Here is a 57,671-nt window from a genome sequence, read left to right as displayed (position 1 = left end):
CGTTCATGCCGAAGACCATCCGGCCGACGAAAAGCATGCCTACGCCTTTACGTTCGAAACGTGGGAGCGGAAATAACGTTGTTCCCTTAAACTACTTGAAAATAACGGTGCCCACGCCTTCGGTGAGCTCCTTCATGATCTGCTTGAGATGCTTGTCCATCTCCAGGCAGCGGATTTGCGCTTCGTAATCTTCCGTACTGCTCATTTCCTGCTGGTTTTCCGCGATCAGTTTCTGGATTTTCCGGATGATGAGATAATTGGTGGCGCTGATGGTATCGCGTCGGAAGGCGTCGTCGCCATAAACGGTCTTAATCTCGAACCGCTCTTTCCAGGCCGCGCTCAGCTCCGCTTCCTTGTCTTCCAGGATGATGGCCACATTCCGCGCTACATCGTTGTCGGGATGGTAGAGGAACATTTTCTTATCCGGGATAGAGCCCTGGTCGTACGCTTCCTTGTATTCGCGCAGGATGCGTTTCACGATTTCGTTTTCGGAAAGGGATTCGAAATCGTAGGGGAGATGGAAGATGTAATCGGCGACGGTTGTTTTTTGTTCCTCGTCGAAGACCTTATCGCCGAAGCGCAGCAGGATCTTGATCAGCTCGCGCTCCTGGCGTTCGGAAGTGTTGAAGATGTTTTCGGATGGCGCTGCGGGCGTTTCGGCGCCGTCGGGGAAGTACTCGGGGTACATTTCCGCCAGTGAAGGGCCGTCTTCGGTCGGGGGAGGCCCATCGAACCCGCCTTTCTTTTTCCCGCTCTGCTCGTTGAGCGCCTGTTTGGAAAGGCGGTCGCGGATGAATTTGTTTACCAGATCCACCAGCCTTTCTTCGTCGATTTTCAGCAACTGGCTGCACTGGCGGATATAATCCTGCTGGCGGGTGAAATCCTCCACTTTATCGATCCGCGCGATGGTTTCCGCGATCTCGTTCACGAGCTGCGACTTGCGCGTGGAATCGTTGCCCGCTTCCTTCATGGAAACGTGCAACTTGAAGAGGATGAAATCCTGTTTGTTGTCGGCGATGAATTGCCGGAACGCCTCCGCGCCGATCTTCCGCACGTAACTGTCCGGGTCCTCTTTATCGGGCACCAGCGCCAGTTTGACGTTCAGCCCTTCTTCGATGGCCATGTCCAACCCGCGGAGCGCGGCCTTGATGCCGGCGTTGTCGCCATCGTAGAGGATGGTGAGGTTGTTGGTGTATTTCTTGATGAGCCGCAGCTGGTCGGTGGTGAGCGAGGTGCCGGAAGAGGCCACCACGTTTTCGATACCGGCCTGGTGCAGGGAAATCACGTCGGTATAGCCTTCCACCAGCAGGCATTCGTCGAGCTTGTCAATGGCGTGCCGCGCGAAGTAGGTGCCGTACAGCACCTTGCTTTTGACGTAAATATCGTTTTCGGGGGAGTTGATGTATTTGGGCGCGCGGTCGGATTTGACGAGGATGCGCGCGCCGAATCCGAGTACTTTCCCGCTCTGGTTGTGGATGGGGAAGATGACGCGGCCGCGGTAGTTGTCGATCGGCTGATCGTTGCGGACGGTAACGAGGCCCGTTTTCTGGAGGTATTCCAGGTTGTAGCCTTTATGTTGCGCTTCCCGGACGAACGCTTCGCGCAGGTTGAGGGCGTACCCCAGCTGGAATTTGCGGATGATCTCTTCGGAGAACCCGCGTTCTTCGAAATAGGAAAGGCCCACGTTCTGGCCTTCGTCGGTTTCGAAGAGGGTTTTGACGAAATAATCCCGGGCGAAGTTGTTGATGATGAAAAGGCTGTCGGCCATTTGCTGGCGCTGCTTCACTTCGGGGCTGACTTCCGTTTCTTCGATCTCTACCTGGTAGCGTTGCGCGAGCCAGCGGATGGCTTCCACATAGGAGTACTTTTCGTGCTCCATCACGAAATTGATCGCATTCCCGCTTTTGCCGCAGCCGAAGCATTTGTAGATTTCCTTGGTGCCGGAAACGGTGAAAGAGGGAGATTTTTCGTTATGGAAAGGGCAGAGGCCCATATAATTGGCGCCGCGTTTCTTCAGTTTCACGAATGCGCCGACCACATCGATGATATCGATGCGGTGGAGGATTTGCTGTATGGTATTTTGGGTGATCAAAGCCGGTCGTCTGTTATCTGGCGTCTGTCAAAAAATTACGCAATTTGTTTCAAAACCATCCATTTTTTGCGGCAAAAACTGGTTTTCCTGATACCGGTTTCTATCAAATGTTTGATGATGGAAGCAAATGCAAACTTACAGGAAATTTCATGAAAGGCGGCGTTTTGGCGGCGGCCCGGCAAATCGGTATATTTGGGGATTCCACCAAAACATGAGGAACATTAACTTATGAGAGAAGTATTTATCGTATCCGTAGCCAGAACCCCGATAGGGGCATTCAACGGCGCTTTGGCGTCGGTTCCCGCCACCACGTTGGGCGCTACGGTCATCGCCGCCGCCCTGGAGCGCGCCGGCGTGGCGAAGGAGCAGGTGCAGGAAGTGTATATGGGAAATGTGATCAGCGCCAACATCGGCCAGGCGCCCGCCAACCAGGCAAGCCTTTATGCAGGGCTCCCCAACACCGTGCCCTGCACTACCGTGAACAAAGTGTGCGCTTCCGGCATGAAAGCCATCATGCTCGGCGCCCAGAGCATCCTGCTCGGCGATAACGATATCGTGGTGGCCGGCGGCATGGAATCCATGAGCAACATACCGTATTATCTCGATAAAGCCCGCAACGGCTACCGCCTCGGACACGGCGCCGTGATCGACGGTATCCTGCGCGACGGCCTGTGGGATCCGTATAAAGATTTCCACATGGGCAACGCCGCTGAAATCTGTGCGGCGGAGTATAAAATCTCCCGTGAAGACCAGGACAATTACGCCAAACAAAGCTACCAGCGCGCGGCAACGGCCTGGGAAAAAGGATATTTTGCCGGGGAGATCGTTCCGGTGACCACCGGCGGCAAATCGCCCGTAACTGTGAGCGAAGACGAAGAATTCAAAAAAGTGAACTTCGAGAAAATGGCTACCCTGAAGCCGGCGTTCCAGAAAGACGGGACGATCACCGCCGCCAACGCTTCCAAGATCAACGACGGCGCCGCCGCGGTGGTGCTGGCGAGCCGGGAGAAGGTGAAAGAGCTGGGCCTCAAGCCTTTAGCAAAGATCGTGAGCTTCGCCGACGCCAGCCAGGCGCCGGAATGGTTCACCACCACGCCCGTGAAAGCGGTGAATAACGCTCTCGCGAAGGCGAAAATGGAGATCGGGCAGATGGATTTCGTGGAAATCAACGAAGCGTTCTCCTGCGTGGCGCTGGCCAATGAAAAGGACCTGGGCATCCCGGGCGAAAAACTTAATGTTTGGGGCGGAGCCGTGGCCCTGGGGCACCCGATCGGCTGTTCCGGCGCGCGTATCATCGTGAGCCTCACCTCCATCCTGCGGCAGGAAAACGGCCGTTTCGGCGTTGCCGGGATATGCAACGGGGGCGGGGGCGCCAGCGCAATGATCATAGAGAAAATCTAATTCCTTTGCTTTTTGGGAAACAAACGATAAATTTGCCCTGCCTTTTCAAAAAGGAACATCATTAAACATATAGTAAAGAATCAAATGCGTCAGATAGCCTTCAGACAAGCCTTAAGAGAAGCCATGCAGGAAGAAATGCGCCGTGACGAACGGGTGTTCCTGATGGGAGAGGAAGTGGCAGAGTACAACGGTGCCTATAAAGTTAGCCAGGGAATGCTCGATGAATTCGGTGCACGCCGTATCATTGATACCCCGATCGCCGAGCTGGGTTTTACCGCTATCGGTGTGGGCGCCGCACAGAACGGCCTCCGTCCGATCGTGGAATTCATGACCTGGAACTTCGCCGTACTGGCACTCGACCAGATCCTCAACACCGCCTCCAAAATGCTGGCTATGTCCGGCGGACAGGTAGGTTGTCCCATCGTTTTCCGCGGCGCCAACGGTTCTGCAGGCCAGCTGGGAGCACAGCACTCCACCGCATTTGAAAGCTATTACGCCAATATTCCCGGTCTGAAAGTGATCTCCGTATCCAATCCTTACGATGCGAAAGGTCTGCTCAAAGCCGCCATCCGCGACGAAGATCCCGTGGTTTTCATGGAATCCGAGCAGATGTACGGCGACATGGGCGAAGTTCCTGAAGAAGAATACATCATCCCCATCGGTAAAGCGGATATCAAACGCGCCGGTAAGGACGTCACCATCGTGTCTTTCAACAAAATGATGAAAGTAGCCCTCGGCGCAGCCGAAGAGCTGGCGAAAGAAGGTATCGAAGCCGAAGTAATCGACCTCCGCACGATCCGCCCCCTCGATTGGTTCACCATCCTGGAGTCCGTGAAGAAAACCAACCGCCTGGTGATCGTGGAAGAACAATGGCCCTTCGCCAGCATCTCTTCCGAGATCTCTTACCGGATCCAGAAAGAAGGTTTCGACTACCTGGACGCTCCCATCCGCCGCATCACCGCGGTAGACGCGCCCATGCACTACGCACCCAACCTGGTGAAACTGTACCTGCCCGACATCGAGCGTACGGTGAAACTGGTGAAGGAAGTGATGTACATGAAAAAGTAATTGTCAACTTTACAGTGCATAATCATCGCTGCGCTCCCAAAAGGGCGCAGCTTTTTTTGACCCGGCCCGTCCGCAAATACGAACCGCGCCCCCTGGGGAGCGCGGCCGCCGATTGATGGTTGATGATATAGAAAGTTGAAATTATTGTCCGAAAAGATCGGTGCTGAGATAGCGGTCGCCGCGGTCGCAGATGATGCACACGATCACCCCGCTCGTTAGTTCCTTCGCTACCCTTACTGCCGCCGCTACTGCGCCACCGCTGGACATACCGCAGAAGATCGCTTCTTCCCGCGCCAGCCGGTTGGTCATTTCCCGCGCTTCCGCCTCTGAGATATCCATGATCCGGTCTACCCGCTGCCGCTCGAAAATCTTCGGGAGGTAGGCTTCCGGCCATTTGCGGATGCCGGGGATCTTGCTGCCGTCGGTCGGCTGGCAGCCTACAATCTGCACGCCGGGCTTCACTTCTTTCAAAAGCGTGATACACCCATAATCGTTCCCGTGGTGCCCATGGCCGACACGAAATGGGTGATGCCGTGCCGCGTGTCGCGCCAGATCTCGGGGCCGGTAGTGCGGTAGTGCATGCCGTAGTTATCGGGATTGGCGAATTGGTTCAGCATGAAATAACCGCCTTTTTCCACCTGCGCATGCGCGTAGTCGATCGCGCCTTCCATGCTTTGCTCTTTGGGCGTGAGCACTACTTTCGCGCCGAAGGCTTCCATGGTGAGCACGCGCTCGCGGGTAGCGTCTTCGGGCATAACGATTTCGATTCCCACGTTGAAGAGGTTGGCGATCATGGCCAGCGCGATGCCGGTGTTGCCGCTGGTGGCTTCGATCAGTTTGATGCCGGGGCGGATCTCGCCGCGGTCGAGCGCGCCTTTGATCATCCCGTAGGCCGCCCTGTCTTTCACGCTGCCGCCGGGATTGGTGCCTTCCAGCTTGGCGTAGATGGTGACGTCGGGGTTTTCCGGGATGCGTTGCAGGGCCACCATGGGGGTGTTGCCCACTAAATCCAGTACTGTGCTCATACGATTTAAATAACTTTTATACTGCCGTCTGCTTTGTAATAAATCCTGGAATGGGGCTCCACCGATTTGATGAGCCATACATTCCCGCCGATGACGCTGTGGTGCCCGATGATGGTGTCTCCGCCGAGGATAGTGGCGCCGGCGTAAATTACCACGCCTTCCTCGATAGTAGGGTGGCGCTTGGCGCGGGCCATCGTTTTGTCGATGCTGAGGGCGCCCAGCGTAACGCCCTGGTATATTTTCACTTGTGGGCCGATGACGGTGGTTTCGCCGATCACGATCCCCGTGCCATGGTCGATACAGAAATACGGCGCGATCTCCGCCGCGGGGTGGATGTCGACCCCCGTTCTGGCGTGCGCGTATTCGGTGATGACGCGGGGGAGGAGGGGCACTTCCAGCAAATGGAGCCCATGCGCCACGCGGTAAGCCGCAATCGCGAAAAATCCGGGATACGCCCTGATTACTTCGTAGATGCAGGTGGCGGCAGGGTCGCCCTGTAGGATGGCCTCCGCGTCTTTGGTCAGATCCGCGTAAATGCCCGGCACCATCTCCATAAACTGGCGGCTCACCGCCTCGGGAGACTCCGGCAATTGCGCGGCAATATGCTGCAACAGCTCGTTCAGCTGCGTTTCCAGCCGCACCGCGTATTGCTCGATGGCAGCATCATCCATCACCCGGCCGCTATGCTCCGGGAACAGCCAGTTGATCAGGTCGTTGCAGAACTGCCACACGGCTTCAGAACTGGGATAAGCCACGACGCCGGCTGCAGCATGCCGCTGTTTCAATAATTCGAGTAGTGGGTGCATCATAACGTATAGTTACCTGTGTCGGGCTAAAATTACAGATAAAACCGACAAGATTGGTAGACTTTATTTGCCCAAAACGCCCGTCCTGGTATATTTTTTTAATTCGCTGCCGTTTAAAGTAAGTGAATTGCGCTACATCGGCCGTTTCTTGTTATTTTTGCCGTGTTTAAAATAATAGACATACTATGGCCAACATTCTGATCATCGACGACGAAAAGAGCATCCGGAAAACGCTCACCGAAATCCTGAGCTACGAGGGGTATAAAATCGACGAAGCGGCCGATGGAGCCGAAGGCTTCAAAATGTTCCAGGCCAAAACCTACGACGCCGTATTGTGCGATATCAAAATGCCGAAGATGGACGGGCTCGAATTCCTCGAGAAGGCCCGCGAGATCAATGGCGACGTGCCCATCATCATGGTGTCCGGCCACGGTAATATCGACACGGCGGTAGATGCAGTGAAAAAGGGCGCATTCGATTATATCTCCAAACCGCCCGACCTCAACCGTCTCCTCATCACCCTCCGCAACGCGCTGGACAAAACCACGTTGGTGGCCGAAACCAAAACGCTGCGCAAAAAGGTGAACAAAACACCCGATATGATTGGCGAATCGGGCCCTATTGTAAAAATCAAGGATACTATTCATAAAGTAGCGCCGACAGACGCGCGGGTGCTCGTTACCGGCGAAAACGGCGCGGGCAAGGAGCTCGTGGCCCGCTGGATACACGCTTACAGCAACCGCTCCGGCGGCCCGATGGTGGAAGTGAACTGCGCGGCCATACCCTCCGAGCTCATCGAATCCGAACTGTTCGGCCACGAGAAAGGTTCTTTCACCTCCGCGGTGAAGCAACGCATCGGTAAATTTGAGCAGGCGAGCGGTGGCACCCTCTTCCTCGACGAAATCGGCGATATGAGCCTCAGCGCCCAGGCCAAAGTGCTGCGCGCCTTGCAGGAAGGGAAAATCACGCGCGTGGGCGGCGACAAGGAAATCAGCGTGGACGTGCGCGTGGTGGCGGCAACCAATAAAGATTTGCTGAAAGAAGTGGAAGACAAAAACTTCCGCCTCGACCTTTACCACCGCCTCAGCGTGATCCTCATCCACGTGCCTTCGCTCAATGACCGCCGCGACGATATTCCCCTGCTGGTCGATCACTTCCTGGACCTGGTGTGCGCGGAATACGGCATGGCCCGCAAAACGGCGGATAAAGACGCGATGAAAGCGTTGCAGCACCATCAATGGACAGGCAATATCCGCGAACTGCGGAACGTGGTGGAAAGACTGGTGATCCTTTCCGGGAAAACCATCACGGCCGATGACGTGGAAAATTACGTAGTGCCCAATCACGACAAAAAAAGCCACTACCTGAATGACGAGCTGCTCGTATTAACGAAACTGCACGACTTCCGGGACGAAGTGGAAAAGATATTCATCGAATTCATGTTGCAAAAAAACGGATGGAACGTAAGCAAAACCGCGCAGGCGCTGGACATCCAGCGAAGCCATCTTTACAACAAGATGGAGCGTTACGACATTCGCAAAATTTCCGGCGGGGATGAGTAAAAGGCATATATACCTGATCAGCGGCCTCGGGGCCGACGAACGGGTGTTCGAGCGGCTGGTGTTTCCGGCTGACTGCGAAGTGCATTACCTTCCCTGGATTACGCCCCTCAACGCCGGGGAGCCCATCGGCGAATATGCGGGGCGCATGGCGCGGAGGATCCTCCATCCGGAACCCATCCTCGTCGGACTTTCCTTCGGCGGCATGATGAGCATTGAAATTGCGCGGCAGCTGCCCGTGCGCCAGGTGGTGCTCATTTCCAGCGTCAAATCCCGGCAGGAACTGCCGCCGTACTACAATAGTTTCGCGAACAAAGTATTAAACCGCCTGCCCGACAGGCTGCTGTTCACCAACCGGCGCTTCGTGGTGCAACTCTTTATGCAATGCGGCAGCGAAGCGGAGCGCCGCCTGCTCGACGATTACCTCGGCAAGAAAGACCTCCGTTACATGCGTTGGGCGCTGGGAGCCATCCTGCAATGGAACAACGACTGGACGCCGCCGGGCCTGCTGCATATCCATGGCAGCAGCGACAGGCCGTTCCCGCGGCGGTATGTAACCCCCACGCATACGATCCTCAAAGGCGGGCACTTCATGATCATGAACCGTGCGCCGGAAATCAGTACGATCCTCGAAAAAAATCTGTTGTAATCTGCGCTCAGGAAGCGGGCACCTGCTTGCGGCGGGCGTATTGGAGCACCTCATCCATCGAAAGGAGCACTTTCACGTTTTCGGGGATGGGTACGGAGATGCGCGCGATCTGCGGTCCGGAAATCGTGACGGGGATGGTGGGAAACAGGCGGCCGAGGTCTTTCACGAAATTGTCGAGCGTGCGCTGCGGGAAGTTGGTGATGATGTGGGTGTAGATATGATCGACCTGCTTGCGGTCGGTGTAGAAGAGGAGGTCTTCCAGCGGGACGTTGGCGCCGAAGTTCACCACTGTACAGCCGTTTCTCTTCAGCATATAATGCATAAACAGCAGGGGGATTTCGTGCCATTCTCCTTCCGGAAGGAATACCATGAAGCACTCGGTCGGGTGCTGCGGAATGTCGAGCCCGTCGATGGCAACCATGAGTTTTTTGCGGATGATATTGGCGGCGAAATGTTCCTGTGCGGGGATAACACAGTCCACCAGCCAGAGCAGGCCGATGCGTTCCAGGTACGGGTAGATGACTTTGAGGATGCATTGCTCGAATCCCATGCGGAGCAACACGTTATGAAAGATCTTTTCGAAACGGATCTGGTCGAAGTCGATCATCGCTTCCACCAGCTGGTTGATATAAACCTGGTAGAGGTGGTTGCCTTTATGACCGGTTTCTTCCAGCGAAAGCTGTTTTATTTCCTCTTCCGTCATCCCCACGATTTTCGAAATCTTGTAACCATGCCGGTATAGGTACGCAATGCGCATGATGTGCTTCAGGTCGCCGTTGTCGTAAACGCGGTGATTCGTGTCTTTCCGCTTTGGGCGCAGCACATTGTAGCGCTGCTCCCATATGCGGATGGTATGCGCCTTAATGCCGGTCAGGCTTTCAATATCTTTTATCGTAAAGCTGTTCAAAGTCCTGGATATAGAATTAAACAAAAATAGAAATAAAGTGGTTCAACCGTTGTTTTCAAATGGAAACTTACGTGGTATTTTTTAAGAAAACTTTATCTTCAGAAAAAACAGCTGACAATTAACAGAATATTATATTTGTTGATAAAATAAACTAAAACACATCGCATGAACCTGGTATTTTGGAAGAAGAAGGACGGCCAGCCGAAGAAAAAGAAGTCCGCGGTGCGGGAATGGCTGGATGCTGCCATCTTCGCCATTATTGCGGCCACCCTGATCCGGACATTTATTTTCGAAGCCTACACTATCCCTACGCCTTCCATGGAGAAAACGCTGCTGGTCAACGATTTCCTCTTCGTGAGCAAAGTTAGTTACGGTCCGCGCATCCCCATGACACCGCTGTCCGTGCCCTTTACCCATCATACCCTTCCGCTGACCAAATACACCAAAGCGTATTCTGAAGCCGTGCAGTGGAAATACCGCCGTTTGCCCGGTTTCTCCGATATTAAGCGGAATGATGTGGTGGTGTTCAACTTTCCCGAAGGCGATACCGTGGCACTCGAAGTACAAGAAAACACCGTTTACTCCGATCTTGTTCGCACGCAAGGCCGGGAATCTGTCTGGAATAGCTACCGCGTAATCTCCCGCCCTGTGGATAAACGTGAAAACTATATCAAACGTTGCGTGGGTATCCCGGGCGACAGCCTCATGATCCGCGACGGCATTATTGTGGTAAACGGCGTAGCTGAAACCCCGCCGCCCGACGGAGAACGCTATTACACCGTACAAACCCGCGATGGCGGCTCCCTCAACCCCATGCGCCTCGAAGAGCTGGGGATTGATGAGTACAACGGCGGCAACCAGCTGAATATGACCCCCGGACAGGCTAAAGCTGTGGAAGGTCTCGGCGAAGCCGTAACCGGCGTAACGCCCGTGATCTCCGACTGGGGAATGGATGTTTGGCCCCACGATACAGCCAATTACAAGTTCTCCATCGATAACTTCGGACCGATTTACATCCCGAAAAAAGGCGCTACGGTGAAGCTCGACAGCGCTTCCATCAACATGTACCGCCGCATTATACAGGTGTATGAAGGCAATACGCTGGAGGAAAAAGGCCCCAACCAGTTTTTCATCAACGGCCAGCCCGCCACCACGTATACTTTCAAAATGGATTATTACTGGATGATGGGCGATAACCGCCACCGTTCCCTCGATTCCCGCTTCTGGGGATACGTGCCGGAAGACCACATCGTCGGCAAAGCCTGGCTGATCTGGATGAGCTACGGGCAAAACGGCATCCGCTGGAGCCGCCTGTTCCGCACCATCCGCTAACCATCGCATTCGTAATATTGTTATAACGGCAGTCGCGCCCGCCATCCCGGAAAAAATGTACTTTCGGTCCGCAGCGCGACTGCTTTTACATTTGTACCAGATAACAAAATTGGTTCTTCCGATGTAGTAATGCTAATCGGATTGACCTTGGGGAAATGAGAGTGGGACCGCTAGGCAGGTTATTGAACCATGCCGTAAAAAAGGTATCTCCATTTCCTTTATTTTTTCTTCAGAGTCTGGACAGTACTTAATGCTATCATCATGATAAGCAAGTGTAATATTTAAAAGGGAAGACGAGGGAGGAAAACGGGTCAATCGGGAAGTCACCTTAAAAATCTTTCTATGGAAACACTGGTGCGCCAAAGCATAGGGATTGACATTTCCAAGGACTCATTTACGGCATGTCTTTGTCAGTTGTTCGCTAAGGGAAAGTATTCTTTCAGCGAGGTCCGGACCTTTGAAAACGGCATGAAAGGTTTCAACCAGCTTATCAAATGGGTGCGTAAATCCTGTTCGTCATCGATACCGGTTAGTTGGGCGATGGAAGCGACGGGTACCTATTACGAGCCACTGGCTTATCATTTACATAGATTGCAGTTCCGGGTCTCGGTGTTGTTACCCAATAAAGTAAAGCACTATGGCAAGAGCCTGAACGTTAAGTCCAAGACGGACGCGCAGGATGCAGTTATTATCGCCCAAATGGCGGCGGAAAGACAGCTGGAGCAATGGCAGCCTGCCGCCCCGATATTCAAACAACTAAGAAGCCTTACCCGGTTGTATACGGATCTGAAAGCAGAACGTACCGCTTTCATCAACCGGTTAAAAAGCGCCCAGGCGGGGCATGAGCCCTCAGCTTTCCTCATGACATCGCTCAAAGGTATAATCCGGAAACTGGAAACAGAGATCGATAAGTGCAGTGCGGCTATAACCAAGCTTGTTAAGCAGGAGCAGCGGCTACAGGAAAAAGTAGATAAGTTATTGACAATTAAAGGGATAGGAGTAATTACAATTGCGATCATACTGGCTGAAACACAAGGGTTTGAACTCATTGCCAATGCCAGGCAGTTAGCAAGCTATGCGGGCTATGATGTGGTCAGAAGGGAGTCAGGAACCAGTGTCAAGGGCAAAACCCGGATATCAAAGAAAGGAAATGGCAGGATCAGGGCCGCTCTTCACTTTCCCGCATTAGTTGCATCCCGGTACAATGCCGCGCTATCTGCTGTCTACCAACGGATCAACCAGGGAAATAAAGCCAGTAAAATGATAGGTGCTACCGCATTGCAACGTAAAATATTGCTGCTGACTTATGCAATGTGGAAGAATGGAACTACCTATAAAGAAAAACAGGCAGACCTTAACAGTCTGCCTGCACAGGATGAACAAAAAATATGTTCTCCTTTGTTACCATAAAGTTCCTGTTTTTCTTGGAATTCTAAACAGTACCTTTTTTTATGTAAACACCCGTCCATGGAAACAAAAACCCGGCACATCATCGAGTTCGAGACATATGCAGACAGCAGTGCCCTTCCGCCCGAAGACGCCGCCCTGCTCCGTCAGGCCCGCAGCGCCACGAAAGACGCCTATGCGCCTTATTCCCGCTTCCGGGTGGGGGCCGCCGCGCTTCTGGAAAGCGGGGAAATCCTCACCGGCACCAATCAGGAAAACGCCAGTTACCCTGTGGGGATCTGCGCCGAGCGGACCGTTCTTTCCGCCGCCTCCAGCCTGTTCCCGAACCTTCCCGTGCTGGCCATCGCCGTTAGCTACGACAACGAGCTGGCGCCTTCTACCGAGCCTATCGCGCCCTGCGGCATCTGCCGGCAGACGCTCATGGAGTACACGGCCCGGTTTTCCCGACCCATCCGGCTGATCCTGGCGGGACAGACGGGAAAGGTGATCGTGGTGGCCGACAGCGCCGACCTGATGCCTTTATCATTTTCTGCAAAAAGTATGAAATAAATTATATATATTTGGTTCGGTGCCTTAGCACATTGAACCATGTTCCTATACCGCTGTATCCTTATCCTATGCCTCGCCGGCGCGGCTACTGAGCCGATGGCCGCTACGGTTGCTCCGTCCGGACGCGACCGTGCTACCGATTTATACAAGAAGGGAGAACAATGCATGCTGGAAGGCCGGCTGGACGACGCGGAGCGTTGCTTTGCAGACGCCATCGGGGCCAACCGGAAGTATGCGGCGCCGTATCTGCAGCTGGCGGTTTTGCACCGGTTGCGGCAAAACCGGGAGCTGGCCCGGCAGCAATACCTGCAATTGCTGGCGGAAGTGCCGGAGGAAAGGTATGCGATGGCAGGGCTTGCGGAGGTGTATTACGAGGAAAAGGCCTGGGAAGATGCGCTCGCCTGGGCTTTGCGCGCCCGGGAGCTGGACGTTCCGCATATGGATGCGATCATCGGCATGAGTTACGCCTCGCTCGACCATGCCGCGGAATCCATCCGGGCGCTGGAGCGCTCGCTGGCGGAAGATCCCCTGCAGCCCATGATCTGCAAAACGCTGGCGCGCCTGTATGCGCAGGAAGAGAATTATGGCGCGGCACTCAGAATTTACGAAAAAGCACTGAAGGCAGACAGTACGTCTGCGGATTTATATTTGGAATCAGGAATGATGCATTTTAACATGGAAAACTACAAAAACGCCGCCGGCGCATTCGAAATGGCTGCCAGGTACGGAACTTCCGGCGATGCAGATCTTTATGTAAACCTGGGAACGGCTTACCTGCAACAGGCCGCATACGACAACGCCATTCAAAATTTTAAGAAAGCACTGCAGCTGCGGAGTTCCGACATCCGCATCATGCAACAGCTCGCCCATGCCTACTTTAAACAGCAAAATTACGTACAGGCCGCCATGCAATGGAACAGGATACTCGTGCTGCAACCGCAGAACGCGTTCGCCATGTTCATGCTCGGAAAATCTTATATATGCTCGGGGGAAGTGGTGAAGGGACAAAGCATTTGCGATCAGGCGATGCAGTTGCATTAACACTACAGGCTGAACGAAATGTCAATGACAGGCGTCATTGACATTTCGGCAGTTTCTTGATGTCCTACATTCTTTCAGGCACCCGGATACCCAGCAACTTCATGGATTGGCGGATGGTATTGGCGGTCAGTGAAGCGATCTGCAGGCGCAGCTTGCGCTTGTCTTCGCTTTCGGCGTCGCGGACGGAGTAAATGTATTTCCCGCTTTCCTTTTTGGCGTAGAACGAGTTGAAGGTTTGCGCCAGGAGGAAGGCGTAGTTCGCGATCACGGAGGGGCTCATTTCGCGGCCGGCTTCCGCCAGCACTTCACCGAACTGTTCGTTGATCTTGATCAGCTCCTTTTCCATGGGCAGGAGGGCGCCGGTATGGCGGTAGGAAGCCAGCGACGCGAGGTCTTCCGCCGAAAATTCGCGCAGGATCGAGCGGATACGGGCGTGGCTGTATTGAATGAACGGACCGGTGAAGCCATGGATATCGATGGATTCTTCCGGGTTGAAGACCATTTTCTTTTTCGGGTCCACTTTCAGAAGGAAAAATTTCATGGCGCCGAGCCCGATGGTTTCGTACAGTTCGCGCAATTCTTCTTCCGTGAAATCTTTCACTTTACCGAGTTCTTCGGTGTATCTGGCGGCGGTGCTCACCATTTCTTCCACCAGGTCGTCTGCGTCCACCACGGTGCCTTCGCGGCTTTTCATCCGCCCGTGCGGCAGTTCCACCATACCGTAGGAGAGGTGGGCGATACCGTCGGCCGAGGGCTCGCCGAGCTTCTGCATGATGAGTTTCAGCACCTTGAAGTGGTAATTCTGCTCGTCGGCCACCACGTAGATGCTTTGGTCCATCTGGTAGTCGTCGTATTTGAGGCGCGCGGTACCGATGTCCTGGGTGATGTACACGGAAGTGCCGTCGCCACGGAGCACGAGCTTTTCGTCGAGCCCGTCGGCGGTGAGGTCGATCCACACGGAGTTATCGGCTTTTTTGAAGAAAACGCCCTTGCGGAGGCCTTCTTCCACCACATCTTTCCCCAGCAGGTAAGTATTGCTTTCGAAATACATTTTGTCGAAATCGATGCCCAGGCGCTGGTAAGTCTTTTCAAAACCTTCGTACACCCAGCTGTTCATCGTTTGCCAGAGCGCGCGGACTTCGGGATTACCGGCTTCCCACTGCTGCAGCATGATTTTGGCCTGCTGCATGATCTCGGTGCGGTTGCGGGAGAGTTCCTTGATTTCGTCTTTGATCTTCCCGGACTTCTCGGCGTCGTTCTGCACTTCTGGCTTATGCAGCGCGGTGTGGAGTTTGGTGATCCTTTCCAGTTGTTCGCCTTCGAAATCTTTGAAATTGCCTTCCAGTACGCGGGAGATGATCGGTTCGGCCTGGTCGCGCAGGATGGATTCGAAATGGACGTAGTAATCCCCTACCAGGTGGTCGCCTTTTATACCCGTCGACTCCGGCGTATCGCCATGCGCAAAGAGCTGCCAGGCCAGCATGGATTTGCAGATATGAATGCCGCGGTCGTTCACCAGGTTGGCCTTGATCACCTCGTTGCCGTTGGCTTTGAGGATTTCCGACACGGAGAAGCCGAGGAAGTTGTTGCGGAGGTGCCCCAGGTGGAGGGGTTTGTTGGTGTTGGGGGAAGAATATTCCACCATCACCTTTTTGCCGTTGGCGGGCTGCTGGCCCACGTTAACGTTATGGTGCGCCTCCTGCACAAACGCCGTCCAGAACTGGTCGTGCACGGTGAGGTTGAGGAAGCCTTTCACTACATTGAAACCGGCCACGAGGTCCGGATGGTTTTCCGCCAGCCAGGCGCCGAGGGCTTGCCCGGTTTCTTCGGGCTTCTGGCGGCTGAATTTCGTAAAGGGGAACACAACGATGGTATACTCGCCTTCGAATTCGGGCTTGGTGGTGTTGACGGATACATCCGCCGCGGTGAAGGGCTGCTGGTACAGCGCCCGTACTGCCGCCGCGGCGGCCTGTTTGATGGAAGCAACTACGCTCATGAAAATGCTTATTGTAATGGTAGACGGCAAAGGTAACGATCAGGAAGGGCAAAAAGAGCAGCGGCCATACGGCACGCTGCTTCGGGTTTTACAGGCTAATACCTTTATTATTTTTTCAGGCGGAACTTGCCGAAGGTGTAGGATACGCCGAACTGCGCTACGGAATTGGCGTGCTTGTCATCGCCGTCGGCAGCGTTGGTGAGCCCGAAATTATATCGTGCGTTTACACCCAAACCAAAATCGAAATCATACCCAAGACCGAAGCCCAGGCCCAGATCCACGCCCCGGTAATTTTCGCCCACGTCGAAGGAATTACCGTCGTTTTTCACTTTGGCGGCTACTTTGAACCCAATCTGCGGACCGGCTTCCAGGTAGAATTCGGGTATGAAATGATACTGCGCCATGATGGGCAGGTTGATATAATTCACGGCAACCGTATGGTTTTCGATGATTGGAGGGTCGGCGACAAACCCCTGGCCGGAATACACCAGCTCCGGCTGGATGCTCCAGTTTTCGGTGAGACCTACCCGCGCGAATCCGCCGAAATAGATGCCCGCGCGGGCTTTGGTTCTGTCTACATTCGTGAATTTGGCAACGTTAAGACCACCCTTAAGCCCGAAATTAACTTGCTGGGCTCGGGCAGCCACGGATAAGAGGCATACAGTCAGGACTAAGAGAACTGAATTTTTCATAATATGTTAAAATGGCAGGGTTGATTTAACAAAATGTATGCCGAAGCGAAAAAAAGCCCTTCCGGAGTGCGGAAGGGCTGTTGACAGGTTGTCATTTATGCTGAAATGCAGCTTTTTAGTAGATGGTGAATTCGACGCGGCGGTTCTGTTGCCGGCCTGCCGCCGTTTTATTGGAAGCAATGGGCTGATCCTGGCCGTAACCGGTGGCTTCAATGCGGCTGGGGTTCACACCCTTGCCGACGAGGTAGGATTTCACGGACTCCGCCCGGTCTTTGGACAGCCGCATATTGAGGGCGCGGTTGCCGGTATTGTCAGTATGCCCGGCCAGTTTGAGGCTAAGGTTTTTGCGGATGAGGAGCGCCGCCACTTCGTCGAGCGAGGCGTGGGATTTGGGCCGGATATTGGATTTGCCGGTCTCAAACTCCAGGTTGTCGATGGCGTTCCGCACGAGCCGGCGGTCGTCGTCGGTGATAATCACCTGAACGGGGCGGGCAGTGTCGGGCTTGGGCAGGGAGCAACCGGATCCGTCTACCCTGTCGCCGGCAGGCGTATTCGGGCATTTGTCGAAAATATCGGAAACCCCGTCCCCATCGCTGTCTACCTGCAGTTTTGCTACATCAGCGGCCAGTTTGGCGTTGTTGTTCTTCTCGGCTTCGAGTTCCAGGCGGAGTTGATCGCGTTGGGCAAGCATGTCGTCGTACATGATTGCCGGACCGTTATGCCACTGCAGCTGGGGCTTTGTGCGGGCGCCGAGGGCGAATTCGAGGCCGGCGTAGCCGTAGGAGAAGCGGTCCTTGGAGGGGCCGTAATTAAACCCGTCGAAGTTGTCGGCATCGAGGAAGTTCATGGTGTACCCGAGGTCGAGGTTCATGAAGTCGTTGAGCCTGAATTTGATGCCAGCGCCAACGGGGATGATGAGTTCCTTGATATTCCCGTCGGTTTTATACTCCGTTTCGGAGCCGCCGGGCGGCGTGATCCTGGGGCTATAGCCGGCCAGTCCGCCGCCCACGGACGCGTACAGCTGGGCGATGGGTTTGCGGTAGGCCCAGTTGATGGAAGCGAAATTGAACACGCCGGAAAGGGTGGCGGTGTATTTCAGCCGTGTTTCGAACGACTCAACGTCGCGGCCCGGGGGGCGCCCATTGCCGAGATCGCGGCTCTGGTCGCCCTGGATGCGCCCGCCCATATAATCGGCGCGGAGGGCGAAGAAGTGCAGCAGCTGCCATTTGGCGTAGGCGCCGTAGCCATATCCTACTTTGGATTTGGTGAAATCGTTGCTGCCTCCGATGAGCACGGAGGGTGCGGTAACACCGCCATTGATGCCGAGGGAGAAGGTCCGGTAACTCATGCCACCGCCGCCGAAGAGGCTGCTGTGTTTATTGGGGGCGGGGTCGGTGGATTGGGCGACACTAAGCAGGGGAGAGGCGGTCATGGCGCAAATGACCCACCGTAACATGGTTTTTTTCATATGCATTTGTCGGTTGTGTGCGTATTTGAAAACAAAAAAGAAGGACGTGTGTTCTATCTTTAAGACATCTTTTTATTCTATATACAAAGCTGTTTGCGCAGAAACTGACATATTTACAGACTGTCTGCCCTTGGCATAATCATTGACCAGAGAAGGATAAGCCCGGTCCGCCGGGATACACTGTTTCACAAAGGAGAATTTTATTTTATGGGAAAAATCATAGGTATTGACTTAGGTACTACCAACTCTTGCGTTGCCGTAATGGAAGGCAACGAACCGGTAGTGATCGCCAATGACGAAGGGCGCCGTACCACCCCTTCGGTTGTGGCTTTTTTGAAGAACGGAGAAAGAAAGGTGGGCGACCCCGCCAAGCGCCAGGCCATCACCAATCCCGTTAACACCATCATGTCGGTAAAACGTTTCATGGGCCGTCATTTTGACGAGGTTTCCAATGAGCTGAGCCACGTGAGCTACAAAGTGGTAAAGGGCGACAACAACACTACCCGCATCGATATAGACGGCAGGCCATATACTCCGCAGGAGATTTCTGCTATGATCCTTCAGAAAATGAAGAAAACGGCAGAGGATTACCTCGGGCAGGAAGTAACCGAAGCGGTGATCACCGTTCCGGCTTACTTTAACGACGCTCAGCGCCAGGCAACCAAAGAAGCCGGCGAGATCGCGGGCCTCACCGTTCGCCGTATCATCAACGAACCTACCGCCGCCGCACTGGCGTATGGTATGGATAAAAAACACCAGGACAGCATGATCGCCGTGTTCGACCTCGGTGGCGGTACCTTCGACGTGTCCATCCTCGAACTGGGTGATGGCGTGTTTGAGGTGAAATCCACCAACGGCGACACCCACCTGGGCGGCGACGACTTCGATAAAGTGATCATGGACTGGCTGGCAGACGACTTCAAGAAAGACGAAGCCGTTGACCTGCACAAAGATCCCATGGCATGGCAGCGCCTGAAAGAGGCCGCTGAAAAAGCGAAGATCGAACTGTCTTCTTCCCAGGAAACCGAAATCAACCTGCCTTACATCACGGCTGTTGACGGCGTTCCCAAGCACCTGGTGAAGAAACTGACCCGCGCTAAATTCGAACAGCTGAGCGATAGCCTGGTGGAAAGAACACTGGAGCCTTGCCGTAAAGCATTGTCCGACGCAGGTATCGAAGTCAGCAAAATCGACGAAGTGATACTGGTGGGCGGTTCTACCCGTATCCCCCGTATCCAGGAAGTAGTAGAGAAATTCTTCGGTAAAAAGCCGAACAGGGGCGTAAACCCCGACGAAGTGGTGGCTGTAGGTGCGGCTATCCAGGGCGGCGTACTCACCGGTGAGGTGAAAGATGTGCTGCTGCTCGACGTTACCCCGCTTTCCCTCGGTATCGAAACCATGGGCGGCGTGATGACGAAGCTGATCGAATCCAACACCACCATCCCCACGAAAAAGAGCGAAGTGTTCTCTACCGCGGCCGATAGCCAGCCGAGCGTAGAAATCCATGTACTGCAAGGCGAGCGCCCCATGGCCAGCCAGAACAGGACGCTGGGCCGCTTCATCCTCAACGATATCCCGCCCGCACCGCGTGGCGTGCCCAAGATCGAAGTGGTGTTCGACATCGACGCCAACGGCATTCTGCACGTGACCGCGAAAGACCAGGGCACCGGCAAATCTCAGAACATCCGCATCGAAGCCGGCAGCGGCCTCAATAAGGATGAAATCGAAAAGATGAAAGCCGAGGCCAAGGCCAACGAAGCGGAAGATAAAGCAGCACGCGAAAAGATCGAGAAGATCAACCAGGCAGACAGCCTGATCTTCCAGACCGAAAAGCAGCTGAAAGAGTACGGCGATAAAATCCCCGCTGATAAAAAAGCGCCGATCGAAGCCGCACTGGAAAAACTGCGCGAAGCGCAAAAGACCCAGGACATTGCGCAGATCGAAGCTGCTTCGACCGAGCTGAACACTGCCTGGACAGCCGCTTCCGAAGAGCTCTACAAAGCATCCCAGGCACAGGGCGGCGCCAATGGCGGACCCGAACAAGCCGGCCAGCAACAGCAGGGCGGCCAACAAGGCACAAACGGCGACACAGTGACGGACGCGGAATTTGAAGAAGTGAAATAAGGACCACTACGAATAAAAGTAAAAGCCCGGACGCGAAAGCATCCGGGCTTTTTCGTGCCTGGAAGTTTTTATTGCAGGAGGTGCAGCCAGGCCTGTTCCGCGATGGAAACGGGTACGAAAACGTCGGCCACCGTCATATTGTGGAAGCGTGCGGGAAGCAATAACGCCGGTGTGGCTTTGGTGACAAGCGCGCGGCCATTCGCCGGGATGAACTGATCGGCCGATGCGGGCATGCCCATGGCGAGGTGCGCCCAGGCGGTTCTGACCATTTGTATATCGAGGAGCTCGTCTTTTTCGTGTTGGAGCGCGTAATAGATGTTGCTGCGCGTAGTGTTGGTGACCCAGTCGGGAATCTGGCCGTTGGTGAGGTAATCCATGCCGGAGAAGAGGATCACGCGGGCGAGGGGGTAATGTTTACCCATCACGCCGGCATGGCCGGCGCCCTGGGAGTGCCCGGCGATGCAGATTTTCTCCCAGGCGGGCTGGCCGTTTGCGAGGAATTGCGCCCAGTTTTCGCCGGGGTGGTTTTGATGCAGGTATTGCAGGAGGGCGGTCAGCCGGTGGATGATGGAGTTATCGGCGTTGACCGATACATTGGGATGACGGTCGGCGCCATCGATGATTTCGAGGCGGGCGCGGGAGTGGGCGGTCACATCGCCAGAGGTAGCACAGAACTGGTTGATAGCCGGTTCGTTGGGATACATGAGCCCGATGGCATGGTGCCCTTTTTCGGCGGCAAGGCGTATGAATTTGCGATAGTTTTTAGGTTCCGCGCCGGTTCCGGGAAGGAATACCAGTAGTTGGCCGCGGCGTTTATCGTCGGGTACGACGTATGCGTAATGCGGGTTATTGTAGGTGTTGATGGAGGAATGGGTGGTGGATGGCGGAACGATATGTTCGCGGAGGCCCGGCGAGGCGGGGCTTTCAGGTGATTTGGAGCAGGCTGCGGTGAGCAGGGTGCAAAGTGTCAGGGTACGGATCATGTTTCAAAAAACGGTAAATCCCGAATTTTTATTTCAAAAAATATTTTGTGATCAAAAACGCGTTATATTGGTTTTTCCGATGATCATTTCCCTTTCGTCGGTGCATGTTTTTCATTTTCCGGCATGATGTGGTGGATGGGCCTTTGGGTCCATGGCAAAAGTATGGGTTGAAGCAGCAAGTGTTTCGGCAGGGGAGGTATTGTACATTTAAAAACCAGATTTTATGCCAAACAGTTATGAAACTACTGAGTTGCTGGGTGCTGCTTTGATGGAAGAGCGGCGATTGTTATTTACGAATCTGATGTATGCGAAGCAATACCGGGCGTATATGGGCATTCATGATTGGGATGCCCGAAAACTGACGAAGGAAGCGCGGCAAAGATATGATGCTTTGAAGCGGGAGTTGTTAAAAGAACGGGAAGAATATACGGCAAGCGAAAAATTTGATCCGGTAAAAGCAAAAAAGGCCCGGCGGATATTGACAACAACCATGAAGAATTACACACTTACAGGGAATTGGTGGCCGGAAAAGGGAAAGCGAAAATCTGTCTGATGCATGCTTAGAAATGGAATATATTGAATCCGTTGTTTGTTATGCCCGAAATGTTATATCCAATTCAGCCCGGCTGGTGCTGGGTTTTCATAGTTGTGAAGAGGAAGTAAGGGATGCCGTTATTAGCGGAAAGCTAATGTTGAGAAAAAGTACGAAACCGTATTTGTGGAATGGAAAACCGGTATACGAGGGTGCCGGGATTTATGAAAAGACGCATGTGCAGATCTGTATCCGCAATCCGAATTGCATCCAGGGCTTTTTTGTGCCGCGGGAGCGAATCCATTGGCCCTGGAATCCTTGTTTTTTTGTATTTTCCGGGCATGACCCTTCGCTTTTACGTCCGCTTTGCTTCCGTTTGGGGGCAGCAACTGGTGCTTTGCCTGGATAACGGGCAACGCCAGCCGATGGAGTATGCTGGACCAGAATTGTGGGCAACCGCATTGGAGTGCGATGGGGCGGCGATCCGCTACCTTTATTGTGTGGAGTCGGACGTATGCCTGGAAGAGACGCACTTACGGGAAGTGAAATTGCCGGTCGGGGTAAGTGCCATTTCCTTGTACGATATCTTCCTTTGGCCGGGTTCGCTGGAAGCGACATGGATGAGGGCGCCGTTTACAGAGATATTTTTTGCCGGGGATCAACATGGAGAAAACCGTGTGGCTACGGGAACGCAAGTACTCACGAATACGCACCAATTCAGGGTGCGTGTGCCTTTGCTTTCGCCGGAGAAGCGTGTATGGCTCCTCGGAAGCACGGAAGCCCTCGGCAACTGGGCTCCCGATTTTGCCATAGGCATGGAAGCCGGTGATGACGGAACGTTTACCTGCAATGTTGACCTGCCGGTGAACTCGGCGGTTGCCTATAAATATTGCATCTCAGGCGGCGACGACGACTGGCAATGGGAGCAAGGTGAAAACAGGAATTACTTTTCGGAAGGCCGCGCCGTTATCGACGACGGTTTTGCCAGATTCCCGCGGGCGCCATGGAAAGGAGCGGGCGTTGCCGTGCCGGTATATTCCCTGCGCACACAAAATGGATTGGGCTGCGGCGAATTCAACGATCTTCCCCTTCTGGGAGAATGGGCCGCCAACGTGGGGCTCCGGATGATACAGCTGCTGCCGGTCAACGATACGGTATGGACGAGGACCTGGCACGATTCATATCCTTATGCCGCTGTTTCCGCTTTCGCACTGAACCCAATTTATATTCATCTCCCCCGCCTGGGAACGGTGGAAACATATTCCACCTTGCAGCAACAGCTCGACCAGGAGAAAATGGATTTCGACACCACGCTGGCGGTCAAAGAGCAGTACCTCCGCGCTTTTTACCAGGAATTTGTTCCGGACGATGCTTACAAACTTTGGGAGACAAATCAGGATCACTGGTTGCCTGCATATACCCGGTTCTGTTGCAGGCGGGATCATAGCGAAGACCCGGGGTATTATAGGTACGTCCAATATCAGCTGCATCGCCAGTTTGCGGATGCAGCAGGTAAATTGCGGGATAAAGGGATTGCGCTGAAAGGGGATTTGCCGATCGGGATGTTTTCGCAAAGCGCGGATGTACAGGAATTGCCGGATTTGTTCGACACTTCCGTTCAGGCAGGCGCCCCGCCAGATGAGTTTGCGGCCGAGGGTCAGAACTGGGGCTTCCCGGCTTATCAATGGGAACGAATGGCTGCGCAGCACTTTGTGTGGTGGAAGAGCCGGTTGCAACACATGGCGCAATACTTCTCCGCTATCCGGATCGACCATGTGCTGGGATTCTTCCGGCTGTGGCAAGTCCCGAAAGACGCCGGCAGCGCATTACTGGGTTATTTCCATCCCGCGTTCCCCTTTACGGAAACGGCGCTCGTCGCGGCGGGGATCCCGTTTTCGCGGGAACGGTATTGCCGGCCTTATATAACGGATGCGGTTGTATCCGCTGTTTTTGGAAGTGACGCAGAAAGTGTAAAACAGCAGTACCTGGAGCCCCAGTCCCCAGGTTTCTACAGAATCAAACCGCTCCCCGCATCCCGCGACATTCATCCTTCCATCCAGGCCGGCCTCCGGCAACTCGCCGCCAATGTCCTTTTCCTCGAACCTCAGGAAAACCAGTTCCATCCTAGGTTCAACATGGCCGATACGTTGTCGTTCCAGGCATTGCCGCCAGCAGAGCAAGATATCCTCCGCAACCTGTCCAATGATTTCTTCTACCACCGCCACGACGCGCTCTGGCGCAAAACCGCCATGCAAAGGTTACCTGTACTTACCAGCGCTACCAACATGCTCGTGTGCGGAGAAGATCTCGGGCTCATCCCGCACAGCGTTCCCGAAGTAATGGCCAGCCTGGGCATCCTTGGCCTCGAAGTGGACCGCATGCCACGGTACCCCGGCAGAACGCCCGCGGATGCGCCTTATCTCTCGGTCGTAACACCATCCACCCATGATATGAGCACCCTTCGCAGCGAAATCCCCGGTGATAAAGAACCGGTCATACGCCGGCAACTCCTATCGCCGGCCATGTGGTGCATCCTGCAGCTGCAGGACTGGCTTTCACTCGACGATTCCATCCCGCATCCCGTGAATCCCGACGACGAACGCATCAACGTCCCTTCTATTCAGCCCTGGAACTGGGGTTACAGAATCCCCCTTACCCTCGAATCCCTCCTGGAAGCAACATCCCTCGAAACCAAGATGCGCGCCCTTATCCACGGAGCCGGCCGCATGCATGGTTCGCCTGACTGATAAACCGCATTTTAATGGGCGACTTTAACAGTTGTGATCGAAATCACATCAACTTTCCAGCTATTTCACCCCTTTCATTATGCATAAAAAATGAAACTTTCCGCCGTATATTTAGCCTATGGAATTGACATTATATCCCTTTGAACTCAAATTCCGGCATACTTTCACCATCTCCCGGAAAAGCAAAGACGTGCAGCCACTTCTCGTGGCAAAGCTTGCCCAGAGCGGGTTCAGCGGTATCGGGGAAACCGCCGACAATTCCTATTACAACATCACTGTTCCCATGCTGATGGACGCCATCAACGCGCATCGCCCTTTCATCGAAAGCTATACGCTCGACACGCCTGAGGCATTCTGGGACGAAATGTACCCCCGGCTTAAAAACAATATGTTCGCGCTTTGCGCCATCGATCTCGCCGCGCACGATCTCTACGCGCAACAACTCGGTAAGAAGCTATACGAAATATGGCATCTCGATCCGGCCGATAATCCCATGACCGATTACACGATCGGGATCGATACGGTCGAACATATGGTCTGCAAGCTGCAGGAATTTCCCTGGCCGATTTATAAAATCAAACTGGGAACGAAAGACGATATCGCCATCATCCGTGAGCTGCGGAAACATACTGACAGCATTTTCAGGGTGGATGCGAATTGCGCATGGGGGGTAGATGAAACCCTCCGGAATGCGGAAGCCTTCCGCCACCTGGGTGTTGAATTTATCGAGCAACCCATGCCCGCGGCGGATTGGGAGGGTATGAAGAAAGTTTTCGAGCAGTCGGTACTTCCCATTTTCGCGGACGAAAGCTGCATCGTGGAACAGGACGTGGCCCGCTGCCACGGCTATTTTCATGGCATCAACATAAAACTCACCAAATGCGGCGGCATTACGCCCGCCCGGCGGATGATCCTCGAAGCCAAACAACGCGGCATGAAGGTCATGACGGGTAGTATGAACGAAAGCACCGTGGGTACTTCCGCCGTTGCGCATCTCCTTCCATACCTCGATTATGTAGACATGGATGGCCCGCTCCTCCTCGCGGAGGATATCGCCGATGGCGTTCGTATCGAAAACGGTGTGATCCATTATGCGGACCGCAACGGAACGGGCGCTGTGCTCACCCGTACCCGCTAATTCTTCTTTGTCAGATACCCATCCTGCGGCAGCGCCTGCTTCATGCCCGAGAAGGCGAAGTTGGGCGTTTCCCGGTCGTTGCGCACTACCATGTAGCCGCCGATAATGCCTTTCTCACGGATGGAGAAATACACTTTATTGTTCAGCAGCCACTCATGCGGATAGCATGGCAGCGCATACGGCAACCCGCTTTTCAGGTCGGGCATCATGATAAAATCATAACGCTTCCCCGGGGCAACGATGCCTTTGATGTGACAGAAATCCCTGCGGTTGGGACTGTAGCGCGGGTCGTTTTCCATCGTCCCGTAAAAGAACATGCCGTTTGTACTGTCGATTTGCAACAGGTAACGGAGCGTGCCCAGGGAGGATTTGAACGAGATGTGATATTTGCCTGGCAATGCAGCGGTTTTTTCCTGCATGAGGCGATTGGTTTGCTGACTGTTTGCCTGCAGCGGTTCAGCGCACAAATAGAGCACTGCAAGTAAACAAACAGTCGTCCAGGAGTTAGAATGGCGGAACATGGCGACAGATTTGTTTACTTAAAAGACACGCGGGCGCGGCGAAAGTTGCATAGGATTATACGAGCGGGAATAACAGGATTAGTTGGCAGGATTCAATCTGGGTCGGCGATTTCGTGCCATTCGGTAGCGAAGAAGACGTAGGAGCTTCGGCGGCCGGTGGCTTCGATGCATTTGCCAGCCAGCCTGGCCAGCGGGTTTTCAAAAGGATTTCCGGAAGCCGGGCGTATCAGGAAACAATCGTCGCTCGTTTCCAGGTATACGCCCAGGCTTTCGCTTTTTGTATTTCTGGCGAAGGTGCGCAGCGTGAGCCGGCCCCTGACGGTTTGTTGCGGTATGGATTTATCTTCTGACATATGTTCTTTCTCCCAAAATCTGCCCGGCTCTTTCCTTGACTACCAACACGTTGGTTTCCTTGAATTTGCCGTGAAACTTCGACGTCGAATATACGTGAAATTTCACGGGTGCGGCCAGCGCTTTCGCCTGGATGCCCCGGGCCAGGGGTGCGGCGCCGCCTTCCGTCACGAATACTTTCTTGGTCACTTTGCCCAAAAACTTATGGGCCTTGAAAAATGCTTTGATATTTGCCGGCTCTGTGGCCGCGGGCACCGGCTTCGGCACGGCGAGAAACTGGCCGAGCATCAGTCCCTTGGCCTGCAACCCCTCGCGCCGGTTCTCGCGCGCCTCCCGCGCTTTGGCAGGCACATTTACCGGCACCAGCGACGGATCACCGAGCAAATAGAACTGCGATAACGTCTTGATCTCATAGGGATCCAGCGTAGGGCCCATTTCGTCGAGGAAACGCTGGCGCGCTTCCAGGAACGCGCGACCGATAGATGCGCCGCGGAGCACGTTAATAAGGAAGAATTGCGTGATAAGGTCCGCCAGTCCCTGGCCTTCGGCCGGACCGTAAGCAATCGTGGTACTGCCCGCCACCGCCACCGCATGTTGCAACAGGTATTGGGAAGCGAGGCTGGGATACCCCGAAGCCGTAATCGCCGGATCGTAGAGTTGCGCGCCGTAACAGCATTCCGCCGCCACAATCGTACCTTTCGCGAGCTTTTTCTCCAGCCAGCCGGATGTGTGGGCGATGGGATAACTGCTCCCTTTCTGCCCGTAATAATTGCCGTCTTCCAGCGCGCCGTGGCAGTTGATAAAATGTGTTTTCGCTTTCAGCTGCGTGGGCGTCCAGCGGGGGCCTTTGGTGGGAGAGAGGTGCAGGTTTTTGGTGTTGCCGAAGATATTCTTACAGCTTTCCTCAGTGGAAAGACGCCAGTCGTATACGCTAATGCTGAGGTAATTCAGATAATCTTTCTGGTTGCCGGGCTTGCTGGCAATCGCGTCACGGACGAGCGACCGGAAATACTTCGGGTCTTTCCCGCCGGGGAGGTCTGGCAACCGCCCCACAACGCGGGTAGGGCTCACGAATTTGCCGGGATCCTCCGACCATGCCTTGTCGCAGGCGTAGGGAAGGTCGCTGGGTACAATGGCATCTTCGTCGTCTGTACTGTGGATGAGATTTTTCAGCGGCTGGAAAGGAATAACGTCCTGCGCGCCGGCAATCAGGATGTAATCCGGCTGGAAAAGCTTGTACAGCCCGTCGATGGCGCGTTTGTTCTGCCGCGCATCTTCCGCGTTCTTCACCGCCGTAATTTTATGTCCTTTCATGGCTTTGGCGTCGTCGAGGAAGATGATCTCGCTGTCGAGTCCGCGGGCCTTGTCGGCGGCTTTCAAATCTTCCAGGTCCTGGAGGATGGATGGGAGTTTGGCGCCGTACTTTACTTCCAGCGCTTTCCGGTTGGATACGATGATTTTATCCTTTTTCATAGAGAATGGGGTTTTGGGGTTCAATACCACTAATTTACACTAATTCCAGTTATTGCGATTATCAACCGGAATGCGTAATTTTATATTATAATAATATTTTATAATATGGCAAAACCGTATTATGTCCTATGTTGCCTTGCGCTCTTTTTCGGCCATTCCACGTTGGCACAGGTGGTAGCCCGGGTTACCGTAAAAGCGGGGGCCGTAGACCGGCATCACTCCATCGTTCGCACGCCGTTCGCGGCAGAAGCGGGTTATACGTATAAACTGGTTGGTCTGGAAAACGGCCGGAAAGTCAATTACGTTCCGCAAATGGAAGATGGCATCATGACCTGGCGCCTCGAAGGGGATTTACCCGCAAATACGGAGCGGCAATACGACCTCGTCCGGGAAAAGATCCGCGGCGTATGGCGCGCTGCCAATCCAGAAGAGGGTGTAAGTTTTGAAGAGAAAGACGGCGGCTATACGATCAGCCCGGGATCCTTCAAGGCATTGCACTACCGCGCCGAAACCATGGAACCTCCGGCAGGCGTGGACACCGCCTACCGCCGTGGAGGCTTCATCCACCCCGTTTGGACGCCCTCCGGCAAAGTGCTCACCCAAATCCATCCCAAAGACCATTACCACCACCTCGGCATCTGGAGCCCCTGGACCGACACAGAGTTCGAAGGTAAAACAGTGGATTTCTGGAACCTGGCCAAACGCTCCGGCACCGTGCGCCCTATAGCCTCGCCCCGCAACCGCCGCTCGAATGGCAGGGTTTTCGGCGGATTCCGGCAGGTGCAGGATTACGTTGTCCTCGGAAACCCGGATCGCACCGCCATGTCCGAAGAACTGGAAGTAATCGTTTACGGCAAGCCCGACGAAAATATCACCTGGGATTATAACTCCACCCTCCAATGCGCATCCGCAGCTCCCATCACCCTCAACGAATACCGCTATGGCGGCGGGTTTGCGATACGCGGCGCGGAAGAATGGAATAACGCCAACAGCAAAGTCATCACCTCCGAAGGAAAGACCCGCAAGGACGCCGACGGCTCCGTGGCGCGGTGGTTCATCATCCAGGGAGAGCTGAAAGGCGGCAAAGGCGGACTGCTCGTGCTTTCCGATCCCAACAACTTCAATTCCCCCCAACCCCTTCGCGTATGGCCGGAGAACGACCAGCATGGACAGGTTTTCGCAAACTTTAGCCCCACGAAAAACAAGCCCTGGCCGCTTGTGCCGGGGCAAACCTACGCGCAACGCTATCGTATCGTGACTTTCGACGGGGAAATGACGGCGGAGGAAGCGGAAAAACGCTGGAAAGACTACGCCGTTCCGGCGGAAGTCACGCTGGAATCGGTGCGCCGGAAATAACGCATTTACTGGATGTAAACGGTTTTAATATTGAGGAATTCATGAACGCCCTCGACGGACAGCTCGCGCCCGTAACCCGACTGCTTGATGCCGCCGAAAGGCAGGCGCGCGTCGGAACGGACCATGGCGTTGACGAACACGTTGCCGCTTTCGATCAAAGGCGCCAGGCGCGCGGCTTTTTCAAGGTCTTTGGTCCAGATGGAGGAGCCCAGCCCGAAGGGAGTATTATTCGCCAGCCGGATGGCGTCCTGCTCATCGTTGGCGGTAATAACGACGGCCAGCGGGCCGAAGGTTTCCTGGTCGAAGGCCGTCATACCCGGTTTAACGCCGGAAAGCAATGTGGCGGCGAAGTTCGCCTTGTTTTGTTCGCCACCCGCCAGTAGTTCGGCGCCTTGCCAGATGGTGCTTTGCAATTGTTCGTTGAGTTCTTTGGCGAGATCGGGGCGGGCCATGGGGCCGAGGTCGGTTTCCGGGAGGAAGGGATCGCCCTGTTTCATGGAGGAAATAATGCTTTGTACCTGTTGTGTGAAATCTTCCGCGATGCTCTTTTCCACGATCCAGCGTTTGGCGGCGATACAGGATTGGCCGGCGTTCTGCATCCGCGCTTTCACCGCCGTGGCGGCCGCCGTTTTGAGGTCCGCGTCTTTCAGGACGATGAAAGGATCGCTGCCGCCCAGTTCCAATACCGTTTTCTTCAGGTGTTTTCCGGACAGCGCCGCCACGCTCATACCGGCGGGAGTACTGCCGGTGAGCGTTACGCCCTGCACGCGGGCGTCGGCTATGATGGACTCAATGTCTTTCGAAGCTACCAGCAAAGCCTGAAAAGAACCTTCCGGGAAGCCTGCTTCCAGGAACACCTGCTCGATGGCGAGCCCGCAACCGCTGGTGTTGCTGGCGTGTTTGAGCACAGCGGCATTTCCGGCCAGCAGGTTGGGTATCGCGAAGCGGAATACCTGCCAGAAAGGGAAGTTCCAGGGCATGATGGCGAGTATGATGCCTTTCGGTTCAAATGCGGCGTAACTTTTACGCGCATCGGATTCGATGATCCGCGGCTGGAGGAAGCTTTCGATGTTGTTGGCGTAATATTCGGCGGTAGAAGCGCACTTCAACACTTCCGCCTTCGCTTCTTTGAGTGTTTTACCCATTTCCCGGGTAATCAGTTCCGCGTGCTGATCAGCCTGCGACTTCAGCAGTTCCGCTACTTTATTCATCCATTCCGACCGCTGGTTCACGCCAGCCTGGCGAAGGGCATGGAAAGCGCGGTGGCCGGCCTTCAGCTTGTCCTGCAGCTGTTCGGGCGTATGCGCCGGATAGCTGGCGATGGGTTCTCCGTTGTAGGGGTATATGCTCTCGAAACTCATACTTTAAAGGTAAGGATTTTACCGTCGCGGCCACTTTCGGCGAATGCCGTACCTTTGCAGCCTGAATGTACGGAACATGTCTTTGAGCAAATGGAATATCGCGGTCATGGCTATCTGCACAGGCCTCATCGTAGCGAACATATATTATGCACAACCCTTGCTGGTACTTATTGCGCGGGAATTTAACGTTACCGAGTCCAACGCGGGCCAGGTGACTTTCTTCACGCAGATCGGATATGCGCTGGGATTGCTTTTCTGCGTTCCCCTGGGCGACAAGCTGGAGCGGCGCGGCCAAATCCTCGTGATGACGGCATGCGCGGTAGCGGCCCTCGCGGCGGCGGCGCTTTCTTTTAATATCACGATGCTGAAGATCACGGGATTCGTTATTGGCTTTACGTCGATCGTGCCGCAGCTGATCCTGCCCATGGCGGCGTCACTGGCGGAGCCTTCGAAGCGGGGCAAGGTGATCGGGGTGATTATGAGCGGCTTGCTTATCGGCATCTTGCTGTCGCGCACGATCAGCGGTTTTGTGGGGCAGCACCTGGGCTGGCGCGGGATGTTCTGGATAGCGGCCGGTTTGTCTTTCGCGCTGATGATGCTCATGGTGGCGTCGTTCCCGAAGAGCCGACCTGCTTTTACGGGGACATACGGCGAGTTGATGCAGTCAGTGATGCGGTTGATGAAAGAGCAGCCTTTGCTGCGGGAGGCTTCGGTGATCAACGCCTGCTGTTTCGCAGTTTTCGGATTGTTCTGGACCACGTCGGTGTTCCTGTTGAGTAACCCGCCATACAATTACGGGAGCGACGTGATCGGGCTCCTCGGGCTGGCGGCCGCCACGGGCGCGCTCGGCGCCCCGCTGGTCGGGCGGATCGCGGATAAGAAGAACCCGCGCATCGCCATCGGCTACGGTATCTCGCTTGTGTTTATTTCCTATCTTATTTTCTGGGCATTCAGCCAATCGATCATTGGCATCGTTGCCGGGATCGTCCTGCTCGATCTCGGCCTTCAGGGTGTTCACGTCTCCAACCAAACCCGCATCTACGCACTGCTGCCCGAAGCCCGCAACCGGATGAATACCGTATTCATGACCGCGTCTTTCCTCGGCACTTCCCTCGGCTCCGGTATTGGCCTCTGGGTGTGGGGCATCGGCAAATGGACCGGCGTCTGCATCGCAGGCCTCGCCATCACGGGGATCGGTATTGCCCTGTATGCGCTCACCTACAATAGGGAAGAGGTAGCATCCATGAACCAGGATGGATTAAGGGTTTAACTGGTGTTTTGTAAGCTTTTTTTGCAACTCCCCGTACCCGATTTTCTGTGCAATTTTGGTTTTTATAATGAATTGATTATTAATCGAATCTGCCGATCAAGTCCACCTCAAGTCCACCTCAGGTTCACGTAGCCTCGCCTTACCTTTCCCATACCCTACCTTTGACATACACTTACTGCCAGGGATTCTGGTAATCGGGGCGCCGGCACATCGCTGATACTTACATAAAAAAATCCCGTTCCTCCTGGGAAGAACGGGATTTTTATTGTTAAGAATGCCTTCGGTTACTCGGGTACTCTTGTGATTTTCAGAATGTTGGTGGGCAGGTGCTCTTTTACGGGCGTGCTGCCGGTGTTCACCACCACGTCGTTCGCTTTTAAGAAACCACGCTCTTTCAGGATGTTGATCTGGTCGGAGATGATATCGTCCAGGCTTTCCTCTTCGCCGTAATAGAACGCGCGAACGCCCCAGCTGAGGCTCAGCTGGTTTACCAGCGAACGCTCTTTGGTGAAGATGAACAGCGGCGATTTCGGACGGTAGCTGGAGAGCATGAAACCGGTGTACCCGGACTGCGTCATACCGATCAGCGCGTCTGCCTCCAGGTCTTCCGCGATTTTGCAGGCGTTGTAGCACAGTGCGTCGCTGAGGAAGGTGGGAGAGTGGCGGTGAGGGATCAGGTTGCGGTTGTAGATGATGCTTTCTTTCTCTACTTCACCGATGATCTTGCGCATGGTCTGGATAACCAGCGTGGGATAGTTACCGGTAGCGGTTTCGCCGGACAGCATCACGGCGTCTGCACCTTCCAGTACGGCATTGGCCACGTCGGTGATCTCGGAGCGGTTCGGGCGGGTGCGGTCGATCATGGATTCCATCATCTGCGTAGCCACGATCACCGGTTTCGCGCGGTGGATGCACTTGCGGATAATGTCTTTCTGGATCATGGGCACCATTTCAACGGGAAGCTCCACGCCGAGGTCGCCACGGGCGATCATTACGCCATCGCTTTCCCAGATGATTTCTTTCAGGTTCTGGATCGCTTCCGGCTTCTCGATCTTGGAGATGATCTTAATCTTGGAATTGCGGTCGGACAAGCGCTTGCGCAGCAGGGCAAGGTCTTTTACGTTACGCACGAAAGACAGCGCCACCCAGTCGCATTCATTGTCGATGATGAAGTCGAGGTCAACTTCGTCTTTTTCGGTGAGGGCGGGGAGGGAAACTTTGGTATCGGGGAGGTTGAAGCCTTTTTTGGAGGACAGCACGCCGCCGAGCAGTACTTCTGCTTTGATGAGGTTGTCGGGTGTTACTTCTTTCACCACGGTTTCGATTTTGCCGTCGTCCAGCAGGATTTTCTGGCCGGGGCGCACGTCGCGGGGGAGGTCATGGTAAGAAACGTAGATTCTTTCCATGGTGCCCACGCATTTTTCAGTGGTGAAGGTGAGGATATCACCGGTTTTGAGCGGGAGGGCGTTGTTTTCGATTTCGCCTACGCGCAGTTTCGGGCCTTGCAAGTCGGCAAGGATCGCCACGTTGTAGGGCTCTGTTTTATTGATCTGGCGGATGTAGTTGATGATCCGCAGCTTGTCTTCATGGGCGCCATGAGAAAAGTTCAGGCGGAAGACATTCACACCAGCCTGCACAAGTTCCAATAGTTTCTCGTAGGTATCGCTGGCGGGGCCAACGGTTGCCACAATTTTCGTTTTTTGCTTGGCATGCGATGCACCTGCCTGGTTGTCCATTTCCTTATGAAAGTATTTGGACAGATCTTTTGTACTCATAGACGTTTATTTAACTCGCAAGAATTTTGACAATCTTTAACCATTCCGGATCGATTTGTTGTTTGGCTTTCACGGCCTTATCGAGCGGGGTGAATTGAATTTCGTTGTTGACGATGCCTACCATGACGTTGGTGGTGCCGTTGAGGAGGGCGTCTACCGCGGCGTAGCCCATACGGCTGGCCACGAGCCGGTCGAGGCAGGTAGGGGAGCCCCCGCGCTGGATGTGCCCGAGAACAGTTACGCGGGTATCGAGCTGCGGCATTCTTTCCTTTACGTGTCGGGCTACTTCGTCGGCCCCGCCAAATTCGTCGCCTTCGGCCACCACGATGAGGTTCACCATTTTGGAACGGCGCTCGTTGGCGGTGAGGTGATCGATCACGTCGTCGATATTGGTTTTATGCTCGGGGATGAGGATGTGCTCCGCACCCGTGGCGATGCCGCTGTGCAGGGCGATATACCCGGCGTCGCGGCCCATTACTTCGATGATGAAAAGGCGGTCGTGCGCGTCGGCGGTGTCGCGGATCTTGTCGATCGCTTCCACGGCGGTGTTCACGGCCGTGTCAAAGCCGATGGTGAAATCGGTGCCGGCAATGTCTTTGTCGATGGTGCCGGGGAGGCCGATACAGGGAATGTCGAATTCCTGGCTGAATTTCTGGGCGCCTTTGAAGGAACCGTCGCCCCCGATAACCACCAGCCCGTCGATCCCGAATTTCTTCAGGTTCTCGTAAGCTTTTTTGCGGCCTTCTGGCTCATAGAATTCTTTGCAGCGGGCGGTTTTGAGGACGGTCCCCCCGCGCTGGATGATATTGGCGACAGACTTGGATTCCATAGGGAAGATTTCCCCTGTCAACATGCCTTTGTAACCATACATCACTCCAAAAACATTCAGCTGATGATAGATGCCCGTTCTGACTACCGCCCGGATGGCTGCGTTCATCCCCGGAGCGTCGCCCCCGGAGGTAAGAACTGCGATGTTGTTCACTTTTTTCATGTGTGATCTTCTATATTGTCATGGCCACCCGAATTGCTTCTTGTGCCGCCTGATAAATCATTTTTGCGCCCTCCTACTAAATCGTTTTTCCAACCGCCCATCCAAAAAATTATGCGATGGCGCATGCGCAATGGTTATTTCATAGTATTTTGCCAGACTTGCATCCGGATAAAGGGCGCACGAAATTAACATTTTTTAATAGTTTCCTATCAGATATTCGATGAAATAACTAAATTTTTAATTTCCATCAAACAAACAGCTTAGAATTTTATAAAAATATACGTATGACAAATTTAAACCATAAGCATGTTGCCATGAGTATGATGATGTTGATGGGAGCAGGCACCGCGCTTGCACAGAACCAACCACTCAAATACCCCGAGACGAAAAAAGTAGACACCGTAGACAATTATCACGGCACCCAGATCGCCGATCCCTACCGGTGGCTGGAAGATGACCATGCCGACGATACAAAGGCATGGGTAGACGCGCAAAACACCGTTACCCAGGATTACCTGGCCTCCATCCCCTTCCGCGGCCAGATCAAACAGCGCCTGGAAGCCCTCTGGAACTACCCCCGATACGGCGCGCCCTTCCGCGAAGGCAAATATTACTATTTTTATAAAAATGACGGGCTCCAGAACCAGGCCGTGCTCTATCGCCAGGAAGGCCTGAACGGCGCCCCCGAAGTGTTCATCGATCCCAACAAACTCTCCGATAAAGGCACCGCCGCCCTCGGCAACCTCTCTTTCTCGAAAGACGGCCGCTATTGCGCCTACCTCATCGCCAAAGCCGGTTCCGACTGGCAGGAAGCATTCGTGATGGACGTGGAATCCAAAAAACTGCTGCAGGACAAGATCGACTGGATCAAATTCTCCGGCCTGTCCTGGAAAGGCGACGGATTCTATTACAGCCGCTACGACGCCCCCGACGAGCAGAGCAAGCTCTCCAAAAAGAACGAATTCCATAAAGTATACTTCCATAAGGTAGGCACTTCCCAGGACCAGGACCCGCTGATCTACGTTGATAAAGAGCACCCGCTCCGCAATGCCGGCGTGGGCCTCACCGAAGACGAGCGCTTCCTCATCCTCAGCACCTCCGAAGGCACCAGCGGCAACGAAGTTTGGTACCGCGACCTGCAAGACGCTTCGCAGACCGAGTTCAAGCTCCTGGTAAAAGGGTTCGAATATGAGCCCAGCGTAGTGGAAAACGTAGGCGACAAGCTGTTGTTGCTCACCAACCACGACGCGCCCAACTACAAATTGGTACTCGTGGATCCGAAAAAACCCGCGAAGGAAAACTGGAAGCTGATCATCCCCGAACAGCCGGAAGTACTCCAGGGCGTAGGGACCGCAGGCGGCAAACTGTTCGCCAGCTACCTGAAAGACGCATCGACCCGCATCGTGCAATACGATGTTACCGGTAAGAAAGACCGCGACATCCACCTGCCGGGCATCGGCGCCGCGGGCGGCTTCGGTGGCAAGAAGGAAGACGGGCAGTTCTTCTACACCTTCTCTTCTTTCGTGGCGCCTCCTACTATCTACAAATACGACATTAAATCCGGTAAATCGGAGCTGTTCCGCAAGTCGGAAGTGAAGTTCAATCAGGACGATTACGAGACCAAACAGGTGTTTTTCACCAGTAAAGACGGCACCAAAGTGCCCGTATTCCTCTCGTACCGCAAAGGACTGAAAATGAACGGACAAAATCCCGTTTTGCTGTACGGTTACGGCGGGTTCAACATACCGATGACGCCTTCTTTCTCCGTGAGCAACCTGTTTTTCATGGAACAGGGCGGTATTTACGCAGTGGTCAACCTCCGCGGCGGCAGCGAATACGGCGAGGCTTGGCATAAAGCCGGTATGATGGAAAAGAAACAGAACGTGTTCGATGATTTCATCGGCGCGGCGGAATATCTCGTAAAAGAGAAATACACCAATCCTGCGAAGATCGCCATCCGTGGCGGTTCCAACGGCGGGCTGCTTGTAGGCGCGGCCATGACGCAGCGCCCCGACCTGTTTAAGGTGGCGCTTCCGGCCGTGGGCGTGATGGACATGCTCCGTTTCCAGAAATTCACCATCGGTTGGGCATGGGTAACCGAGTACGGCACCAGCGAAAAGGCGGACCAGTTCCCCTACCTGCTGAAATATTCCCCCCTCCACAACCTGAAGGAAGGGACTTCTTACCCCGCCACCATGGTCACCACGGCGGATCACGACGACCGCGTGGTACCGGCGCACTCCTTCAAATATGCGGCGGCACTGCAGGCGGCCCACAGCGGTCCCAACCCCGTGCTGATCCGCGTGGAGAAGCAGGCGGGCCACGGCGCAGGCAAACCCACGTCCAAACTCATCGACGAAGCCACCGACATCTGGTCCTTCACGATGTTTAACCTGGGCATGAATTTTTCTACGGTAACCACCGGGAAGAAAATGTAATAGATTCACTATCATCAATAAACGCCGCGTAACACTCCATTACGCGGCGTTTTTGTATATTGGAATTATGAAAGTGCTCATTACAGGGAGCAACGGGCTCCTCGGACAATACCTGGTGCAACGGCTGGCAGGCAATCCCGATTACGAAGTGATCGCTACCGGCCGCGGTCCCAACCGTCTCCGCATGCGATCCGGATACGCGTACGAATCGGTGAACCTGGCAGACGAGGCCGCGGTAAAGGGGCTGGTGGACCGCCACAAGCCCGATGTAATCGTACACGCCGGCGCCATGACGCAGGCCGACGATTGTGAGCGCAACAAGGACGCCTGCTGGATGGTGAACGTTACCGCGACGCGTTACCTGTTGCAGGGCGCGGAGAAAGTGGGGGCGTACTTCCTGTTCATATCCACCGATTTCGTATTCGACGGGCTGGCAGGGCCATACAGTGAGGAGGATCCCGTCAATCCCGTCAACTATTACGGCGCCAGCAAAGTGGCGGCGGAAAGAATCGTAAAGCAATCCAAAGCCCAATGGGGCATCGCGCGGACCGTGCTGGTGTACGGCCTGGCCGATGATCCCCGGCGCAGCAATATCATCACCTGGGTGAAGTCCAACCTGGAACAAAAAAAGAAGCTCAAAGTGGTGAACGACCAGTGGCGGACGCCCACCCTCGTGCAGGACCTGGCCGAAGGCGTGAAACTCATGCTCGATAAAAAAGCGGAAGGCATCTTCCATCTATCCGGGAAAGACATGCTCACGCCCTTTGAAATGGCATACCAGGTAGCGGGGTACCTCGAACTGGATACAAAGCTCCTGGAAAAAGTAGATGCATCTACCTTCAAACAGCCTGCTCCGCGGCCAGCAAAAACCGGTTTTGTGATCGACAAGGCGGTGCAGGAACTGGGCTACGCGCCCCATAGTTTCGAAGAAGGTTTGAAGATCGTGGTGGATCAGATCCGGCCGAAGTAAAACACTCCGCATATAGGTTAAGGGATGGCAGCATGCCATCCCTTTTTTAGTAGTAATGATGTATACAAGGGAAATGGGACCGGAAGATAACACCCAGTCCGGTTACACCGAAACATTCGCCGGCGGGTGGTAGGATGGAAAGGGCAAAGCGGCCGTTTTTCCGGATGAAAGTGGTGCGCACTATATAAGTTCCGGATGATAGATATCGCCCGGCGATACTTTAATCTAATCGATGTGTTAGTACGATTAGGTGCTGTAAGTTGCGGTAACGGCAAAATCCTCCGCCACCGCGTTATACCCCATCATTCAGCGTTTTTGAAATGTTTTTCCTGCTTTGAATGCCTTGCATTGCGTTGTCATAAAGAGGGGTTTGTCGGGATATGCAGGAGAATCAGTTGTTTCGGATGGTCCTGAATTGCAGGTTGAAATTTTCAACGGTCCCGGTTCCGCATCGGATCAATTTATAAAATGTCCCCGTCATATACCCGGTGATGTATTCCTTGTTTTCGATCTGTTCAACGTTCGTAATCACCAATTCGCCGCCTGATGCGCGGTAATCGATGAGCTCATCGTCTTCGCAATATGAGTAAAACGTTCTGCCATACACGTTGACCGGGTTGGTAAACGTTCCTTTTTCGAGGTACGCCGTACCGCCGTAATCGGGTGAGTGCCAGGAGTGCCTGCCAGGGCGCACTGGGTTGCTGACGCCTTCGATCTGGCAGGAGAAGCCTTCCAGCGGGGCGTACTCGCCGGAGAAGTTGAGCCATCCGCCAGGGATGTATTTGTGGTGGACGTTGGTGCAGAATACTTCTACGCCATTAACAGTCCCGGAAAGATACGTTTCATCTTCGATCTTGATTTTCGCGAGCAGGGTCACGATGCCTACGTTGCCGCGGCCGGGAATGGCGCCGCCGGGCAGGAAATTGTGCACTTCCACGGAAACGGTGACGGGGTTGACTGCAGGCACTTTGGCCGGAGCATCGTACCTGGCGAACTCAAAATCGCTCCCTTGCAACCTTCCGGCGCCTTCCAATTTCCAGTTTTTTATATTCCCGGGTTTCCGGAGCACGCGTTCCCGGAAAATAGCGACTTCCGGGTCGTCTAGCTCTTCGGATGTCACTTCTTCGTTGGAGGAATAAATGACGAGCATGGAAGCTTTTTTCACCAGCACGCTGTTGGGATCGGCGCGCAGCCAGAACATCGCATAAGGTGCCCAATCGGAAAAGTGGGTGGTTTCGACGGTGAGGGTGCGGGCGGTTTTGTTGAGTGTGGTTTTGGGAATGAAGCGCCAGACGCCGTCCTGCGCCTGGTAAGCCATGAAGAGCGCGTCTTCGCTGGTACTGTCGAGGTGTTGGTTGGTGTATTTGAAGGTGAGCTTAACGGGTTTGGCGAAGCGCGTACCCTCCGGAAGGAGGCGGTATGCGGGACCGGGGCTTCCGGGCAGTGTGTTGGAAACCGCTTGCACGCTGATTTCCGTATTGGTAGTTAATGCGCCCGCGGGAACCTCTATCTGGAGGGTATTGTCTTTGGACGAGAGGCTGCCGCCGGCGGGGCCGATGGATTTTTTTACGATTTCTCCGGTGGGTGCTCCGTGGGGGCGAACGACAGGAGGTTCAGTGTTTTTCGGTTCATCCTGTTGGCCGCTGTTTTTTGAACAGGCGGCGATCAGCAGGAAGCAGCTGATTAAAATCGGCGGTAATCTTTTCATAATGAGGGGTATTGGTTTATGCTTCAATATTATATTGTAATCGATTACGTTTTTGCTTACGTTTTTTGCAAAAGTATGCACCCGCCTATTTGCGCCGTCATGCGAAGGCGCGTAATGCGATTTAGTTTGCCTGAAATGTTGGATTCTGGCGGTGGGATGCGTACGAATCACTGCGGATTAGCGCTGATCACGGAAATATTTTCGAAACGCTAACTACGATCAGGAGGATCGCAATTACTGCCAGCCGGCATTATGCGGCGGTGCATAAATTTCACGCAATGCAATCGCTCGAGTAATGTGCTAACTACGATCAGGAACATAGCAAAAACTGCCAGCCGGCATTATGCGGCGGTGCATAAATTTCACGCAATGCAGTTGTTCGAGTAATGTGCTAACTACGATCAGGAACTTAGCAAAAACTGCCAGCCGGCATTTATTCGGCTGCGCATATATTTTCCGGGGTGTAGTCAAGGAGGCGCTAACTACGATCAGAGTATGGCAAATACTGCCAGCCGCCTTTTATGCGGCTGCGCATGCGGGTGATCGGCTCCGGCAGCCACTTATTTTGGTTCTCTGCCGGGACCGAGCGCCGCCCGTCCACAAATCATTCCTGCTGCGGCGCCTGGTAGGCATATTTGTGCATCTTGAGGATATTCCCGTCATGATCCCGCACCACGCTTAATCGCCCAAATCCGTCATACTCATAATAAACAGTCTTTCCGTCGGCGCCCGTAATGCTGGTGACGCCCTTCAGCGGTGCATGCGTGAACGTCCTGATCACCGCGGGTAACAGCCCGGCGCGCGTGCGTATTTTCTGCAATTCTGTCCGCAGCCGCAAGTCGCCGGCGGGATGCCGGAGCACATTGTGATCCACCCATCCCGCAACCACGGAATAGGGAATTCCCGCTAACTCAGCGACGGGAAACTGATTACCATATCCCCAAAGCAACGAGCGGATGAGCCCGTCACGCGAAGTGGTTTGCACCAGGTTACCGGACTTGTCGTACAAAAAATGTCTTTCCGGCTGAAGGCTCCGGCCGTGAGCAGCCGTGAAAATTGTATCCGGCATGATGAATGCCCCTCCATGCCAGGATCTATAACCGATCCGGATGTGCTCCGCCACCAGGTTATCGCGGTAAGTCCACCGCTCAACCGGCTTTCTCACCTGGTTCCCCTGCACCAGGGCCGCCAACACGGCATCGCGGGTATAATCGCCCGGGTATTTCGTCACCTGGACGATCCGCTCTCCGTTGCTGCCCATCGTAATCAACTGCGTAGGTTGGAGATGAACGGGGTTGTCGTACCGCAAATGCGTGGCGGACCGAAGGGGCGGGCCGTTGTCCGGGTATACGAAACGGACGATACTGTCGCACCGGTACCATTCCGACAGGTGCCGGAAGGAGCCGGTATTAAAGTGCGCGGTATATTTCCGGAACACGTCCTGCCGTTCGCGGACCAGGTAGGAAACGTGCATGCCCAGGCCGCGAAAGGCTTCCGGCGGCGGGTTCTCATGGAACCATTGCCGCCAGTATGTTTCAGCGGGGACGAATGACCAGGCATAATCCGTTGTTTCGGTGGGTTGATAACCACCGGCCGTCGTTTTGCGGAATTTTTCGGTTTTCAGGAGCTGCCCGTTATACCCGTTGTAATTGGTTTCCGGCACGAAAGGGAAGCCGCCGGGCCCGGCGGCTTTGGGTTTATAGGAATACGTGTTGACCGTTCTCCCGGAAGCGCCGTTTACCCCCTCGCGGACCTCCACCCGCTGATATATCACCGGACCATGATCGCCGGATAACGGCGTGACGCTGCCTGCATGCTGTACCATCAGCATCCCGCATTGCAAGACATATTTGATGGCGGTGAAGCCCGGCCTGTGAGGTTGCTCAACCTTTTTATAATGACAGGTATTCCGCTGGTACTCGTATTGCGGCCGGGCCGGACAAATCCCCGAAGATCTTTCCGGGTATACATCCGACTGTCCATAGTGAAACGTCCTGGTATCGCGGAGATGCGGATGTAGGGGATCTGTATTTTCAATGGTCCGGATTCGCCATCCGCCAACCAGTTTTGGCCCGGAGTATTTTGTTATCGAATCTTTCTTATACGACAATTCCCAGAAGCCCCAGGCGCCTTCTCCATCCGTCCGGACGACGACGCTATATGTACCGGGCGGCAAATTCTCCGGGTCGCCTTCCGGATGGGCATTCCTGCCGGTGAAAAACATCATCTGTCCGCCTGGCTTTTTCAGGCTGATCTCGCAGGTATGTGTTTCTGAAAATTCAAGTTCTTCAATGTAACGGGACTTTGTATGAAGCGACGGAAGCGTGTTATAGCGTATCCGCACATCATACGCTCCCTGCGGCAAGATAAACGTGCGTTGGGTCGTGGCACGGGGCTCCCCGTTGCATCGGAAACCGCCCTGCACCGTCTGTTCCTTAGCTTCGTTGTAAACCCATATGGTATTGGGCTCGAATGTAAATAGCGTGCTCCCGCCGGTAGGGTATCGTATGCTTGTCAGCATACCGGCGCGGGAATATAACGTGTCGGGCTCGCGGATTGCGCCGCCGGTAAACGCGGGGTGTTGCGGCAGGCGGGAGGCATTGCCGATCCCGGTCCCGTTGGCGTATCCCCAGTGATCCTGCCGCGACGATAGCCGCGGAGGTAACACGCTGACGTCGTTGTAACCGAAAACCCAGGAGGGCAGCCGCTTTCCGTCGGGGGCTTCTTCATACATTTCTTTCAGCCAGAGCCGGTGGCTTTCCGGGGTACGGGTGTCGCCATAATATCCGTATACAAACCGGAACCGTTTGCGCAGGTCGTTTTGATACAGCCATTCCACCGCCGCGAGTGCATGCGTACCGGGAAGATCGGTCCTTTCCCTGGTGTTATAAATCATCCGCATGCGGGCGCCGGTGCTGGCCGAAATTTCCTTCAGCCGCCAGCCTTTTACACGGCATGCGGCTGTAGTAACTCGCGTGGGGTACAAATCTGCCGCGGCGGCAAGGTCCGGGTGCCTGACGCCTGAAATCCAGGTGTACCGGGTTTCACCCAGGTAAACGCGGTACGCGAAATGCAGCGGCTCGTATTGAAACACGATAGAGTCGCGCAACGGGGTCACGATCTTCGTTAAATAAAACTGCGTACTTGCCTGGCCGTTATCGGATTCAGCGGTCTCGCGCAGGTCGAAATAAAAGGTATTGCCATCTTCGTCGCGGATACGGAACAGGCCGCTCACCTGTATTTTCCGCAATGGGATGGGATGCGTGTACCCGCGGAAGTCGGTATAGAACTTTCCCGAGAAATTTCCTGCCGTAAAACTGAAAAGGTCCGGCTCAAGATCCGTTCTTCTGTCGGCCATTTCCTTGAACCATGCATACCGGGTATCCTCATGCCTGTCAGGCCCCCACACCGGTGGCGCCCAGTGAGGGTCCTGGACGATTGACCGCGGTATGTCGCCTTCCGGCCCGGGCCCGCCATTATGCAAATCGGGCTTCCCGTGGACGGTGACGCCCAGCACGCCGCCCGCCTGCAACGACCAGCCGCTGCCCACGCAGGAAGGCACTTCATCTACCCGTATCCCTCCTGACTGGTACCGCAACGCTATGGCATGCGTGAAATTTTTCAATGCAAACTCCCCCAACGGAACGCTGATTTCCGGCAAGCCGTTGCATAGCGATACCGGCACATCCTGCACACGGAAAAGGGCTGCGGCTTCCGGCGTGGGCGGCACTTTCAACGGTGGCGCCAGGGTTGGAAGATCCTGCGAAAACGCGCTGGTGGCGCATATCAGGGCAACAAACAGGCATTTCGCCTTTCTTTTGGCAATTGACATAAGATATGGATTGGGTTAACGAATTCGTTACAAACAATGCGTCAATATAAAAGAAAAACGAAACGGAAAAATTTTCGGCAAAAAAAATCGCCCCCGTTTGGAGGCGATTTGTTATTTCTTACAATTGATCTTCTAGTAAACGATTCTCACCGGCGCCTGGAACTTCAGCGCCACAGAGTCTTTCGCGGCGGTCGTGTCTGCCGGCATCGTAGTGTAGGGCACGGCCAGGTTGAATTCCGTAGAGTCTTTCGAGGCGAAGAGCACGACTTCCTTATAACCCCAGGCCAGCCGCTTGGCGTGATTGCGCTCGGCGGATTCGCGGGATTTGAAAGTGGCGATCACCACGTAATACGAAATGCTGTCGCTAACCGGAGCGACGGGCTCCACGGGGGCGGTTACCACGCTGTCTTCCACGGGAGGCGTTGCCACAACGGGCTGCGGGGCTTCGGGCTTCGGGGCGGCGGGCAGGATCTGGTCTTTGAACATCCATGCGGCCACACCACCACCGATCAATACGAGCGGCAGCACCACCCACCACCAGCGGAAGCGCCCCTGGCTTTCGGGTTCTTCGTACACGGCGCTGGTATGTTCCACCACCTGGTTATTTTCGACTTCTGTAGTGCCTTGCAGCACGCGTGGCGCGGATTCCGAACGGATCACCTGCTCCAGCCCGATGGGCTGCCAGGCGTCCGGAAGCTCCTGCGGCGTGAAGCGCAGCTGCCCCAGCGGATCGATCCGCAGGCTGCCGATACCCGGCAGGTCGAGCGGCTCGCCGGCCGACAAAGCCTCGCGGAATTGCTGGAGGTATTTGTCCAGTTTCAGCGCCGCCACCGGCTCCAGCAGGTTCTCCTTGCGCGAAATCCAACGGAGCAGCGAGCCATCGTCTTCCCAGCGGGTATCGAATTGCACCTGCTGCCGGGGAGGCGTCAGCGACTGGTCCACCACGCTGAACTGCGCGGGAATGTGCTGGATTGTAAAGGTGCCTACCTGCGGTACGATGCAGGTTTGCTGCCTGAAAAGGACTTCCGTGATATATTGCTGTAGCATTTGCGGCCGGTAACTTTTGAGTGCAAGTTTACGCAATTAAAACTTAACGGTAACCCCGCCGAGCACGTTCAGCCCGTAAGAGGGGTACCCATGCCAGCGTTCGTACTTGGAACTGAAGAGGTTATTCACGTTCACCCAGAGGTTGAAGTTCTTCGTCACATTGTACTCCGCTCCGGCGTTCAGGTCCTGTACCGCCTTGGTTTTACCCATATTGTCCAGCCCTTCGCTGCGCAGCACGTAATAAGTGCCGCTGAGGGTGTACAGGTTGGCGTTCAGGTGGAATTTCTTCCCGAACGTATACTGGGCGAACAATGTAGCCTTGAAGGGCTGCACGTGCCAGGGCTTCAGCTCGGTTTTCTGTTTGTTGAAATCATACCAGTCCACACTCACCCGCGCCTGAAACTTTTCTTCCTGGATATATCCCACTTCCGCATGCAGCTGGAAGGCGCGCAGCTCTTCCTCGTTGCGGGTCTGGAAGCTCTTCATACCGTTAATGCTGTCGTTCACGAACAGCGCGCGGTTATGCCAGGTAATGGCGCCGAACTTGGTGTTATAGTTGAAGTGGTTGCCCAGCGTGCCTTTGATACCGGTGTACTTCTCTTCGATACGGGTATTAAGCATATCCGGCCCGTAGGAATTGAACCAGGGATTTTCCGTGGCGAGGTTCCGGAAGTTGTTCTTCTGGAAATACGAGATCCAGCCGGAGCTCAGGATAAGCTTTTCACGGATCAGGTGCGATTCGTTCACGATGTCGGGCAGGAGGTGGAACTTGCCGTTGGTCCAAGTGGGGTTGGCGCCGGCATGCAGCACGAATCCGGGTTTGGTGATTTCCACGGCAGGGTGGATGGCGGCGATGTTATTATTGATCTGATCGTTGTTGTCTTCTTTGAATACGCTCAGATCTACCAGGCCTTCCGCCTTCAGCCAGATATCTTCGAAGATCTGCTTGCGGATAGGCGCCTTCAGCACAAAGGTGTTTTCCATCCGCTTATACTTATCCCCAAAAATGGTGAATTCGGCCTGCGGCTGGAACTGGAAGCCCCAGTCATTCTGCGGTCTGTTCTTCAACCCCACTTTCGCCACTACTTCGTTGAATGCCTGCTTCACATCATCTTTCGAATAATCGTGCGCGGCGTGGTCGTAACCGTAATAATGTACCAGGTTGCGGTTGTAGCCCAGGCTGGCGTTCACTTCAAACAATGGCGTGAAGTAAGTGCCCGAACCGAGGATATTCATCTGCGACACGTCCTGGTACTGGATATCGCCTTTCGAGGATGTGTAATTGAAGAACACCCCGAAATTGTATTTATCCTGCCGGCCGCTGCCAAAACCCGCCTGGATGAGCGGTGTGTTGTAGTTGCCGTACCCGAGCTTCACGTAATTGTTCTGCAGCTGGAGGGACGTGGTGTCTTTCCCCAGCGCAAGCGGACGGATCTGTACGGGCTGGTACATGAAATTCAGGTTGAGCGCCGGTACCTGGTAACCCAGGCGCGGGCGGCTCGTGTCTACCGTGGGCAGGGATGCCGTCAGGTTCAGCTTGGCCGCGTTGGGCAGCTTGGGCTGGTATTTGGAGATGATGTCGATCGTTTCCTGCTTCAGCGAGTCCTTCTGCTGCGCGAGGGCGCTGAGTGGGAAAGCGAGTGCGAATGCTATATATATGCGCTTCATGTTTTTCCTCATTTAATTTTAGAACCAGCTTTTTCTTCCGCTTCCGTTTTTGCCAGTTTTTCCTTCGCTTCGGCTTTCAGCTCCGCAATGGGACAGTTTTCGGCAATGCTCTGGAAAGTAGCTTTGGCGTTGAAGTAATCCTTCTGGCGGAAGTACACGTCGCCAAGGAGGATGTATGATTTGGCTACCCATACTTCATAGCTGGAAGTGTTTTTGATCACATCGAAACCGGCTTTCTCGGCTGCTGCGAGGTCGTTTTTCTCGAACAGGCATTTGGCGATGTTGTACCGCGCTTCGGCGCCTACTTCCGATTTGGTGAGGCCGGTTACGATTTTGTATTCGCTGATGGCCTCGTCGAACTGGCCGCGCTGCTGCAGCGACTTGCCGAGGTAGAAGTGGCCGATGATCTGGTCGTCGGTAGAAATGTCGCGGGCGGAGAGCAGCTCTTCGGCCAGGGGCGCCACTTCATCCCATGCATTCAGCTGGTAGCTGCTGCGCAGCAGGCCGCGCGCGGCGGCGAGGGTATTGTCTTTGGTGGTAGACAAGCTCTTGAGCTGCTGGTAATATTGCTTGGCTTTCCCGTAATCCTTCACCTGGTAGTAATTCAGGTAAGCGGCCTGCAGGGCGGAGCGTTCGGCAAAGGGGCTGTTCCCGCGGGCCAGTACGAATTCGTAGGCAGGGAGGGCGTTTGTGTAGTCTTTGCTGTTGTAAAGGCATTCCGCTTTGTAGAAGTTGGCCTGGAGGGCGAATTGTCCGTTCGGGAATTTTTGCAGGTAGTTATTGAAGGATGCTACCGCGCCGGTGTAATCGCCGCTGCTGAAGCGGGTTTCGGCGGCAGCGTAGCTCAGGGAATCTTCAGCGGATGCGCTCACGGACCTGCCGGTGGATTTCAGCAGCGCGAGGTAATCGTCCGTTTTGCCCTGGCTCACGTAGATGGTCCGGATATTGACGAGTGCGGAGTTGGCTTCCGCGGAAGCGGGGAACTTCTCCACCACCTGCCTGAAATATTGCAGCGCGGTGCTTTCCTGGTCGGTGTTGAAATATGCGAGCCCCAGTTTCAGCAGGGCTTTCGGCGCATTGGCGCCGTCGGGCTGCTTCTGGAGGATATTTTTGAGATAGGGGATGGCGTCGCTGAATCGTTCGTCGCTGAGGTAGGTATCCGCGATTTCCATTTCCGCGTCGTTATTAAAGGTGGAGCCGGGATATTTCACGGCGAGCTGTTTGAGGGCGTTCAGTTTGTCGGCGTGTTTGCCCTGGATGCCGAGGATGATGCTTTTCTGATAGGTAGCATAATCGGCGGCGGGCTGGTTTTCGCTGATCACCTGGTCGTACAGCGCGGTGGCTTTCGGGAAGTCGCGCAGCATGTAGTGGCAATCGGCGGCGCGGAGCAGCGCGTCGTTGTTGATGCGCCCGGCGTTGGGGCCGCTGGCGCGCTGGGCGGCTTCGAAGTAGGGCAGCGCGTTGGCGTATTGCTCTTTCTTCAGCAGGCTGTAGCCCATGTTGTAGCTGGCGGTTTGCACGTTGGCTTCCCCGGAAACCGGAGCGCCGCTGTTGCCGAGATATGCCTGGAGGGCGGGGATGGCTTTGTCGGTCTGCCCCTGGCGCAGTGCGATTTCCGCTTTCCAGAACTGCGCAAGCCGCGTTATCTGCGGATCGTAGTTGTGGGAAAGGGAAATGCCCAGGAGGCGGTCGGCTTCGGCCAGCTGGCCGTCATTCACCAGCTGCGTGGCGCGGCCGTAGGATACTTTCTGGTAGGCTTTCAGCACGGCGGGACTTTTCTCCGGCAATGCATCCAGCAGGGAGATGGCATCCTTGTAGTTATTGGTATTGGCGAAGAGCTGCACGAGGATCTCGCGGGATTCGCGGGTGTATTCGCCGTTGGGATAGTTGTTGATGTAGCCGGTGAGCTCGGTGATGGCGGCGTCCTGGTAACCCAGTTCGTACGACAATTTGCCGTAGTTGAAGCGGGAGATTTCCTGCTGCTTCGGGTTGGAGCTGTTGCGGGCGCTGAAAGCGAAAGCGTTGCGGGCGTTGGCTTTCTGGCCGGTGCGGAGGTAGCAGTCGCCCAGGAGGTACATGGAGTTCTGGCCCAGCGAGTCTTTCGAGGAGCTGAGCTGTTTGAACCCGGTGATGGCTTTATCGAGGTTGGCGGTTTGATAGTAGGCGTAGGAGAGTTGGTACACATCTTCTTTCCTTACTTCTTCCGCGTTCTCGTTAAATTCTTCGAGATAGGGAAGGGCTTTGGCGTAATCTTTCCGTTCGAAATAGGCCTGACCCACGAGTTGTTTCAGTTCGGCGTCGTAATAGAGGTTGCCTTTTCGGATGAGCGGTTCGGCGTATTGGATGAGCTGGTCGCGTTTGCCCTGGAAGTAGTAGATTTCGGCGATGTAGTAGGGTACAACGGCGGCATACTTCGGGTCTTGCTGCACGCGCTGGAAGCTGGTGAGGGCTTCCGCGTATTTTTTGTTGTAGTAGGAAATGAAGCCGTGGTAGTAATTGGCCGGGATGTAGTACTTGTTCTGGATTTCCTTGATCGAAGCGAAGAGCGGCTGGGCTTTCGCGAAATCTTTCAGGTTGAAGTAGCAGTAGGCCAGTTCGAATTTGGCGTCGGCGATGTCCTCGTTGGAGAGGTTATCGATGGAGGCTTTTTCGTAATAGGGGATGGCTTCCTGGAGCTTGTTGCGGTGGAAGTAATACCGGGCGAGCTGGAAGCTGATCATTTGTTCGCGGGGGCTGTTGTTGAAGCGGTCGATGAATTCGATGGCTTTCTTTTCCGCGTCTTCGTTCTGCAGTTTCAGGGCGCACATGGCGAAATAGAAATGTGCGTCCGAATTCACCAGGGAGCGGTTGGTTTCGGCGAAATAACCGATCCCGTCGATGGTTTGCCGGAACAATTGCTGGGAAAGGGCGAATTTTCCTTCTCGGTAGAGTTGTTGCGCTTCCCGGAAAACTTTGTCTGGCTCCGTATGAATGCGGGTTTGCTGCGCTTCGGCCCGGATGGCGCCGGTAAGCCCTGCGGCCAGCAGGATTACGCGGAGGCCTGGAAAAGCGCAGTTTTGTCTGGTGAATAGCTTCATGCTTTTGATATTATTGTCGACAATTTTTAGAAAAAACGGCACCGGCCGGGAATTATTACAGGAGTGGCAAAAAGCTTTATCCCGTTGGTTCCGGAGGCCGGCAGGTGTTGGCATCGTCATGAGGGAAACAAACGAAGCAAATATAGCGGATTGCGCTTGCTTTGCCCCTTGCAGGTTATCTACTGCATGTGGATAAAGTAAAGGATGTGGATAACTATTCCTGGTACGAGTTGGCAGGCATGCATCCGTCTGCTAATTTTGAATTTTATCTTTATATACATTAAGATTATCTAAATTTGAGCAGATTCCTTCCGAGGGGTACTCTTATCAAGAATCAAACCAAATTACTATGGCAAAACTACTATCCACCAAGTACAGCAACGCAGGCATCAGCCTTTCACTGCTTTTGCTCCGTCTTCTTTTCGGCGGCCTTATCATGACCCACGGCTGGCCCAAGCTGGTCAACTTCTCGACCTACGCGCAAAAATTCGCCGACCCCTTCGGCCTGGGTAAAACCGCGTCGCTCGGGCTCACCATCTTCGCCGAATTCTTCTGCGGGGCCCTCGTGCTCGTAGGCCTCCTCACCCGCGTGGCCACCATCCCCCTGATCATCTGCTTCCTCGTAATCGTGTTCATGATACACGCCCAGGATCCGCTGCACGACAAGGAAGTGGCCATCATGTTCCTCACTGGCTTCGTGACCCTGCTCATCGCCGGGCCCGGTAAATATTCGCTCGACGGCGCGCTCGGAAAATAATCCGCCCGCTCCCGCAAAAGCTTTTTTCGAAAGAGTTCCTGCGCCCCCGGCGCACGGAACTCTTTTTTTACCCCGCCAAATCCCCTACATTTACAGACATTTTCAACAACGGAACATGTACAGCACAACGATAGACATTCGCGTGAGATACGGAGAAACCGACCAGATGGGGTACCTCTATTACGGCAATTACGCCCTCTATTACGAAGTCGGCCGTACCGACGCCATCCGCCAGCTCGGCTTCACCTACCGCGAGCTGGAAGAACAAGGCGTTATCATGCCCGTGGCCGAGCTGCAGGTCAAATACCTCCGGCCCGCCTACTACGATGACGTGATAACGGTGAAGACTATACTGAAAGAACTCCCGCCCGCTCATAAAATCCAGTTCCATTCCGAACTGTACAACCAGCAGGGAGAACTGCTGAACGTGGGAACCGTCACCCTCGCATTCATCGACGCCAAAACCAAAAAGCGCATGAACATGCCCGACATCCTCCGCGAAAAGCTCGCGCCTTATTTCGAAACTCCCTCAAACGCCACCGCACCATGAACCGCATCCGGGCCAGTATCATCACGATCGGCGACGAGCTGCTGATCGGGCAAACAATAGACACCAATTCCGCCTGGATGGGCACCCGCCTCAACGACGCCGGCATCTGGGTGCAGCGGCGCGTGGCCGTTGGCGACGACCGCCAGGCCATCCTCTCCGCCCTCGAAGAGGAATCCGCCAAATCCAAAGTAGTGCTCATTACCGGCGGACTCGGCCCCACGGCCGACGATATCACCAAACCCACGCTGCTCGAATATTTCGGCGGCAAAATGGTGCGGGATGAAGCCACCTACACCCGCGTGATGGGTTTCTTCGAAAGCCGCGGCCTGCCCGTGCTCGAACGCAACGTGGCACAGGCCATGGTGCCCGACAGCTGCGCTGTGCTCCAGAACCTGCGCGGCACCGCGCCGGGCATGTGGTTCGAGAAAAACGACGTCATCTTCGTTTCGCTCCCGGGCGTGCCCTTCGAAATGAAAGGCCTCATGGAAAATGAAGTGATCCCCCGCCTGCGGGAACGCTTCCATACACCGGCGCTCCTGCATCAAACCCTTATTACATCCGGCATGGGCGAATCTTTCGTTGCCGAACGCATCCGCGATTTCGAAGCCGCGATGCCCGCGCATATCAAACTCGCTTACCTGCCAAGCTACGGCCTGCTGAAACTGCGCCTCACCACCGAAGCGCCCGATAAAATCACCGCCGCCGCCGAAATGAAAGACGCCCACCAGGCGCTGAAATCCCTCGTGGCCGATATTCTCGTGGCAGAACAGGACCTCCCCATGGGCGTGATCCTCGGCAATATCCTCCTCGAAAAAGGACTGACAGCCGGCACCGCCGAAAGCTGCACCGGCGGCCGCATCGCCAGCCAGATCACCACCGTGCCAGGCAGCTCGCGCTATTTCAAAGGCAGCGTGGTGAGTTATGCCAACGAAACCAAAACCAGCGTACTACGCGTAAGCCCCGAAACCATCCGCCAGCATGGCGCCGTAAGCGAACAAACTGTCCGCGAAATGGCCGAAGGCGCGCTCGCCGTTCTTAACGTCGATTGCGTAATGGCCGTGTCGGGGATTATGGGGCCCGACGGCGGAACGGACGAAAAGCCTGTGGGCACTGTCTGGATCGCAGTGGGAGGGAAGGAGAACATCCGCACGATGCGCTATCATTTCCGGTACGACCGGGCGCGGAACACGGAGATGACCGCCATTGCCGCGATGAACGAACTGAGGAAGTGGCTGGTAGGTTAAATTCCCTTATTTTTGTCATCTACTAAAACAATCACTTATATGGCAATTGTCGAACTGGTGATGCCCAAAATGGGAGAAAGCATCATGGAAGCCACTATTCTTCGCTGGCACAAGAAGCCCGGCGATGTGGTGAAGGTGGACGATACGGTGCTGGAGATCGCTACGGACAAAGTGGATAGTGAAGTGCCGTCGATAGCAGACGGCGTGATCACTGAAATCCTTTTTAATGAAAACGACGTGGTGCCCGTTGGTACGGTGATCGCCAGGGTGGAAACCGCCGCCGACGCGCCGGTTGCTCCTTCTCCTGCCGCCGCACCCGCGCCGGAAGCCGCCCGCCCTGCCGAGCCCCAATACCAGACTGCGCCGCCCCGTCCACAGGCCGCCGCCACGGTGCCTTCATCCGGAGAAGCCCGCTTCTATTCCCCACTCGTACTTACTATCGCACAACAGGAAGGCGTTTCATTCGCCGAGCTCGAAAAGATTCCAGGTTCCGGCAACGAAGGCCGCGTTACGAAAAAAGACATTCTCGATTACATCGCCAACCGCGGTGCAAACGTACAAGAGCCGGAAGTGATCCGCGAGGCACCTCAAGCCGCTCCCGCTCCTTCCCGCGAAATCACTACTGTAGCCGCTTCCAATTCTTATGGCGGCAATGTGGAGATCATCGAAATGGACCGCATGCGCAAGCTGATCGCCGACCATATGGTGCGCAGCAAGCACACTTCCCCCACGTTACCAGCTTCGCGGAATGCGATGTGACCAACATGGTACGCTGGCGCGATAACGTGAAGAAGGATTTCGAAAAGCGCGAAGGGGAGAAGATCACCTTCATGCCGCTGTTCGTGGAAGCCGTAGTAAAATGCATCAAGCGATTCCCGCTGGTGAATTGCTCGCTCGATGGCGACAAGATCATCCTCAAAAAAGATATCAATATCGGCATGGCCACCGCGCTGCCTTCCGGCAACCTTATCGTGCCGGTGATCCGCAACGCGGATATGCTCAACCTGGTGGGTCTTACCAAGCAGGTGAACAACCTCGCCAACGCCGCGCGCCAGAACCGTTTGAAGCCTGAAAACACGCAGGATGGTACCTTTACCATCACCAATGTGGGTACATTTGGCAGCCTCACCGGCACGCCGATCATCAACCAGCCGCAAGTAGCGATACTGGCGGTGGGCGCCATTAAAAAACGCCCGGTGGTTGTGGAAACGGAGCAGGGTGATTCCATCGCCATCCGCCACATGATGTACCTATCGATGTCGTACGATCACCGTATCGTGGACGGATCGCTGGGCTCGACGTTCCTCAGCGCCGTGGCTACGGAGCTGGAAAACTTCGATCCTTCCAGAGGTTACTAAAGGAAAAAATAATTCTTGTAAAGCGCGGCGGAACCCCGGTTCCGCCGCGCTTTTTTTATGTAAGAAGGAATGTGTCCTGTAATAGTATAAAACCCTGGACAGCCGCGTAATATGCAAGATTGGTTTGCCAATTGCATTTATGTGCCGGCGCTTCGTTTTCACCCTGTATTATCGAGGCAAATGAGCTTGTTGGAAGTGTGGATGTGAGGAATATCTACATATTGTAATCGATTACACGCCAGTTTTAAAAATAGCATTTCAGAAGGGAGATTAAGTCGCTGTAGGACTTAATCCATGGGTTGCCGGAGGGTATTGTAATGATGCAGCGGCGCATCGATTTGCGCTGTTTTTTGGATTGGGGTGGAGGTAAGCGAGGTGATCGGAAACCTTTTCCGGTGTGTGCGTTTAGGAATAAACGCAAAAAAAGGCTTCCCGCCAGGGAAGCCTTATATAGGATCGATAAGAAACTAATCTGCCTATTAATAACGACGATCGCGTCCGCCGCCGCCGTATCCGCCACCGCCACCAGGACGATTGTTGCGGAAACCGCCACCACCATTGGAGGGCTGTTTCGGACGAGCTTCGTTGACCATCAGTTGTTTGCCTTCTACTTCACTACCGTTCAGACGCTCCATTGCCAAGGTGCCTTCTTCTTGATTCGGCATCTCAACAAAACCAAAACCACGTGAACGACCGGTTTCGTGATCCTTAATGATTTTAGCAGAGGTAACTTGCCCGAATTCGCTAAAGATTTGGTGAAGGTCCTCATCGTTCAACCTGTAGTGGAGGTTGGCTACGTAGATGTTCATGATAAAAAAATTAAAAAATGAAAAATAATACTGAATGAAGATAAGGAATTAACTCAATATTCTGTTCGGCATACCTTGAAATAATTTTCAGGTTTCCCTTTTGGGTAGGTGGGTGAAAAATAGCTACTTGTATTGGTAAGATATTGAAATGATTACGTATTAATAAATAATTATTGGTAATTGGGCGCGCAAAACGCATACAAGAAAAAATCCGTAAATTCAGGTAGACGAATAAATTATCCAGGGCTATGAAAGTATTGAGCGAGACGTGGTTTGCCGACGGCTATATCGATTTTGAGTTGAAGAAATACACTTTACTGGCTTATTTGCAGGAAATCAACCATTGCTTCCGGGAGAACAAATTATACCCCCAGTTAAGCGATCTCATCTATCATTACAACAACCTCGTTTCGTTCCGGGATACTAAAAAATTCCTGCAACAACAGTTCCCAAAACGGATCACTGCCGTTAACCTGCAGCGGCTGCAAATTCTCTACGAACAAATCGCGGCCGACGATGAACTGATGGAAGAACTGGAGTACATCATCCAGTTTTCCCTCCCCGAAATGAACGGCGCCATCCAGGGCGGAACGGAGATCTACGAATTCGTGGAAGACCAGCTCAACATTACACCCGTCGGCATCGTTCCGCTCGACAGCCAGGAGGGCTACATGCTGCTCTGCGACGGGCATGCCGCCGACACACGCGTCTATCAATACCGGCTAACGATCTTCGAACGGCACGACGAAAAGTTCCGGGGTATCCACACCCAATTCATCAGCACCTACATCCGCAGCCTGGCCAACACGCAGCAAAGCATTAAATCCGACCTCATCCGCAACTTCCGGGAATTGCCTAACCCTGCTGTATACACGGTAGAAACCGGCCTGGTTTTTCCGGTTGAGGAAACGTTGTTACCCATCGCCAAACGCTTGCTGGTAAAGTATATCACGCAGTACGCCGCGTGATGTCTATTCCAGTCCCGGTCCCTGTAAAGAAGTGTCGTTTCCCGTGAATTCCACTTTCACTTCGTATCCCAAAGGCGTGTAATAGTTGCGCAAAATGGCGATGATCTTGTTCATGCACTGCTTCTGGTTCATCACATTTTCCTCCATCTGTGAGCGTTCGGTATCATAGAGTTTTTTCTGCACTTCGGTGTAGGTTTCATCGTCCGAAAACGTGAACCAGCCTTTGCGGGACGAAGTTTCCATCCGGTTCATCCGCAATTCGAAGCTCAGCAGTTTCGGTTGCGGCAGCTTTATGAATACGGTCGTATCTTTCACGGTGAGATGGAAATTGGTACTGTCCGTATCCACGCCGTATTTGGCGATATACGGCACCGATACCCAGGCCGTATTTTCAGCAAATACCCGCTTGAGGTTATCGCTCCATTCCCCGCTGTTGCTGATGTTGCTTTGCTTGAAAGTGGCCGTGCCCTGTACTTCCAGGCTGGCAAGCTCCGCGATCTCACGGATCAGCAGTACATTGTTGACGGCCTTTTCGCTGATGGAACTGCCGCGGTTGCCCGTACAACGCCCCAGCATGAAAATGCCGATGATAAAGAGTATAATGACAGCCCAGGTCAGGATCTTTTTCATGCCTTTTGGTTTTTCATCTCGGAATAGGATGCTCCAATCCTTTTGCTCATGCACCTTTCCGGGTATTCCCACACCGTAAAGCCGTATTGTTCATACAATCCCTGCGCGTCCTGCGTCATGAGCAGCATGCGGCGCAGTTGCTGCAGCCCGGGGTGGGAGAGGATTACCTCCATCAACCACTTCGAAAGCCCCTGCCCGCGGTGTTCCGCCAGCACAAACACGTCTGCCAGGTAACCGAACGTCGCGTAATCGGTCACCACGCGGGCAAACCCAACCTGTTCCCCCGCATGGAACATGCCAAAGCACAACGAATGCTCGATGGACGTTGCCACCAGTGAAGCAGGAATATCCTGCGCCCAGTAACTGTCTACGCTGAGGTAGCGGTGGATAACGGGCAGTTGCAGCGCCTGCTTGTCGGTAGTAATGCGGTAGTTTCCTTTCGTGGCTTCCAATGGCTGTTGCATGATTCCTTTTTTTCGTCTTAAAAATAAAACAAAAACGCCGGATGCATGAGATCCGGCGCATTGTATATTCCGTACAAGTCAAAATCGTTACGCAAACCGTTGTCTGCGCAGAATGCGGTTGTACAATTGAGGGGTGAGGCCGGTCACTTCCATGAACTGGCGCTCGAGTGTATGTCGGCTGGTTTTGAAACGAAGGGCGAGGTCGATCATGGCCACGTTCCCTTTTTGTTCGATTAGGTAATCCACCATTTCATCCACCTGTTTCAGGGACGATTGCTGGTGCGGGATCAGGCTTTCCAGCGCCTGGTCTAGGATATGATGAATTGTATGGATGTCTGCCGCATTCCGGATCGATGCGCTCACTTCCGCCCAGTTGCCTTTGATACGGCTCAGGTCACGGAAATAATTCGTTACCGATTCCATGCTGATGCCCATCAGGCGATGGCTGGCATAAGCGTTCAGCTGTACGACCACCATGCTGAGCGGCCCGGTCACCCGCGCGTTCAGCGCACAGGTAAAAGGCCCTGTCACTGCCGCTTTCGGCAGGTCAAACGCCGCGTGGTCCGCAGGTTTGAAGGCAAGTCCGCCCTGGCGGATAAACACCAGGTACTGTTTGCCGGCCGCAAAAAGTTTTTGTTTGAAAATCTCCGCCGTGGATTGCACGTTTTCCAGCACAATATAGCGCTGTACAAAGGGATGGAGGCTGTCTTTCGGACTAAGGATATAGGTGTTCATAGGACTAATTGCTAGATTGATTCAATCATCCGTAGGTACTTCAACCGATGTAAATATAGACAAATAACTACATGTAAAAGCGTTTTAATTAGATATTTTTCTGTTATCTGTGGAAAGGATTGAAAATCTTCCAGTTAACGAGGCGATAACAAAAAGGCGGCCCGGGAAACGGACCGCCTTTTTACTAAAAGAGGTAAAAAGCGATTATTCAGCGATGTCGAAGCCCCAGTCGCGGCCTTTATCCGTAGCCGGAACGCCCTTCACCAGCCATTTAGGAGCTGGGGCGCCTTTCAGGTAATGGTCGAAGAACTGCTGCTGGCGGATCTGGATGTCTTTTCGGTTCTGGCGCTGCATGAGGTTATGCGCGTCGCCATTGTAATTGAGCATCCAGGTGGGTTTCCCCAGGCGGCGGAGCCCCGTGAACATCTCAATCCCCTGGTACCAGGGCACTGCACCATCTGCATCATTATGCATGATTACCAGGGGGTAGTCACTTTCGGCAAATGGAACAACGGCGAATTCTCGATGTACAGTTCCGGCTTCTCCCACAACGTGGCCCCGATGCGGCTCTGTGTGTGCTCATACTGGAACTGGCGGTTCATCCCGCTTTCCCAGCGGATGCCACCGTAAGCACTCGTCATGTTGGCCACCGGCGCACCCGCCCAGGCTGCCTTGAACAAGGGAGTTGCCGTGACCAGGTAGCATACCTGGTAACCTCCCCAGCTCTGTCCCTGGATGGCCATGTTCGACCGGTCGATCCAAGTGTTTTTCGCCAGCGCCTCGGCGCCGCTGACGATGTAAT

General features: G+C 54.4%; 46 protein-coding genes and 2 pseudogenes (2 of these 48 only partly in view). 23 read left to right on the top strand and 25 right to left on the bottom strand.

Translation table 11 applies throughout. The annotated features are described in order from the left end of the window. Positions 1-76, top strand: partial view of a dihydrofolate reductase gene (locus WJU16_RS06370; RefSeq protein WP_341837491.1) — the end only. The gene continues 416 nt to the left of window position 1, outside the view; 76 of the gene's 492 nt are visible here — the last part of the coding sequence; its start codon lies off the left edge, out of view; it ends in the stop codon at positions 74-76. Positions 77-91: 15 nt separating this feature from the next. Here WJU16_RS06370 and dnaG read toward each other — a convergent pair whose 3' ends face one another. Then, on the bottom strand, positions 92-2,092 hold the full coding sequence (gene dnaG, locus WJU16_RS06365; RefSeq protein ID WP_341837490.1) for a DNA primase: 2,001 nt from the start codon (positions 2,090-2,092) through the stop codon (positions 92-94). A 44-nt stretch (positions 2,093-2,136) separates the two neighbouring features. Here dnaG and WJU16_RS06360 point away from each other — a divergent pair, with 44 nt between their 5' ends. The 3 genes from WJU16_RS06360 (at position 2,137) to WJU16_RS06350 (ending at position 4,561) form a co-directional block, all read left to right on the top strand. Next, positions 2,137-2,307, top strand: a complete 171-nt coding sequence (locus tag WJU16_RS06360; RefSeq protein ID WP_341837489.1) for a hypothetical protein — start codon at positions 2,137-2,139, stop codon at positions 2,305-2,307. A gap of 13 nt (positions 2,308-2,320) precedes the next feature. Then, positions 2,321-3,493: an acetyl-CoA C-acyltransferase gene (locus tag WJU16_RS06355; RefSeq protein ID WP_341837488.1), complete on the top strand. Its 1,173-nt coding sequence runs from the start codon at positions 2,321-2,323 to the stop codon at positions 3,491-3,493. Between the two features lie 84 nt (positions 3,494-3,577). Then, positions 3,578-4,561, top strand: a complete 984-nt coding sequence (locus WJU16_RS06350; protein WP_341837487.1) for a pyruvate dehydrogenase complex E1 component subunit beta — start codon at positions 3,578-3,580, stop codon at positions 4,559-4,561. A 141-nt stretch (positions 4,562-4,702) separates the two neighbouring features. Here WJU16_RS06350 and cysM read toward each other — a convergent pair. After that, positions 4,703-5,550, bottom strand: a pseudogene (gene cysM / locus WJU16_RS06345) (cysteine synthase CysM). Between the two features lie 41 nt (positions 5,551-5,591). Then, a complete protein-coding gene (locus WJU16_RS06340) occupies positions 5,592-6,395 on the bottom strand; it encodes a serine O-acetyltransferase (protein WP_341837486.1) in 804 nt (267 codons plus the stop codon). A gap of 182 nt (positions 6,396-6,577) precedes the next feature. Here WJU16_RS06340 and WJU16_RS06335 point away from each other — a divergent pair, with 182 nt between their 5' ends. Continuing rightward, entirely contained in the window at positions 6,578-7,954 is a 1,377-nt protein-coding gene (locus WJU16_RS06335; RefSeq protein ID WP_341837485.1) for a sigma-54 dependent transcriptional regulator, read from the top strand. Then, positions 7,947-8,600, top strand: coding sequence for an alpha/beta fold hydrolase (locus WJU16_RS06330; protein ID WP_341837484.1), 654 nt, complete (start codon positions 7,947-7,949; stop codon positions 8,598-8,600). Before WJU16_RS06335 ends, WJU16_RS06330 begins: the two co-directional genes overlap by 8 nt. A 7-nt stretch (positions 8,601-8,607) precedes the next feature. Here WJU16_RS06330 and WJU16_RS06325 read toward each other — a convergent pair whose 3' ends face one another. Next, entirely contained in the window at positions 8,608-9,507 is a 900-nt protein-coding gene (locus WJU16_RS06325) for a MerR family transcriptional regulator (RefSeq protein WP_341837483.1), read from the bottom strand. A 165-nt stretch (positions 9,508-9,672) separates the two neighbouring features. Between WJU16_RS06325 and lepB the strand changes: the two genes are divergently transcribed. The 4 genes from lepB to WJU16_RS06305 all read left to right on the top strand — a co-directional run bounded on the left by lepB (position 9,673) and on the right by WJU16_RS06305 (position 13,836). Continuing rightward, the gene (lepB, locus tag WJU16_RS06320; RefSeq protein WP_341837482.1) at positions 9,673-10,839 is read left to right on the top strand and encodes a signal peptidase I; all 1,167 of its coding nucleotides are present in this window, start codon (positions 9,673-9,675) and stop codon (positions 10,837-10,839) included. 342 nt (positions 10,840-11,181) lie between these two features. Next, positions 11,182-12,249: an IS110 family transposase gene (locus WJU16_RS06315; RefSeq protein WP_341837481.1), complete on the top strand. Its 1,068-nt coding sequence runs from the start codon at positions 11,182-11,184 to the stop codon at positions 12,247-12,249. Between the two features lie 57 nt (positions 12,250-12,306). Beyond that, the gene (locus WJU16_RS06310) at positions 12,307-12,795 is read left to right on the top strand and encodes a cytidine deaminase (RefSeq protein ID WP_341837480.1); all 489 of its coding nucleotides are present in this window, start codon (positions 12,307-12,309) and stop codon (positions 12,793-12,795) included. 39 nt (positions 12,796-12,834) lie between these two features. Beyond that, a complete protein-coding gene (locus WJU16_RS06305; RefSeq protein WP_341837479.1) occupies positions 12,835-13,836 on the top strand; it encodes a tetratricopeptide repeat protein in 1,002 nt (333 codons plus the stop codon). A gap of 64 nt (positions 13,837-13,900) precedes the next feature. On the opposite strand, the gene argS is transcribed toward WJU16_RS06305, so the two are convergent. The 3 genes from argS to WJU16_RS06290 form a co-directional block, all read right to left on the bottom strand. Continuing rightward, a complete protein-coding gene (gene argS / locus WJU16_RS06300) occupies positions 13,901-15,832 on the bottom strand; it encodes an arginine--tRNA ligase (RefSeq protein ID WP_341837478.1) in 1,932 nt (643 codons plus the stop codon). Between the two features lie 107 nt (positions 15,833-15,939). Next, on the bottom strand, positions 15,940-16,524 hold the full coding sequence (locus tag WJU16_RS06295) for a porin family protein (protein WP_341837477.1): 585 nt from the start codon (positions 16,522-16,524) through the stop codon (positions 15,940-15,942). A 115-nt stretch (positions 16,525-16,639) separates the two neighbouring features. Beyond that, positions 16,640-17,992: an OmpA family protein gene (locus tag WJU16_RS06290; protein ID WP_341837476.1), complete on the bottom strand. Its 1,353-nt coding sequence runs from the start codon at positions 17,990-17,992 to the stop codon at positions 16,640-16,642. A 207-nt stretch (positions 17,993-18,199) separates the two neighbouring features. On the opposite strand from WJU16_RS06290, the gene dnaK reads away from it, so the two are divergent. After that, the gene (gene dnaK, locus WJU16_RS06285) at positions 18,200-20,116 is read left to right on the top strand and encodes a molecular chaperone DnaK (protein ID WP_341837475.1); all 1,917 of its coding nucleotides are present in this window, start codon (positions 18,200-18,202) and stop codon (positions 20,114-20,116) included. Positions 20,117-20,184: 68 nt separating this feature from the next. Here dnaK and WJU16_RS06280 read toward each other — a convergent pair whose 3' ends face one another. After that, positions 20,185-21,099 carry a BPSS1187 family protein gene (locus WJU16_RS06280; protein WP_341837474.1) on the bottom strand — a complete coding sequence of 305 codons (915 nt, stop codon included), beginning with the start codon at positions 21,097-21,099 and terminating at the stop codon, positions 20,185-20,187. A gap of 223 nt (positions 21,100-21,322) precedes the next feature. Here WJU16_RS06280 and WJU16_RS06275 point away from each other — a divergent pair, with 223 nt between their 5' ends. The 3 genes from WJU16_RS06275 (at position 21,323) to WJU16_RS06265 (ending at position 25,516) form a co-directional block, all read left to right on the top strand. Beyond that, positions 21,323-21,652: a hypothetical protein gene (locus WJU16_RS06275; protein WP_341837473.1), complete on the top strand. Its 330-nt coding sequence runs from the start codon at positions 21,323-21,325 to the stop codon at positions 21,650-21,652. A gap of 320 nt (positions 21,653-21,972) precedes the next feature. Beyond that, positions 21,973-24,378, top strand: coding sequence for a 4-alpha-glucanotransferase (locus tag WJU16_RS06270; protein ID WP_341837472.1), 2,406 nt, complete (start codon positions 21,973-21,975; stop codon positions 24,376-24,378). A 118-nt stretch (positions 24,379-24,496) separates the two neighbouring features. Continuing rightward, the gene (locus WJU16_RS06265; RefSeq protein ID WP_341837471.1) at positions 24,497-25,516 is read left to right on the top strand and encodes a dipeptide epimerase; all 1,020 of its coding nucleotides are present in this window, start codon (positions 24,497-24,499) and stop codon (positions 25,514-25,516) included. Here the strand turns inward: WJU16_RS06265 and WJU16_RS06260 are convergent. The 3 genes from WJU16_RS06260 to WJU16_RS06250 form a co-directional block, all read right to left on the bottom strand. Beyond that, positions 25,513-25,935, bottom strand: coding sequence for a hypothetical protein (locus WJU16_RS06260; RefSeq protein WP_341837470.1), 423 nt, complete (start codon positions 25,933-25,935; stop codon positions 25,513-25,515). The two genes, WJU16_RS06265 and WJU16_RS06260, sit on opposite strands and share 4 nt — an antisense overlap. Before the next feature lie 194 nt (positions 25,936-26,129). Next, positions 26,130-26,390 (bottom strand): hypothetical protein, encoded by a 261-nt coding sequence (locus tag WJU16_RS06255; RefSeq protein ID WP_341837469.1) that lies wholly within the window; start codon positions 26,388-26,390, stop codon positions 26,130-26,132. After that, positions 26,377-27,861: a hypothetical protein gene (locus tag WJU16_RS06250; protein ID WP_341837468.1), complete on the bottom strand. Its 1,485-nt coding sequence runs from the start codon at positions 27,859-27,861 to the stop codon at positions 26,377-26,379. The genes WJU16_RS06255 and WJU16_RS06250 overlap by 14 nt, the downstream gene beginning before the upstream one ends. Before the next feature lie 105 nt (positions 27,862-27,966). Between WJU16_RS06250 and WJU16_RS06245 the strand changes: the two genes are divergently transcribed. Beyond that, positions 27,967-29,217 carry a PmoA family protein gene (locus WJU16_RS06245; protein WP_341837467.1) on the top strand — a complete coding sequence of 417 codons (1,251 nt, stop codon included), beginning with the start codon at positions 27,967-27,969 and terminating at the stop codon, positions 29,215-29,217. A gap of 5 nt (positions 29,218-29,222) precedes the next feature. On the opposite strand, the gene WJU16_RS06240 is transcribed toward WJU16_RS06245, so the two are convergent. Further along, a complete protein-coding gene (locus WJU16_RS06240) occupies positions 29,223-30,578 on the bottom strand; it encodes an NAD-dependent succinate-semialdehyde dehydrogenase (protein WP_341837466.1) in 1,356 nt (451 codons plus the stop codon). Between the two features lie 106 nt (positions 30,579-30,684). On the opposite strand from WJU16_RS06240, the gene WJU16_RS06235 reads away from it, so the two are divergent. Further along, entirely contained in the window at positions 30,685-31,848 is a 1,164-nt protein-coding gene (locus WJU16_RS06235) for an MFS transporter (RefSeq protein WP_341837465.1), read from the top strand. 284 nt (positions 31,849-32,132) lie between these two features. On the opposite strand, the gene pyk is transcribed toward WJU16_RS06235, so the two are convergent. Next, positions 32,133-33,623, bottom strand: coding sequence for a pyruvate kinase (gene pyk / locus WJU16_RS06230; RefSeq protein ID WP_341837464.1), 1,491 nt, complete (start codon positions 33,621-33,623; stop codon positions 32,133-32,135). Between the two features lie 10 nt (positions 33,624-33,633). Next, entirely contained in the window at positions 33,634-34,614 is a 981-nt protein-coding gene (gene pfkA, locus WJU16_RS06225; RefSeq protein WP_341837463.1) for a 6-phosphofructokinase, read from the bottom strand. A 284-nt stretch (positions 34,615-34,898) separates the two neighbouring features. On the opposite strand from pfkA, the gene WJU16_RS06220 reads away from it, so the two are divergent. Together WJU16_RS06220 and WJU16_RS06215 are read left to right on the top strand one after the other, a co-directional pair. Further along, entirely contained in the window at positions 34,899-37,052 is a 2,154-nt protein-coding gene (locus WJU16_RS06220) for a prolyl oligopeptidase family serine peptidase (protein WP_341837462.1), read from the top strand. 67 nt (positions 37,053-37,119) lie between these two features. Further along, a complete protein-coding gene (locus tag WJU16_RS06215; RefSeq protein ID WP_341837461.1) occupies positions 37,120-38,022 on the top strand; it encodes an NAD(P)-dependent oxidoreductase in 903 nt (300 codons plus the stop codon). A gap of 391 nt (positions 38,023-38,413) precedes the next feature. Here WJU16_RS06215 and WJU16_RS06210 read toward each other — a convergent pair whose 3' ends face one another. The 5 genes from WJU16_RS06210 to WJU16_RS06190 form a co-directional block, all read right to left on the bottom strand. Further along, on the bottom strand, positions 38,414-39,730 hold the full coding sequence (locus tag WJU16_RS06210) for a hypothetical protein (protein WP_341837460.1): 1,317 nt from the start codon (positions 39,728-39,730) through the stop codon (positions 38,414-38,416). A gap of 604 nt (positions 39,731-40,334) precedes the next feature. Further along, on the bottom strand, positions 40,335-43,562 hold the full coding sequence (locus WJU16_RS06205) for an RHS repeat domain-containing protein (protein ID WP_341837459.1): 3,228 nt from the start codon (positions 43,560-43,562) through the stop codon (positions 40,335-40,337). Between the two features lie 132 nt (positions 43,563-43,694). Continuing rightward, positions 43,695-44,609, bottom strand: coding sequence for a hypothetical protein (locus tag WJU16_RS06200; RefSeq protein WP_341837458.1), 915 nt, complete (start codon positions 44,607-44,609; stop codon positions 43,695-43,697). A 36-nt stretch (positions 44,610-44,645) separates the two neighbouring features. Next, positions 44,646-46,277 (bottom strand): hypothetical protein, encoded by a 1,632-nt coding sequence (locus WJU16_RS06195; protein WP_341837457.1) that lies wholly within the window; start codon positions 46,275-46,277, stop codon positions 44,646-44,648. An 8-nt stretch (positions 46,278-46,285) separates the two neighbouring features. Beyond that, positions 46,286-49,354 carry a tetratricopeptide repeat protein gene (locus WJU16_RS06190; protein ID WP_341837456.1) on the bottom strand — a complete coding sequence of 1,023 codons (3,069 nt, stop codon included), beginning with the start codon at positions 49,352-49,354 and terminating at the stop codon, positions 46,286-46,288. Positions 49,355-49,703: 349 nt separating this feature from the next. On the opposite strand from WJU16_RS06190, the gene WJU16_RS06185 reads away from it, so the two are divergent. From WJU16_RS06185 to WJU16_RS26025, 4 genes and pseudogenes are all read left to right on the top strand, one after another. Then, positions 49,704-50,111 (top strand): DoxX family protein, encoded by a 408-nt coding sequence (locus WJU16_RS06185; RefSeq protein ID WP_341837455.1) that lies wholly within the window; start codon positions 49,704-49,706, stop codon positions 50,109-50,111. A 115-nt stretch (positions 50,112-50,226) separates the two neighbouring features. Next, on the top strand, positions 50,227-50,661 hold the full coding sequence (locus tag WJU16_RS06180; RefSeq protein WP_341837454.1) for a thioesterase family protein: 435 nt from the start codon (positions 50,227-50,229) through the stop codon (positions 50,659-50,661). After that, positions 50,658-51,905, top strand: coding sequence for a CinA family nicotinamide mononucleotide deamidase-related protein (locus tag WJU16_RS06175; RefSeq protein ID WP_341837453.1), 1,248 nt, complete (start codon positions 50,658-50,660; stop codon positions 51,903-51,905). The genes WJU16_RS06180 and WJU16_RS06175 overlap by 4 nt, the downstream gene beginning before the upstream one ends. Positions 51,906-51,944: 39 nt before the next feature. Further along, a pseudogene (locus tag WJU16_RS26025) lies at positions 51,945-53,263 on the top strand (dihydrolipoamide acetyltransferase family protein). 479 nt (positions 53,264-53,742) lie between these two features. On the opposite strand, the gene WJU16_RS06160 reads toward WJU16_RS26025, so the two are convergent. After that, positions 53,743-54,072, bottom strand: a complete 330-nt coding sequence (locus WJU16_RS06160) for an RNA-binding protein (protein ID WP_341837451.1) — start codon at positions 54,070-54,072, stop codon at positions 53,743-53,745. Between the two features lie 248 nt (positions 54,073-54,320). Between WJU16_RS06160 and WJU16_RS06155 the strand changes: the two genes are divergently transcribed. Beyond that, on the top strand, positions 54,321-55,040 hold the full coding sequence (locus WJU16_RS06155) for a hypothetical protein (protein WP_341837450.1): 720 nt from the start codon (positions 54,321-54,323) through the stop codon (positions 55,038-55,040). 3 nt (positions 55,041-55,043) lie between these two features. Here WJU16_RS06155 and WJU16_RS06150 read toward each other — a convergent pair whose 3' ends face one another. The 5 genes from WJU16_RS06150 to WJU16_RS06130 form a co-directional block, all read right to left on the bottom strand. Further along, on the bottom strand, positions 55,044-55,670 hold the full coding sequence (locus WJU16_RS06150) for a DUF4230 domain-containing protein (protein ID WP_341837449.1): 627 nt from the start codon (positions 55,668-55,670) through the stop codon (positions 55,044-55,046). Further along, positions 55,667-56,134, bottom strand: a complete 468-nt coding sequence (locus WJU16_RS06145; RefSeq protein WP_341837448.1) for a GNAT family N-acetyltransferase — start codon at positions 56,132-56,134, stop codon at positions 55,667-55,669. The genes WJU16_RS06150 and WJU16_RS06145 overlap by 4 nt, the downstream gene beginning before the upstream one ends. Positions 56,135-56,221: 87 nt before the next feature. Continuing rightward, positions 56,222-56,869 (bottom strand): DUF6597 domain-containing transcriptional factor, encoded by a 648-nt coding sequence (locus WJU16_RS06140; protein ID WP_341837447.1) that lies wholly within the window; start codon positions 56,867-56,869, stop codon positions 56,222-56,224. A gap of 204 nt (positions 56,870-57,073) precedes the next feature. Beyond that, a complete protein-coding gene (locus tag WJU16_RS06135) occupies positions 57,074-57,343 on the bottom strand; it encodes a prolyl oligopeptidase family serine peptidase (RefSeq protein WP_341837446.1) in 270 nt (89 codons plus the stop codon). A 2-nt stretch (positions 57,344-57,345) separates the two neighbouring features. Next, positions 57,346-57,671, bottom strand: the end of a protein-coding gene (locus WJU16_RS06130) for a prolyl oligopeptidase family serine peptidase (protein ID WP_341837445.1). Its footprint extends 2,242 nt past the window's final position; 326 of the gene's 2,568 nt are visible here — the last part of the coding sequence; its start codon lies beyond the right edge, outside the window; its stop codon occupies positions 57,346-57,348.

Source organism: Chitinophaga pollutisoli (genome assembly GCF_038396755.1).
Lineage (GTDB): Bacteria > Bacteroidota > Bacteroidia > Chitinophagales > Chitinophagaceae > Chitinophaga > Chitinophaga pollutisoli.
The sequence above is the reverse complement of the archived record's forward strand: the minus strand, read 5'-3'. Positions and strand labels throughout refer to the sequence as shown.

Coding starts and splice junctions, on each gene's coding strand:
- WJU16_RS06255 (WP_341837469.1), bottom strand. CDS start 26,390: ATGTCAGAAGATAAATCCATACCGCAACAAACCGTCAGGGGCCGGCTC.
- WJU16_RS06200 (WP_341837458.1), bottom strand. CDS start 44,609: ATGCTACAGCAATATATCACGGAAGTCCTTTTCAGGCAGCAAACCTGC.
- WJU16_RS06135 (WP_341837446.1), bottom strand. CDS start 57,343: ATGCATAATGATGCAGATGGTGCAGTGCCCTGGTACCAGGGGATTGAG.
- pyk (WP_341837464.1), bottom strand. CDS start 33,623: ATGAGTACAAAAGATCTGTCCAAATACTTTCATAAGGAAATGGACAAC.
- WJU16_RS06280 (WP_341837474.1), bottom strand. CDS start 21,099: ATGATCCGTACCCTGACACTTTGCACCCTGCTCACCGCAGCCTGCTCC.
- lepB (WP_341837482.1), top strand. CDS start 9,673: ATGAACCTGGTATTTTGGAAGAAGAAGGACGGCCAGCCGAAGAAAAAG.
- WJU16_RS06195 (WP_341837457.1), bottom strand. CDS start 46,277: ATGAAGCGCATATATATAGCATTCGCACTCGCTTTCCCACTCAGCGCC.
- WJU16_RS06235 (WP_341837465.1), top strand. CDS start 30,685: ATGGCTATCTGCACAGGCCTCATCGTAGCGAACATATATTATGCACAA.
- WJU16_RS06160 (WP_341837451.1), bottom strand. CDS start 54,072: ATGAACATCTACGTAGCCAACCTCCACTACAGGTTGAACGATGAGGAC.
- WJU16_RS06240 (WP_341837466.1), bottom strand. CDS start 30,578: ATGAGTTTCGAGAGCATATACCCCTACAACGGAGAACCCATCGCCAGC.
- WJU16_RS06205 (WP_341837459.1), bottom strand. CDS start 43,562: ATGTCAATTGCCAAAAGAAAGGCGAAATGCCTGTTTGTTGCCCTGATA.
- WJU16_RS06190 (WP_341837456.1), bottom strand. CDS start 49,354: ATGAAGCTATTCACCAGACAAAACTGCGCTTTTCCAGGCCTCCGCGTA.
- WJU16_RS06315 (WP_341837481.1), top strand. CDS start 11,182: ATGGAAACACTGGTGCGCCAAAGCATAGGGATTGACATTTCCAAGGAC.
- WJU16_RS06220 (WP_341837462.1), top strand. CDS start 34,899: ATGACAAATTTAAACCATAAGCATGTTGCCATGAGTATGATGATGTTG.
- WJU16_RS06210 (WP_341837460.1), bottom strand. CDS start 39,730: ATGAAAAGATTACCGCCGATTTTAATCAGCTGCTTCCTGCTGATCGCC.
- WJU16_RS06305 (WP_341837479.1), top strand. CDS start 12,835: ATGTTCCTATACCGCTGTATCCTTATCCTATGCCTCGCCGGCGCGGCT.
- WJU16_RS06275 (WP_341837473.1), top strand. CDS start 21,323: ATGCCAAACAGTTATGAAACTACTGAGTTGCTGGGTGCTGCTTTGATG.
- WJU16_RS06270 (WP_341837472.1), top strand. CDS start 21,973: ATGACCCTTCGCTTTTACGTCCGCTTTGCTTCCGTTTGGGGGCAGCAA.
- WJU16_RS06260 (WP_341837470.1), bottom strand. CDS start 25,935: ATGCAGGAAAAAACCGCTGCATTGCCAGGCAAATATCACATCTCGTTC.
- WJU16_RS06340 (WP_341837486.1), bottom strand. CDS start 6,395: ATGATGCACCCACTACTCGAATTATTGAAACAGCGGCATGCTGCAGCC.
- WJU16_RS06215 (WP_341837461.1), top strand. CDS start 37,120: ATGAAAGTGCTCATTACAGGGAGCAACGGGCTCCTCGGACAATACCTG.
- WJU16_RS06335 (WP_341837485.1), top strand. CDS start 6,578: ATGGCCAACATTCTGATCATCGACGACGAAAAGAGCATCCGGAAAACG.
- WJU16_RS06310 (WP_341837480.1), top strand. CDS start 12,307: ATGGAAACAAAAACCCGGCACATCATCGAGTTCGAGACATATGCAGAC.
- WJU16_RS06155 (WP_341837450.1), top strand. CDS start 54,321: ATGAAAGTATTGAGCGAGACGTGGTTTGCCGACGGCTATATCGATTTT.
- WJU16_RS06180 (WP_341837454.1), top strand. CDS start 50,227: ATGTACAGCACAACGATAGACATTCGCGTGAGATACGGAGAAACCGAC.
- WJU16_RS06265 (WP_341837471.1), top strand. CDS start 24,497: ATGGAATTGACATTATATCCCTTTGAACTCAAATTCCGGCATACTTTC.
- WJU16_RS06245 (WP_341837467.1), top strand. CDS start 27,967: ATGGCAAAACCGTATTATGTCCTATGTTGCCTTGCGCTCTTTTTCGGC.
- dnaK (WP_341837475.1), top strand. CDS start 18,200: ATGGGAAAAATCATAGGTATTGACTTAGGTACTACCAACTCTTGCGTT.
- WJU16_RS06145 (WP_341837448.1), bottom strand. CDS start 56,134: ATGCAACAGCCATTGGAAGCCACGAAAGGAAACTACCGCATTACTACC.
- WJU16_RS06295 (WP_341837477.1), bottom strand. CDS start 16,524: ATGAAAAATTCAGTTCTCTTAGTCCTGACTGTATGCCTCTTATCCGTG.
- WJU16_RS06330 (WP_341837484.1), top strand. CDS start 7,947: ATGAGTAAAAGGCATATATACCTGATCAGCGGCCTCGGGGCCGACGAA.
- pfkA (WP_341837463.1), bottom strand. CDS start 34,614: ATGAAAAAAGTGAACAACATCGCAGTTCTTACCTCCGGGGGCGACGCT.
- WJU16_RS06175 (WP_341837453.1), top strand. CDS start 50,658: ATGAACCGCATCCGGGCCAGTATCATCACGATCGGCGACGAGCTGCTG.
- argS (WP_341837478.1), bottom strand. CDS start 15,832: ATGAGCGTAGTTGCTTCCATCAAACAGGCCGCCGCGGCGGCAGTACGG.
- WJU16_RS06290 (WP_341837476.1), bottom strand. CDS start 17,992: ATGAAAAAAACCATGTTACGGTGGGTCATTTGCGCCATGACCGCCTCT.
- WJU16_RS06140 (WP_341837447.1), bottom strand. CDS start 56,869: ATGAACACCTATATCCTTAGTCCGAAAGACAGCCTCCATCCCTTTGTA.
- WJU16_RS06250 (WP_341837468.1), bottom strand. CDS start 27,861: ATGAAAAAGGATAAAATCATCGTATCCAACCGGAAAGCGCTGGAAGTA.
- WJU16_RS06150 (WP_341837449.1), bottom strand. CDS start 55,670: ATGAAAAAGATCCTGACCTGGGCTGTCATTATACTCTTTATCATCGGC.
- WJU16_RS06185 (WP_341837455.1), top strand. CDS start 49,704: ATGGCAAAACTACTATCCACCAAGTACAGCAACGCAGGCATCAGCCTT.
- WJU16_RS06350 (WP_341837487.1), top strand. CDS start 3,578: ATGCGTCAGATAGCCTTCAGACAAGCCTTAAGAGAAGCCATGCAGGAA.
- WJU16_RS06355 (WP_341837488.1), top strand. CDS start 2,321: ATGAGAGAAGTATTTATCGTATCCGTAGCCAGAACCCCGATAGGGGCA.